The 57,671-nt window shown below is 69.5% G+C and carries 50 protein-coding genes and 1 tRNA gene (1 of these 51 running past the window's edge); 30 read left to right on the top strand and 21 right to left on the bottom strand.

Going from position 1 to position 57,671, the window contains the following annotated elements; all coding sequences use genetic code 11:
- The 6 genes in view from VFL28_03155 to VFL28_03130 are tightly spaced (at most 24 nt apart) and all read left to right on the top strand, a layout consistent with a single transcriptional unit that may run on beyond the window.
- Positions 1–422: the final stretch of a M20/M25/M40 family metallo-hydrolase gene (locus tag VFL28_03155; GenBank protein HET7263641.1), read on the top strand. 772 nt of this gene lie to the left of the window's left edge; only the last 422 of its 1,194 coding nucleotides appear in the window; its start codon lies beyond the left edge, outside the window; the stop codon is at positions 420–422.
- A gap of 24 nt (positions 423–446) precedes the next feature.
- Complete coding sequence (locus tag VFL28_03150) at positions 447–1,484, top strand: Ldh family oxidoreductase (GenBank protein ID HET7263640.1); 1,038 nt, start codon at positions 447–449, stop codon at positions 1,482–1,484.
- The gene (locus VFL28_03145; GenBank protein ID HET7263639.1) at positions 1,477–2,871 is read left to right on the top strand and encodes an amidohydrolase family protein; all 1,395 of its coding nucleotides are present in this window, start codon (positions 1,477–1,479) and stop codon (positions 2,869–2,871) included. The genes VFL28_03150 and VFL28_03145 overlap by 8 nt, the downstream gene beginning before the upstream one ends.
- Positions 2,872–2,875: 4 nt before the next feature.
- Positions 2,876–4,846, top strand: coding sequence for an ABC transporter permease (locus VFL28_03140; protein HET7263638.1), 1,971 nt, complete (start codon positions 2,876–2,878; stop codon positions 4,844–4,846).
- A 23-nt stretch (positions 4,847–4,869) separates the two neighbouring features.
- Positions 4,870–5,619, top strand: coding sequence for an ABC transporter ATP-binding protein (locus VFL28_03135; GenBank protein ID HET7263637.1), 750 nt, complete (start codon positions 4,870–4,872; stop codon positions 5,617–5,619).
- Positions 5,612–6,313, top strand: coding sequence for an ABC transporter ATP-binding protein (locus VFL28_03130; protein ID HET7263636.1), 702 nt, complete (start codon positions 5,612–5,614; stop codon positions 6,311–6,313). The genes VFL28_03135 and VFL28_03130 overlap by 8 nt, the downstream gene beginning before the upstream one ends.
- Positions 6,314–6,320: 7 nt before the next feature.
- On the opposite strand, the gene VFL28_03125 is transcribed toward VFL28_03130, so the two are convergent.
- Positions 6,321–7,562 carry an ABC transporter substrate-binding protein gene (locus VFL28_03125; protein ID HET7263635.1) on the bottom strand — a complete coding sequence of 414 codons (1,242 nt, stop codon included), beginning with the start codon at positions 7,560–7,562 and terminating at the stop codon, positions 6,321–6,323.
- A 413-nt stretch (positions 7,563–7,975) separates the two neighbouring features.
- Here VFL28_03125 and VFL28_03120 point away from each other — a divergent pair, with 413 nt between their 5' ends.
- The gene (locus tag VFL28_03120) at positions 7,976–9,016 is read left to right on the top strand and encodes a zinc-binding dehydrogenase (GenBank protein HET7263634.1); all 1,041 of its coding nucleotides are present in this window, start codon (positions 7,976–7,978) and stop codon (positions 9,014–9,016) included.
- A gap of 48 nt (positions 9,017–9,064) precedes the next feature.
- Positions 9,065–10,102 carry a rod shape-determining protein gene (locus tag VFL28_03115; protein HET7263633.1) on the top strand — a complete coding sequence of 346 codons (1,038 nt, stop codon included), beginning with the start codon at positions 9,065–9,067 and terminating at the stop codon, positions 10,100–10,102.
- A gap of 105 nt (positions 10,103–10,207) precedes the next feature.
- Here VFL28_03115 and VFL28_03110 read toward each other — a convergent pair whose 3' ends face one another.
- The 3 genes from VFL28_03110 to VFL28_03100 form a co-directional block, all read right to left on the bottom strand.
- Positions 10,208–11,530: a citrate synthase gene (locus VFL28_03110; protein ID HET7263632.1), complete on the bottom strand. Its 1,323-nt coding sequence runs from the start codon at positions 11,528–11,530 to the stop codon at positions 10,208–10,210.
- A 41-nt stretch (positions 11,531–11,571) separates the two neighbouring features.
- Positions 11,572–13,872: an NADP-dependent malic enzyme gene (locus VFL28_03105; protein HET7263631.1), complete on the bottom strand. Its 2,301-nt coding sequence runs from the start codon at positions 13,870–13,872 to the stop codon at positions 11,572–11,574.
- Between the two features lie 230 nt (positions 13,873–14,102).
- The gene (locus VFL28_03100; GenBank protein ID HET7263630.1) at positions 14,103–15,674 is read right to left on the bottom strand and encodes a molybdopterin-dependent oxidoreductase; all 1,572 of its coding nucleotides are present in this window, start codon (positions 15,672–15,674) and stop codon (positions 14,103–14,105) included.
- A gap of 147 nt (positions 15,675–15,821) precedes the next feature.
- Here VFL28_03100 and VFL28_03095 point away from each other — a divergent pair, with 147 nt between their 5' ends.
- The 12 genes from VFL28_03095 to VFL28_03040 all read left to right on the top strand — a co-directional run bounded on the left by VFL28_03095 (position 15,822) and on the right by VFL28_03040 (position 29,344).
- Entirely contained in the window at positions 15,822–16,784 is a 963-nt protein-coding gene (locus tag VFL28_03095; GenBank protein HET7263629.1) for an arginase family protein, read from the top strand.
- Positions 16,785–16,798: 14 nt separating this feature from the next.
- Positions 16,799–17,986 (top strand): M20/M25/M40 family metallo-hydrolase, encoded by a 1,188-nt coding sequence (locus tag VFL28_03090; protein ID HET7263628.1) that lies wholly within the window; start codon positions 16,799–16,801, stop codon positions 17,984–17,986.
- Positions 17,987–18,007: 21 nt separating this feature from the next.
- Entirely contained in the window at positions 18,008–19,057 is a 1,050-nt protein-coding gene (locus tag VFL28_03085; protein HET7263627.1) for an ABC transporter substrate-binding protein, read from the top strand.
- Between the two features lie 6 nt (positions 19,058–19,063).
- Positions 19,064–19,855 carry an ABC transporter ATP-binding protein gene (locus VFL28_03080; protein HET7263626.1) on the top strand — a complete coding sequence of 264 codons (792 nt, stop codon included), beginning with the start codon at positions 19,064–19,066 and terminating at the stop codon, positions 19,853–19,855.
- Positions 19,852–20,688, top strand: a complete 837-nt coding sequence (locus tag VFL28_03075; protein ID HET7263625.1) for an ABC transporter permease — start codon at positions 19,852–19,854, stop codon at positions 20,686–20,688. The genes VFL28_03080 and VFL28_03075 overlap by 4 nt, the downstream gene beginning before the upstream one ends.
- Positions 20,689–20,692: 4 nt before the next feature.
- The gene (locus tag VFL28_03070; GenBank protein ID HET7263624.1) at positions 20,693–22,150 is read left to right on the top strand and encodes a chlorohydrolase family protein; all 1,458 of its coding nucleotides are present in this window, start codon (positions 20,693–20,695) and stop codon (positions 22,148–22,150) included.
- Positions 22,151–23,149 (top strand): LLM class flavin-dependent oxidoreductase, encoded by a 999-nt coding sequence (locus VFL28_03065; GenBank protein HET7263623.1) that lies wholly within the window; start codon positions 22,151–22,153, stop codon positions 23,147–23,149.
- Between the two features lie 37 nt (positions 23,150–23,186).
- On the top strand, positions 23,187–24,665 hold the full coding sequence (locus tag VFL28_03060; protein HET7263622.1) for an amidohydrolase family protein: 1,479 nt from the start codon (positions 23,187–23,189) through the stop codon (positions 24,663–24,665).
- Positions 24,666–24,668: 3 nt separating this feature from the next.
- A complete protein-coding gene (locus tag VFL28_03055) occupies positions 24,669–25,589 on the top strand; it encodes an ABC transporter permease (GenBank protein HET7263621.1) in 921 nt (306 codons plus the stop codon).
- Between the two features lie 27 nt (positions 25,590–25,616).
- Positions 25,617–26,531: an ABC transporter permease gene (locus tag VFL28_03050; protein HET7263620.1), complete on the top strand. Its 915-nt coding sequence runs from the start codon at positions 25,617–25,619 to the stop codon at positions 26,529–26,531.
- A 79-nt stretch (positions 26,532–26,610) separates the two neighbouring features.
- Positions 26,611–28,290, top strand: coding sequence for a peptide ABC transporter substrate-binding protein (locus VFL28_03045; protein ID HET7263619.1), 1,680 nt, complete (start codon positions 26,611–26,613; stop codon positions 28,288–28,290).
- 1 nt (position 28,291) lies between these two features.
- The gene (locus tag VFL28_03040) at positions 28,292–29,344 is read left to right on the top strand and encodes a D-2-hydroxyacid dehydrogenase (protein HET7263618.1); all 1,053 of its coding nucleotides are present in this window, start codon (positions 28,292–28,294) and stop codon (positions 29,342–29,344) included.
- Positions 29,345–29,381: 37 nt separating this feature from the next.
- Here the strand turns inward: VFL28_03040 and VFL28_03035 are convergent, their stop codons facing one another.
- Complete coding sequence (locus tag VFL28_03035; protein ID HET7263617.1) at positions 29,382–30,278, bottom strand: hypothetical protein; 897 nt, start codon at positions 30,276–30,278, stop codon at positions 29,382–29,384.
- Positions 30,279–30,628: 350 nt separating this feature from the next.
- On the opposite strand from VFL28_03035, the gene VFL28_03030 reads away from it, so the two are divergent.
- Both VFL28_03030 and VFL28_03025 read left to right on the top strand, forming a co-directional pair.
- Positions 30,629–34,627, top strand: a complete 3,999-nt coding sequence (locus VFL28_03030; GenBank protein ID HET7263616.1) for a GAF domain-containing protein — start codon at positions 30,629–30,631, stop codon at positions 34,625–34,627.
- 45 nt (positions 34,628–34,672) lie between these two features.
- Positions 34,673–35,344 (top strand): aspartate/glutamate racemase family protein, encoded by a 672-nt coding sequence (locus VFL28_03025; protein ID HET7263615.1) that lies wholly within the window; start codon positions 34,673–34,675, stop codon positions 35,342–35,344.
- Positions 35,345–35,448: 104 nt separating this feature from the next.
- Here the strand turns inward: VFL28_03025 and VFL28_03020 are convergent, their stop codons facing one another.
- Positions 35,449–36,783 carry a S41 family peptidase gene (locus VFL28_03020; GenBank protein ID HET7263614.1) on the bottom strand — a complete coding sequence of 445 codons (1,335 nt, stop codon included), beginning with the start codon at positions 36,781–36,783 and terminating at the stop codon, positions 35,449–35,451.
- A 547-nt stretch (positions 36,784–37,330) separates the two neighbouring features.
- On the opposite strand from VFL28_03020, the gene VFL28_03015 reads away from it, so the two are divergent.
- Entirely contained in the window at positions 37,331–38,428 is a 1,098-nt protein-coding gene (locus VFL28_03015) for a DEAD/DEAH box helicase (GenBank protein HET7263613.1), read from the top strand.
- 6 nt (positions 38,429–38,434) lie between these two features.
- On the opposite strand, the gene VFL28_03010 is transcribed toward VFL28_03015, so the two are convergent.
- Positions 38,435–38,980 carry an MGMT family protein gene (locus VFL28_03010; protein ID HET7263612.1) on the bottom strand — a complete coding sequence of 182 codons (546 nt, stop codon included), beginning with the start codon at positions 38,978–38,980 and terminating at the stop codon, positions 38,435–38,437.
- 60 nt (positions 38,981–39,040) lie between these two features.
- The gene (locus VFL28_03005; protein ID HET7263611.1) at positions 39,041–39,397 is read right to left on the bottom strand and encodes a hypothetical protein; all 357 of its coding nucleotides are present in this window, start codon (positions 39,395–39,397) and stop codon (positions 39,041–39,043) included.
- Positions 39,398–40,018: 621 nt separating this feature from the next.
- On the opposite strand from VFL28_03005, the gene VFL28_03000 reads away from it, so the two are divergent.
- Entirely contained in the window at positions 40,019–41,125 is a 1,107-nt protein-coding gene (locus VFL28_03000; GenBank protein ID HET7263610.1) for an aminopeptidase, read from the top strand.
- Positions 41,126–41,150: 25 nt separating this feature from the next.
- On the opposite strand, the gene VFL28_02995 is transcribed toward VFL28_03000, so the two are convergent.
- Genes VFL28_02995 through pyk form a run of 4 tightly spaced genes read right to left on the bottom strand, consistent with a single transcriptional unit; the run spans position 41,151 to position 44,686 of the window.
- Positions 41,151–41,894 (bottom strand): 3-oxoacyl-ACP reductase family protein, encoded by a 744-nt coding sequence (locus VFL28_02995; protein HET7263609.1) that lies wholly within the window; start codon positions 41,892–41,894, stop codon positions 41,151–41,153.
- A 44-nt stretch (positions 41,895–41,938) separates the two neighbouring features.
- Positions 41,939–42,217 (bottom strand): hypothetical protein, encoded by a 279-nt coding sequence (locus VFL28_02990; protein ID HET7263608.1) that lies wholly within the window; start codon positions 42,215–42,217, stop codon positions 41,939–41,941.
- A complete protein-coding gene (gene trxB, locus VFL28_02985; GenBank protein ID HET7263607.1) occupies positions 42,214–43,149 on the bottom strand; it encodes a thioredoxin-disulfide reductase in 936 nt (311 codons plus the stop codon). The genes VFL28_02990 and trxB overlap by 4 nt, the downstream gene beginning before the upstream one ends.
- A gap of 7 nt (positions 43,150–43,156) precedes the next feature.
- The gene (gene pyk, locus VFL28_02980; GenBank protein HET7263606.1) at positions 43,157–44,686 is read right to left on the bottom strand and encodes a pyruvate kinase; all 1,530 of its coding nucleotides are present in this window, start codon (positions 44,684–44,686) and stop codon (positions 43,157–43,159) included.
- 154 nt (positions 44,687–44,840) lie between these two features.
- Here pyk and VFL28_02975 point away from each other — a divergent pair, with 154 nt between their 5' ends.
- Together VFL28_02975 and VFL28_02970 are read left to right on the top strand one after the other, a co-directional pair.
- The gene (locus VFL28_02975) at positions 44,841–44,972 is read left to right on the top strand and encodes a hypothetical protein (GenBank protein HET7263605.1); all 132 of its coding nucleotides are present in this window, start codon (positions 44,841–44,843) and stop codon (positions 44,970–44,972) included.
- The gene (locus VFL28_02970) at positions 44,969–45,553 is read left to right on the top strand and encodes a hypothetical protein (protein HET7263604.1); all 585 of its coding nucleotides are present in this window, start codon (positions 44,969–44,971) and stop codon (positions 45,551–45,553) included. Before VFL28_02975 ends, VFL28_02970 begins: the two co-directional genes overlap by 4 nt.
- A gap of 53 nt (positions 45,554–45,606) precedes the next feature.
- Here the strand turns inward: VFL28_02970 and VFL28_02965 are convergent, their stop codons facing one another.
- From VFL28_02965 to VFL28_02945, 5 genes are read right to left on the bottom strand one after another with little or no spacing between them, the layout of a single operon-like run.
- A complete protein-coding gene (locus tag VFL28_02965) occupies positions 45,607–46,479 on the bottom strand; it encodes an EamA family transporter (GenBank protein HET7263603.1) in 873 nt (290 codons plus the stop codon).
- 27 nt (positions 46,480–46,506) lie between these two features.
- Positions 46,507–47,226: a polysaccharide deacetylase family protein gene (locus VFL28_02960; protein HET7263602.1), complete on the bottom strand. Its 720-nt coding sequence runs from the start codon at positions 47,224–47,226 to the stop codon at positions 46,507–46,509.
- A gap of 19 nt (positions 47,227–47,245) precedes the next feature.
- A complete protein-coding gene (locus VFL28_02955) occupies positions 47,246–48,403 on the bottom strand; it encodes an MFS transporter (GenBank protein ID HET7263601.1) in 1,158 nt (385 codons plus the stop codon).
- Positions 48,400–49,566, bottom strand: a complete 1,167-nt coding sequence (locus tag VFL28_02950; protein HET7263600.1) for a glycosyltransferase — start codon at positions 49,564–49,566, stop codon at positions 48,400–48,402. The genes VFL28_02955 and VFL28_02950 overlap by 4 nt, the downstream gene beginning before the upstream one ends.
- A gap of 8 nt (positions 49,567–49,574) precedes the next feature.
- Positions 49,575–50,540 carry a diacylglycerol kinase family protein gene (locus tag VFL28_02945; GenBank protein ID HET7263599.1) on the bottom strand — a complete coding sequence of 322 codons (966 nt, stop codon included), beginning with the start codon at positions 50,538–50,540 and terminating at the stop codon, positions 49,575–49,577.
- 368 nt (positions 50,541–50,908) lie between these two features.
- Between VFL28_02945 and VFL28_02940 the strand changes: the two genes are divergently transcribed.
- Positions 50,909–52,651: a gamma-glutamyltransferase gene (locus VFL28_02940; GenBank protein ID HET7263598.1), complete on the top strand. Its 1,743-nt coding sequence runs from the start codon at positions 50,909–50,911 to the stop codon at positions 52,649–52,651.
- Positions 52,652–52,674: 23 nt separating this feature from the next.
- Positions 52,675–52,860, top strand: coding sequence for a hypothetical protein (locus VFL28_02935; GenBank protein HET7263597.1), 186 nt, complete (start codon positions 52,675–52,677; stop codon positions 52,858–52,860).
- A 37-nt stretch (positions 52,861–52,897) separates the two neighbouring features.
- Here VFL28_02935 and VFL28_02930 read toward each other — a convergent pair whose 3' ends face one another.
- A complete protein-coding gene (locus VFL28_02930; GenBank protein ID HET7263596.1) occupies positions 52,898–53,275 on the bottom strand; it encodes an STAS domain-containing protein in 378 nt (125 codons plus the stop codon).
- A gap of 181 nt (positions 53,276–53,456) precedes the next feature.
- Here VFL28_02930 and VFL28_02925 point away from each other — a divergent pair, with 181 nt between their 5' ends.
- Both VFL28_02925 and VFL28_02920 read left to right on the top strand, forming a co-directional pair.
- Positions 53,457–53,660 carry a hypothetical protein gene (locus VFL28_02925; GenBank protein ID HET7263595.1) on the top strand — a complete coding sequence of 68 codons (204 nt, stop codon included), beginning with the start codon at positions 53,457–53,459 and terminating at the stop codon, positions 53,658–53,660.
- Positions 53,661–54,190: 530 nt separating this feature from the next.
- Positions 54,191–54,265 (top strand) — tRNA-Thr (locus VFL28_02920).
- Positions 54,266–55,405: 1,140 nt separating this feature from the next.
- Here VFL28_02920 and VFL28_02915 read toward each other — a convergent pair.
- The 3 genes from VFL28_02915 to VFL28_02905 all read right to left on the bottom strand — a co-directional run.
- Complete coding sequence (locus VFL28_02915; protein HET7263594.1) at positions 55,406–55,657, bottom strand: helix-turn-helix domain-containing protein; 252 nt, start codon at positions 55,655–55,657, stop codon at positions 55,406–55,408.
- 78 nt (positions 55,658–55,735) lie between these two features.
- Positions 55,736–56,836, bottom strand: a complete 1,101-nt coding sequence (locus tag VFL28_02910; GenBank protein HET7263593.1) for a replication-relaxation family protein — start codon at positions 56,834–56,836, stop codon at positions 55,736–55,738.
- A 16-nt stretch (positions 56,837–56,852) separates the two neighbouring features.
- The coding region (locus VFL28_02905) for a hypothetical protein (protein HET7263592.1) at positions 56,853–57,671 on the bottom strand (819 nt) is incomplete at its 5' end.

Raw genomic sequence — 57,671 nt, 5'->3', positions numbered from 1 at the left:
AGACGTGCACGCTGCAGGGCGACGTCCGGTTTCTGCCGTCGATGTCGTTCGACGGCATCAGGCGCGACTTCGAGCGGCTTCTGGCCGAGGTGTGCGCGGAGATGCCGGGGCTCAGCGCCAAGGTGCAGGCGGCGACGCAGCAGTGGCCGTACCGCATCGGCCACGACGCGGAGATCGTGCGGACGATCACGGACGTCCAGACGCGGCTGCTCGGCCGCGCGCCGCGGCTGCTCGAGGGCATGCCGCTGGCGGCGGGCGTGACCGACGCCGCGGACATCATGCGCCACGGCATCCCCGCCGCGATCTACGGGCCGGGCGAATTTCTGCAGGTGGCGGACGAGTCGGTCGCGGTGGCCGACCTCGTGGCGGGCGCGCGGGTCATGGCCGCGGTGTGCGCGGACATCACCGGCCGGCGGCGATAGTTTCGCCGCGCCGCCCGACATCCGATGACTGACCGTCCGGCGGGGCCGTTCTCGCCCGCGTCCCTACGCACGTTCTTCGCGTCCGCGCTCGACGCCGCCGGCCTCGTGCCCGAGGAGGCGGCGATCGTGGCCGACGTGCTGATCGAGGCCGAAGAGCGCGGGTACGACTCACAGGGCGTGATGCGGCTGCCGAGCTACCTCGACTTGGCCCGCGGCGGCGGTCTCCGGTCGCCCGCGCGGCTCGACGTCCGGCGCGAGGCGCCCGCGGCGTTCAGCGTCGACGCCCACGACGGCTGGGGGCCCGTCGTGGGGCTGCGCGTGATGCAGATGTGCGTCGAGCGCGCCCGGCAGACCGGTGTGTGCGTGGCCTCGATCGTCCACCTCGGCCACGTGGGCCGGCTCGGCCATTACGTGGAAGCGGCGGCGCGCGAGAATCTGATCGGCATCTTCGCCTTATGCGGCAATCCGGGCAGCGCGACGATGGCGCCGTGGGGAGGGCGGGAGCCACGGCTGTCGACAAATCCGCTGGCCTTGGGGTTCCCGCGTCCCGGAGGTGATCCCATCGTGGTGGACATCTCATCGACGCAGGCGGCACGCGGCAAGATCCTGCTCGCCGCGGCGAGGGGCGAGCCGATCCCCGACTCGTGGGCTTTTGACGGCGACGGCTACCCCACCACCGACCCGAAGCGAGGTCTCCCGCCGGCCGGGTCGCTGGCCCCCTTGGGCGGCCACAAGGGCTACGCGATCGCGGTGGCAGTCGAGCTGTTGTGCGGCGGCCTCGCCGGCGAGTATCCGCCGAAGAGCGCCGGCGTGTTCGTGGCCGCGATCAACGTCGCCGCCGTGACCAACCCGGACGACTATGCCTACGCCGCCGGCGAAGTCGACCGGCGCATGCAATCCAGCCCGCTCCGGCCGGGGTTCGACGAGATCTTGCTGCCCGGAGCCGGAAGCGCCCGGCGCAAGCGCGCGGCCGAGCGCGACGGCATTCGCGTTCCCGCGGTTGTCTGGCGGGCGGTGGTGGAGGCTGCGGGTCGGGTCGGCGTGGTGGCCCCGGATGCCTGACGGGCTGCTCGTCTGCGACGCGGTCGTAGTCAACGCGGACGGCCGCCCGCCGGGGTTGGTCGACATCGAGGTCGACGGCGGGGCGATCGGCCGGATCGGCCCGAGCCTCCCTCGGGCGGGAAAGACGGTCGTCGACGCCAAGGGCGCGTATGTCCTGCCGGGCCTGGTCGACCCGCACGTTCACGTCTCGGGACGGTTTGGGACCGCCGCCGGCTTTCGCATGATGGTCCGGGCGGGCGTGACGACCTGCCTGGACATGGCCGGCGAGCCGGCGTCGCTCCTCAGCTCGCTCCGTACCGACGGGTGCGGCATGACCGTGGGGGTGCTCTACCCGCTCGTCCCCGGCGACACGGTGGCCGGCCGGGATCCATCGCGAAGCGAGATCCACGAGCAGCTGGAGCGGCAGGCGGCGGCCGGCGCGTTCGGGCTCAAGGTCCTCGGCGGGCATTATCCGCTCACGCCGGAGGCCACCGCGCGGACGATCGAAGTCTGCGCCGAGTTCGGGGTGCACTGCGGCATCCATGCCGGGACGACGGCCACCGGCAGCAACATCGAGGGCCTGGAAGAACTGGTGGGCCTCTCCGCCGGGCGGCGGTTCCAGGCGGCGCACATTAACGCGTACTGCCGCGGGCAGGTGACGGACCCGGTCGAGGAAGCCGGCCGAGCGATCGCCGCGTTGCGAAAGATACCCGCCTCGCCGTCCGAGTCGTACCTCGCGATCATCAACGGTGCCGAGGCCGCCTGCGTCGACGGCGTTCCCCTGAGCAACGTCGTCAAGACGTGCCTTCGCAAGGGCGGCTATCCGGTCACCGAACAAGGCATGATCGACGCGATCACCGCGGGGTGGGCCCGCATCCAGGCGGAGAAGGACGGAATGGTGGTCCTGGTCGGGCCGTCCGAGGGCCTCGAACTCTTCCGCTCGCGAGAGACCAAGGTGGGCGTGAGCTTTCCCGTGAACCAACCGGCCGCGGCGCTCGCGCTCGCGCTGGCCAGGGGCGGCGACGGCCGGCGATTTGCGGTCGATGCGTTCTCGACCGACGGCGGGTCGATCCCGCGCAACACCACGCTGCGGCAGGCGATGGGGCTGGTCGCGGCCGGACTTCTGACGCTCGAAGACCTGGTTCTCAAAGGATCGCTGGCGGGCGCCCGCATGCTGGGCCTCGCGGCGAAGGGCCGGATTCACGCCGGCGCCGACGCGGACATGACCGTCGTGGGCGGGGACGGGGACGCGGCCGTCACCATCGCCGGGGGCCGGGTTGTGTACGACCACGGGCGCTTCCCCGCGCGCGACGGCGGGCGCGTGTTCTGCCGGCCGGAGGGCGCGGCCGCGGTCAAGGCCGCGGGAGTCGGATACGTACGCACGGAGACGATCGCGACGCGGGCCTGATCCGATGCACGGCCTGCTGATCCAGACGCTCAACGGCGTCACGTTCGCCGGGTTGCTCTTCCTGCTGGCCAGCGGCTTTACGCTCGTCTTCGGCCTGATGCGCATCGTCAACATGGCGCACGGCAGTACGTACCTGGCCGGCGGCTACGTCGGGTACTCCGTGCTCGCGGTCACCCACAGCTTCGTCGCGGCGCTCGTCGTCGGAAGCCTGGCCATGGCCATGTTCGGGGTCGTCCTCGAGCGCGGCCTGTTGATCCGCATCCGCGGTCTGGTGATGTCCGAGCTGCTCCTGACGATGGGCGTGGCGTTCATCGTCGGGGACCTGTCGCTTGCCGTCTGGGGAGGGAACCCGCTGGTGATTCATCTGCCGGCGGCGTTCCGAAACCCGGTGCACGTGGCGACTCTGACGTACCCGGCGAACCGGCTGCTCCTCCTCGGCGTCGCGATCGTCGTCGCCGCGCTGCTCTACTATCTGCTGAACCGGACGCGGGTCGGCGCTATGATTCGCGCCGGCGTCGACAACCGTGAGATGACCGCGGCGCTGGGGATCAACATCAACGCCGTCTTCACGCTGGTGTTCACGCTGGGCGCGCTGCTCGCGGGTCTGGCGGGCGTCTTGGGCGGGAACCTGCTCACGCTGTATCCCGGCGGCGACTCCGACATTTTGACACTTGCCGTCGTGGTCATCATCGTCGGCGGCATCGGCACGTTTTGGGGGGCCGCGGCCGGCAGTCTCATCGTGGGGCTGCTGACGACCTACGGCAACGCCTATTTCCCCGAGATGGCGTACTTCTCGTTGTTCCTCCCCATGATCGTCGTCCTCTTGTGGCGGCCGCAGGGCCTGTTCGGGTTGGCGATGGCCGGCGGCGGCACCGCGCGCGCCGGCGCCGGCGGTGACGGCGTCGCGCGGAAGCGCGCCGCCCACGCGGTTCCCCGGCGGCGGCGCGCTCCCCGCCGGATCCCGCCGCCCGGGCCGGTCTGGCAGATCGCACTCGCCGGGGCGTGCGTCGGCGCCGCGCTGCTCATCCCTCACGCCGGTTCGACCTTTTACATTTCGATCGTGCTGTCCATTCTGATCTTCGGCCTGCTCGCGATGAGCCTCGATCTCCTCGCGGGCTACACCGGCCTCGTCTCCCTCGGCCACGCCTCGTTCCTCGGCATCGCCGCCTATTCGATCGCCTACGGCACCGGGCACGGGATGGCGGCGGCGCCGGCGATTCCGTTTGCGCTGGGGATCACGTTGGCGGTCGCGGCCGTGTTCGGCTTTCTCGTGGTACGGGTGCGGCAGCTCACGTTTGTCATGCTCACGCTGGCGCTCGGACAGGTCGTGTGGGGGCTGGCGTACCGGTGGACCTCGGTGTTGGGAGGAGACAACGGGCTCCCCGTCGCGGGCCGTCCGGCCATCGGGCCGCTCAACCTGACCGACGCCGGCTCGTACTACTATTTCGCCGTGGCCGCGTTCATCGTCTGCGCAGTCCTGCTCTGGCTGATCGTCAACTCGCCGTTCGGTCTGGTCTTGAAGGGGATCCGCGAGAACGAGGAGCGGATGAGCGCGCTCGGCTTCGCCGTCGGCCTTCACAAGTACCTCGCGTTTCTCATCGCGTCGCTGTTTGCCGGGGTCGCGGGCGTCCTCTTCGCGTTCTTCAATCTCTACGTCAGCCCGACCACGATCGACTTCCAGCACAACGGCATCGCCGTGTTGATGTCCGTGGTCGGAGGTCTGGGGACTTTATGGGGGCCGCTGATCGGGGCTGTGATCGTCGTATTGACCCAGCAGTACGTGAGCATCTTCATCACCCGCTGGGTGACCCTGCTGGGGATCATCTTCGTGCTGACGGTACTTTTCGCGCGCCGCGGCGTCTACGACGCGGTTCGCCTCCTGCTGTCGCGATTCGTCGGCGCCCCCCCGCAGCCCGCGGAACCGGGCGGGTTGGTCGCATCGCCGGCCGGCCGGCCCTGGACGGGGAACGGATGAACGGGGCGCATCGCGGAGAGCCCGTGGCTCTTTGGTTATCGGGGCTCTCGTATTATTTCGGCGCCGTGGGGGCGGTGCGCGACGTCGACCTCAGCGTCGCCGAAGGGGCGCGCCACGGAATCATCGGCCCCAACGGGGCCGGCAAGACGACGCTGTTCAATCTCCTGACGGGCGAGCTGCGCCCGACATCGGGGAGCATCACGCTGTTTGGGACGGACGTCACGCACACCCCGCAGCCGCGTCGGGTGGCCCTGGGGCTGGGCCGGACCTACCAGATCACGCGCACCTTCGGGGCGCTGACGGTGCTGGAAAATCTGACGCTGGCCACGCTCGGATTGAGTCCGCACAAGTTTGCCCTGTTTCGCCGGTGGACCGGCTACCGGGGGAACCGCGAGATGCTGGAACAGGTGGCGGAGCGGTTCCAGCTGTCGCACCGCCTGCAGCGGCGTGCGGCGGACCTCTCCCACGGGGAGCAGCGCCAGCTCGATGTGGCCCTCGCCGTCACGCTGAGGCCGCGGGTGCTGCTCCTCGACGAGCCGGGCGCGGGCCTATCGCCCGGGGAGCGGCTCACGATGACGCGCCTGATTCAAGAGCTGCCCGCGGACCTCACCGTGGTGATGATCGAACACGATATGGACATGGTCCGGGACGTCGTCTCGCGCGTCACGGTCCTGCACCTGGGCAGGGTCGTGGCGGACGGGCCGACGAGTCGGATCCGCCAGGACGAGCGCGTGCGCGCGCTGTACCTCGGCAGGCGGGTCACCGATGCTTGAGGTCGACGACATTCACACGTACCGCGGCGACAGCCACGTGCTGCAGGGCGTCAGCCTGCGCGTTCCCGCCGCGGCGTGCGTGACGCTGCTGGGCCGCAACGGGATGGGGAAAACCACGCTCATCCGGAGCATCATGGGCCTCACGCCGCCGCGCTCCGGCCGCATCGCCTGGGACGTCGGGAACCTGACCGGACTGCCTCCCTATGCCATCGCCCGGCGCGGCCTCGCGCTCGTGCCGCAGGGCCGCTGGATCTTCCCGTCGCTGACCGTCGAGGAGAACCTGTCGTTGGGCACCCAGCCGGCGCGGAGGGGCGGCCGCGGCTGGACGATCGACGAGCTGTATGAGATCTTTCCCCACCTGAAAGAGCGCCGGCACAACCGGGGCGGCCACCTATCGGGAGGGGAGCAGCAGATGCTGGCAATCGGACGGGCGCTGATGACCAATCCCCGCCTGCTGCTGATGGACGAGCCCAGCGAAGGCCTGGCGCCGGTCATCGTGGACCGGATGGAAGAATTGATCCGGGATCTCCGGGACCGCGGCCTCTCGATCCTGCTCGTCGAGCAGAACTACGGGCTCGGCGTCAGCCTCGCCGACCACGTGTATGTGCTCGCGAACGGACTGATCGTTTGGAACGGGACGGCCGGCGCGCTCGAAGCCGCCCCGCAGGTGCGCCAGCAGTTTCTCGGAGTTTAGCCCCCGCCTACGGGCTCTGCCTCGTGTAGCAGCAGGCGATCTTCTCCCAGACGTCCTTGGACAAAATCCCCCACGGCATCACGTTCCGGTACGTCACGGTCGGCACCTGGCGCAGCTCGCCGTTTACGGTTTGGAGCTTGCCGACGTAGAAATTCTCGATCGGCGCGTTCGTGCCGGGGTCCCACCTCACCGGCCCGCGCGGCGCCTGGAACTGCGCGCCGACGACGGCGTCGAGCCACGCCCGGCGGTCCGTCGTGTCACCGTCGATTTTGCGGAGCGCAAGGATATAGCTCTTCGCAGCCGTGTACCCGATCTCGGCGTACGCCCCCGGGTATTTGCCTGTGGCCGCCTTGTACGCCGCGGCCATGCGGCGGTTCTCGGGATTGTCGAGTCCATCCATGTACGCGCCTGCGACCATCGCGGCCTTGGCGACGTCTTGGTCTTCCTGCTGCAGCACGGTGTAGTCGTTGAACGTCGAAGTGCTCAACAGGGCGATCTTGCCGAGGAGGCCGAATTGGCGAAACGCCGCGGCGACCTTCACCGACGCCGCGCCGGCGGTGAGGACGAAGAGGCCGTCGCTGTCCGACGGAATCTGCGTGATGTAGGGGCTCCAGTCCGCGGTCGTTATCGGCGCCCAGATCTGCTTTTCGATCCCGCCGCCGCCCTTCTTCAAGGCCACCACAAATCCGCCCACGGTGTCCCAGCCGTACGAGAAGTCCAGCGCGAGCGTGGTCACCCGCTTGAGGTGGAGGTGGTCGGCGGCCCACTTGCCGAGCATCATCGCCGGCGTGTCGGAGGCGTAGGACCCGAGCAGGATGTTCTTCGCGCGTGCGGACGTCGCCAACGTGTCGGCGGAGGCGACCATGATCATCGGGATGCCGGAGGCCGCGACGTACCCGCGGATGGCCAGCGCTTCGTTGGACGTCGTCGGGCCGAACAGCCCGACCACCCGGTCGTTCTCGACCAGCTGCCGTACCGCGTTCAACCCTTGGGTCGGATCGCCGGCGTCGTCGATGGCGATGGTCTGAATCTTCCGGCCGTGGACGGTGTCGCCCAGGTCTTTGAGCGCGAAATTCCACCCGAGCAGTTCATCATTGCCGTTCGGCGCGAAGTTGCCGGTCTTCGGCACCAGGAGCCCCAACTTGATCGGACCGGTGTCCGCGGATCTGGCGACACCACCGAGCGCGAGCGGGAGCGTCATGACCGCGGCAAGGAACAGCGAGGCCCTCAGGCGACGTCCGACTGGCACCAACGTGAGCACCTCCACAGGGAAGGTCCGATGATCAACGGCCGTCTAGACGCTGCGGTATGGGGCTAGAATTACTCAACAAGGGAAGCGACACCTGCGCCGTTCCTCTCTCTGCGTTGTCGCCGTCAATCATACGGATGGGAAACGTGTAACGTGTCGTTCCTCCCACCTCCGTCCGACTCGGGCGGTGAACGGTACTTGAAAGAAAGGTTTGCGCTGTTCGTGTCAAACCATGTAACCCACGGGGGATCGGGAGCGTGGGAGACATGGGCCCACTGTGGGTTGAGGTGCGTCGCCGGACCCTGAACAGTCGCGAACGCGGGTCATCGTAGCTTCGGGTCGCGTTCGGGTTGCTGAGTTCCGTTCGTTCGCAGTCGCCAAGCACCGCGTTGCGAGATTCTCGGATGCGCGCGGTGACCGTCCGCCGGCACGGCGGTGTCGACGTCTTGCGTCTCGAAGAAGTACCCACGCCGGTCCCCGGCCCCGATGAGATACTGGTAAAGGTGCTCGCGTGTTCCGTGAACCGGGTGCCCGATCTCCTGGTGCGCGCGAGCCGCCGGGCGATGGGCACGCCGACCTTTCCCCACGTCCTGGGCGCCGATCCGGCCGGCGAGGTCGTCGCCGTCGGGCCGGGCGTCATCGGTATCCCGTTGGGGCAGCGGGTCGTCACGTATCCGCTGCTGCGGTGCGGGGAATGCGACTTCTGCCGTCGCGGGAGCGGGGAAAACTACTGCCGCCGGTACCGCGTCGTCGGGGTCCACCTGTGGGGCGGCTACGCCGAATACGTCAAGGTCCCCGCACAGAATGTCATCCCGATCCCCATGTCCGTTTCCGCGGAGACCGCCGCGGCGCTGTCACTGTCGTACACTACGGCGTGGCACGGGCTCGTCACCAAGGCGCCCGTCGCCGCCACAGACTCGATCCTGGTGATGGCGGCCGGCGGCGGCGTCGGGGCGGCGGCGTGCCAGATTGCTCGGCTTCAGGGCGCGCGCGTGATCGCGGCCGCGGGCAGCGACTGGAAGCTCGAACGCGCCCGCGCGCTTGGGGCGGAGGCCGGCGTCAATTACTCCCAGGACGGCTGGGCGAACCAGGTCCTGTCGCTGACCGAGGGGAAGGGCGTCGACGTTGTGTTTGACACGACGGGAAAGTTCGCGGGACCGGAGAGCCTGGGCGTCCTGAACCGCGGCGGCCGTCTCGTGAGCTGCGGGGCGTTCGGCGGGCAGTCGGTTCGGGTGCCCCTCGGGAACCTGCACCGGAACCGCAATACGCTGTCGTTCTACGAGGGCGGAGCGTCGCACGATCTGCGCCATCTGATCCGGCTCGCGGCCAGCGGGCGGCTGCAGCCGGTCATCGACAGCCGCTTCCCGATGACGGAGGTCAAGGGCGCCCACCAGCGGCTCGCCGATCGGGCCAATTTTGGCAAGGTTGTTCTCGTTCCGCAGGACCACCGGTGACGCCGCGGGTGCGCCCTTGCTCGGCGCCATAAAGGGGAGACGGCCGGGATGTCATTGACGGGATTGTTGGGCCGCTTCACGCGGGACGTGGGAGTCGATCTCGGGACCGCAAACACCCTTGTCTACGTCGAGGGTGACGGCATCGTGGTGCGCGAACCGTCCGTGATCGCCCGCCGGGCGGGCCACAAGGAAATCCTCGCCGTGGGCAATGCGGCGAAGAAGATGATCGGCCGGACGCCCGCCGAGATCATCGCCACGCGGCCGCTGCGGAACGGCGTGATCGCGGATTTCGATATCACCGCCACGATGCTGTCGTACTTCATCCGCCAGGGGATCCAGACGAGGAGAATCGCGCGCCCGCAGGTGATGGTAGGCATTCCGAGCGGCGCGACCACGGTGGAGAAGCGCGCCGTGATCGGCGCCGGTCTTCAGGCGGGGGGACGGCGGACGTACCTGATCGAGCAGCCGCTGGCGGCCGCGGTTGGGGCCGGGCTCGAGATCTCGGAGCCGTTCGGGCGCATGATCGTGGACGTCGGCGGGGGCACGACCGAGGTGGCCGTCATCGCCCTCGGCAACATCGTGACCGTCCGCAGTCTCCGCGTCGCGGGCGATGAAATGGACGAAGACATCATGCAGTACATGCGCAAGGCGCACAATCTGCTCATCGGCGAGCGGATGGCGGAAGACGTCAAGATTCGCGTGGGATCCGCGTACCCGCAGAAGGAGGACGACTCGATCAACGTGCGCGGCCGCGATCTCGTGTCCGGCCTGCCGCGAACGCTGCGCGTGTCGGGCGCCGAGATTCGTGCCGCGATGGCGGAATCGGTCGCGGAAATCGTCAACACGGTGAAAATGACCCTCGAGGTCACGCCGCCGGAACTGGCGGCCGATATCATGCGGGAAGGCATCCATCTCACCGGGGGCGCGTCGCTGCTCCGCGGGTTCGACGTGCTGCTCAGGGAGGAGACCGGACTTCCCGTGACCTACGTGGCCGACCCGCTCAGCAGCGTGGCGCTGGGCACCGGGAAGATTCTCGGCGCGATGGGGACGCTGAAGCGGGTGGTGATCACGAGCGCACTCGTGTAGGGCGCGCCGCCGCGCCGTCCGGAGTCAGCCCGGGCACGGTCTCGTCGCGCCCCTGCGTCGAATGTCCTCGACACGGCGCGATGAGTTTGCCCGCCTCCGATCAGATCACGCCGCGTGCGTCGCGGCCTGCCGGTTGGCCCGCGGGTACTCGCGTACGTCCGCGCCGTCGTAGATCTGCCGCGGCCGCACGATCTTTTGGTCGGGATCCTTGAGCTGCTCCTCCCACTGCGCGAGCCAGCCCGACGTCCGCGGGATGGCGAACAACACCGGGAACATCTCCACCGGGAACCCCATCGCCTGGTAGATGATCCCCGAGTAAAAATCCACGTTGGGGTAGAGGTGGCGGCTCACAAAGTAGTCGTCCTGGAGCGCGATGCGCTCCAGCTCGAGGGCGATGTCGAGCAGCGGGTTGGTCCCGGTCACGGTGAACACCTCGGCGGCCACCTTCTTGATGAGCGTGGCCCGCGGATCGTAGTGCTTGTAGACGCGGTGGCCGAAGCCCATGAGCCGGATCTCGCCCGTCTTCGCCCGCCCGACGTACTCCGGCACCCGGTCTTTCGTCCCGATCTCGGCGAGCATTTTCAGCACCTGCTCGTTCGCCCCGCCGTGGAGCGGACCGTAGAGGGCGGCCGCCGCGCCGGCGAGCGCGGAATACGGATCGGGGTGCGAGCTGCCGATGCCGCGCATCGCGCTGCTGCTGCAGTTCTGCTCGTGGTCGGCGTGCAGGATGAACAGGGCGTCGAGCGCCCGCTCCAGGACGGGGTTCGGCGCGTACTTGAGCTCCGTCGTCTTGAAGAGCATGTTGAGGAAGTTGCCGGTGTACGAAAGGTCGTTGTCGGGATACACGTAGGGCAGGCCGCGGCTGTGCCGGTACGCGAAGGCGGCGAGCGTCGGCATCTTGGCTACGAGCCGGACGATCTGCTTGTGCCGCACCGCCGGATCCTGGATCCGGCCGGCCTCCGGATAGAAGGTGGACAGCGCTCCCACGGTGCCGATCAGCATCCCCATCGGGTGCGCGTCGTAGTTGAACCCGTCCAGGAACTTCTTGATCGACTCGTGGATCATCGTGTGCTGCGTGACTTCGCCCGTCCACGCGTCGAGCTGCGCGGCGGTCGGCAGGTCGCCGTTGAGCACGAGGTACGCCGTTTCCAGATAGGTCGATCGCTCGGCGAGTTGCTCGATCGGGTAGCCGCGGTAGCGGAGGATCCCGCGTTCGCCGTCGACGAAGGTGACGCTGCTCTTCGTGGTCGCCGTGTTCAGCAGTCCGGGGTCGTAGGTCATGAGGCCGAAGTCGTCGGCGGACGCCCGGATCTGCCGCAGGTCCGCGGCGCGGATCGCGGCGCCGTAGGTCGGGTAGGTTCCGTAGACGATCGGCACGCTGTAGGTTTTCCCGGTCCGGTTGTCGGTAATGGTCAGCGAGTCGTTCATCGACCTTCCTCCTCCGTCACACCGTCAACCGCGCGCCGGCGCTACGCCGGAACTTTGCGGGCGGCCGCCATCGCGCGCGTCAACTCGGAGAGCTGTGAGAGGTTCTGCGCATCGACCACCGCGACCGCCGCGATGTCGACGATGTCGGTCACTTCCGCCCCCCGGCTCAGCACGTGCACGGGCTTGGCCATGCCCATCAGGATCGGGCCGACCGCGGTCGCGCCGCCGAGGTGCTGCAGGAGCTTGTACGCGGTGTTGGCCGCTTCGAGGCTCGGGAAGATCAGCACGTTCGCCTCGCCGGCGAGGCTCGAGAACGGATAGTCCGCCTGCCGCAGGTCGGGCACGACGGCGACGTCCGCCATGATCTCCCCGTCGACCATGAGGTCGGGCCGCCGTGCCCTGACGAGCGCGGTGGCCTCGGCGACCTTGGCCGACCGCGGGTGGCGCGTCGAGCCGAAGTTCGAGAACGACAGCATCGCCACGCGCGGCGTGATGTTGAACTCGCCCGCCTTCTCCGCGGCCATGATCGCGATGGCGGCCAGGTCCTCCGCCGTCGGGTCGACGTTGACCGTGGGGTCTGCCAGGAGATACGGACGGCCGTTCAGCGCGAGCAGGTACAGACCGGCGACCCGCGAGGTCCCGCGCGCCGGGCCGATGACCTGCAGCGCGGGCCGGATTACGTCCGGATAGTGATAAGTGAGCCCGGCGACGAACGCGTCCGCGTCACCCGCCTGGACCATCATCGCGCCGAAGTAGTTGGGTTGCCCGGCGAGGGTCAGAGCCTCGCGCAGGGTGATCCCCTTGCGTCGCCGCGCCTCGTAGAAGGCGGCCGCATACGCCGCGCGCTTCGCGGAGGCCTGGGGCACGACGATCTCCAAGGAGGCGGCGACGCCGAGGTCCTTCATCCGGGCGCGGATCACGTCCTCGCGGCCGAGGAGAATCGGCTGCGCGATCCCGTCGCGGGCGATATTCGCGGCCGCGCGGATGACCTTCGCTTCCTCTCCCTCCGAAAACACGACGCGCCGGGGCGACGCCTGGGCCTTGTGCACGACGACGCCCATGACTTCCCAGCCCCGGGTGAGGCGCCGGCTCAGCTCGTCACGGTAGGCGGCGAGATCCACCGTTCGGCGCGCGACCCCGGACGTCATCGCGGCCTCCGCCACGGCGGGCGCCACCCAGAGGGGCACCCGCGGGTCGACCGGCTTGGGGAGGATGTAGTCCGGCCCGAAGCGCAGCTGCTCGAGCCCGTAGGCCCGCAGCACCACGTCGGGGACTTCTTCCTTGGCGAGCGCCGCCAGCGCCCGCGCCGCCGCGATCTTCATCTCGTCGTTGATCGCGCGCGCCCGCACGTCGAGAGCCCCGCGGAAAATGAACGGGAACCCCAGCACGTTGTTGACCTGGTTCGGGTCGTCGGAGCGGCCGCTCGCCACGATCGCGTCGGGCCGGGCCGCCCGCGCGTCGGCGACGGTGATTTCGGGGTCGGGGTTGGCGAGGGCGAAGATGATCGGCCGCTCCGCCATCGACCGGACCATGTCCTGGGAGACGATCCCGGCGACCGACAGCCCCATGAACACGTCCGCGCCTCTGAGCGCGTCGGCGAGCGTGCGCGCGGACGTCTCGGCCGCGAACCGCTGCTTGTAGGGGTTCATCCCCTCGGCGCGCCCGGCGTAGACGACGCCTTTGGTGTCGACCAGCCGGATGCGCTCGCGGCGCATTCCGAGCTTGACGAACAGTTCCGCCGACGCGATCGACGCCGCGCCCGCGCCGCTGATCACGGTGCGGACGTCTTCGATGCGCTTCCCCGTGAGTTCAAGCGCGTTGAGCAGGCCTGCCGCCGTGATGATGGCCGTGCCGTGCTGGTCGTCGTGAAACACGGGAATGTCGACGAGCGCCCTGAGCCGCTCCTCGACGGCGAAGCACTCCGGCGCCTTGATATCCTCGAGGTTGATGCCGCCGAACGTGGGCGCGACCGCCCGCGCGACGCGGACGATCTCGTCCGGATCGGTCGCGTCGACCTCGAGGTCGAAGGCGTCGACATCGGCGAATCGCTTGAACAAGAGCGCTTTGCCTTCCATCACCGGCTTCGCCCCGGCCGGCCCCATGTTGCCGAGCCCGAGCACCGCGGTGCCGTTGCTGATCACCGCGACCAGGTTGCCCTTGTTCGTATAGTCGTACGCGGCGGGCGGATCGGCGTGGATGTCGCGGACGGGTTCGGCGACCCCCGGCGTGTACGCAAGCGACAGATCGAGCTGCGTCGCGCAGGGCTTGGTGATCGCGATCGCGATTTTCCCGGCGCGGCCCTTGCGGTGATACTCGAGCGCGTCCTCACGCAAAACCGGCATGATCATCCCTCCGGGCCAGGCGCGATTCGCCGGACGGGCCGCGAAAATCAGAAAAGACCGCCCGCGTGGAAGGTACGGCGCCTCTGCCTCCGAGTATGCTGGGCGGGCTCCCCGCGACGCATCGGGCGGCCAGACGATTGTGCGGTGGGTTCGCCGCCCGATGCCCGCGGGGACGGGCGCGCCGGGGGCGCGGCGTCACGAACGCGGCCTGAACTTCCACCGCCCGCCACCTATAGGCGGCGGGCCGACCGGCCGGCGACCCGAACCCGGATCTCGTGGTAGCCTTCCGCGCCGTCCGGCGTCCTGCGCCGCCGGCCCGGCTGTATCGTTCCCGCGCCGTCGACGGCGCGGACCCACAGCGCGTAGTCGCCCGGCGCCGGAGGCTTCCACTCCGCCGACCAGAATTGCCAGCAGTTGTCGCCCAACGCTTCCTTGAGGGCGGCCGGGAACCACGTCGTCCCGCCGTCCGCGCTGATCTCCACGCGCGCAACGCCGCGGCTGCCGGCAAACGCCCAGCCTCCGAGTTCTACCGCGGCGCCGTCCCGCGCGTCCACGCGGAAGGCGCTGTGAATCTTGACGGTCGCCGGGTTGGCTAATCGCCGGCGCTCCCAACGGCCGGCGGCATTGGAGTCGGCCACGTGGATGCCGGTCAGCCACTTGGGCTGCTTCATGCCGTACCGGTTGGGGAGGAGGACCCGCACCGGCGCGCCGTGCGCCGCGGGGAGGGGCCGTCCGTTCATCTCGTATGCGAGCAGAGCCCTGGCGTCCATCGCCACGGCGAGCGGGACGGCCTCGACGTAGCCGTCCGCGCAGCGCCAGATCACCGCGGTCGCCGCCGGCCGCACCTCGGCAAGGCCGAGGATGTCTCGAACCCGCAATCCCTTCCAGTTGGCATTGCCGATCAGATCGCCTCCGGTTTCGTTGGTGATGCACTCCAGCGTGTGGCAGCGTTCGACGGAAGGCGCGGCTTTGACGAACTCGGCATAGGACATTTTGAGCGGCCTGGCGACCAGACCCGTGACCGCGAACGACCAATCGGCGATCCGGACGGCGGGATCGAACGGAAAATTCTTGGAGACGCGATAGAACTCGCGGTTCGCGGTGACCTCCGCCGGCATCCCCCTGATGAGGCGGAAAGCCTTCGGGCCCGCGCCGGCGGCTCCCGATGCCGTGGCGGTCGAGCGCGGGCCCGCATCCCCGTCCCAGATCCCGACGCGGGAGACGGCGCCCGCGACCAGCCCCATGAGCGCGGCCCGTCGCAACAGGGGCCGCCGGCCGACCGGCCGGATGCCTGCAGGCAAGTCCCGCCCTGCCGGCGCCGCGGCCGCGGCGCCGGCCCGATTCGCGGCTTCGTTGCGGCTGAAGAGACCGGGCAGCAGTGTTCCATAGACGAGGCTGCCGATCGCCACCGGGAGTATTGGGGCCGACACGGCGGTGGTCAGCGGCTCGCCCAGCACTTCCCCCTCGATGAAGGCCCACGCGACCGCGGCGACGACAAGCCCGAAGTGCATCCGGGATCGACGGCCCGCGGGCACGATGTGCGCGTACGCGGCGCCGCCGAGGCCATACCCGATCAGCATGGCGCAGGTCGCGGCCGCGAACGCCAGCGGTTTGGCCAGGTGCTGGAGTTCGGCGAGCAGGAAGGCAAACACCGGATTCGGCAGCAGCAGGGCGATCCGTTCGGTGAGGGCTTCCTGCGGCATCGGGACGCCGGTTGCGAGCCTGCAGACGAACAGGGCAAGCGTCGCGCCGGCTCCGGCCACGACGCCGGCTGGAAAGCCGCCCGGCCAACCCCTGCGCATCCGCTCCATAGTCAATCGTCAGAGTTCCCTACATCTTCGGCCTGTAGACGCGCCGCGAGCATCGCCCGCGGCCAAGCCGGCCTGGCGGCCGGCCGGTCCTCCCCAGGAGTCCAGGGGCGGATTCGACCCGGGGAGAAGGAACAGCGCATGGCTTTCCGTCTGTCGCCGGTCCCCGCCGGCCGTCCGACCTTTCTCGACGTGCCCCGCTGCCCGGACCTAGGCGCGCTGGACGCCGACATCGCCGTGCTCGGCGTGCCGTTCTGCGTCCCGTACGATCTGCAGACGGCGGCGTCCCAGAGCCGGGCGCCCGCGGCGCTGCGCGAGCAGTCGATGCGGTACGTCCCGTGGTACGCGACCAACTACGATTTCGACTTCGGCGACGACCTGTTCGCCGGCCGCAACATCCGGATCGTCGACTGCGGTGACGTGGCGATGGTCGCGGGACACTGGGACGAAGCGCCGCCCGCGGCGGAGGCGGCGGTCAAGGCGATCCTGGCGCGGGGCGCGGTGCCGTTCGTGTTGGGCGGCGACGACTCCGTGCCGATTCCCGTACTGCGCGCCTACGCCGAGCAGCCGCCGATCTGCGTCGTGCAGATCGACGCGCACATCGACTGGCGCGACGAGCGGGAGGGGATCCGGGACGGACTCAGCAGCCCGATGCGGCGGGCGTCCGAGATGCGGTGGGTCCGGGGCATGGCGCAGATCGGTCTCCGCGGGTTCGGCAGCGGGCGGCGGGTGGAGTTCGACGACGCGCGCGCGTACGGCTCGGTGCTGATCGGCGCCGCCGAGATCCATCGTACCGGCGTCGAAGCCGCGCTGGCGAAAGTGCCCGCCGCGGACCGTTACTTCATTACGCTCGACGTGGACGGTCTCGACCCGTCGGCCGCCCCGGCGGTCGCCAGCCCGGCGTTCGGCGGACTCACCTACGATGAAGCGAGCGGCGTGCTGCGCGGGGTCGCGGCGCGCGGCCGCGTCGCGGGGTTCGACGTGGTGGAGATCATGCCGGACCTCGCCGGCGGCGACCTGACCTGCCGCGTCAGCGTCCGCCTCATGCTCAATTTGATCGGCGCGATGGCCCACGCCGGCCGGATCGGCGGACGGCCGCGATGAAGTAGGGGGTCACGATGCCGAACACCGCCCGCGCGCCTCTGGACGAGCGCTACCTCGTCGATGTTCTGTCGCGGCTCGCCCGCGTCCCGACCGACGTGCCGCTCGGCTTCGACACGCTGATGGAGCCGGACGACCCGAAGCTCGTCCACTACGTCCAGAACGTGGTGCGCCCGGAACTGGCGGCGATCGGCGTTTACGATCTTCTCGACGTTCCGCGCAACAATCTCGTCGCGCGGCTCGGCGCCGGCCGCTCGGGCCGGACGCTGTTGATTCAGAACTACACGCCGGCGCAGCACCACAATCTGATGGACGCACCGTTCTCCGGCAAGATCGGCAACGCCGCGGCGTACGGCTGCCCCGAGCCCGCCGTCTTCGGCCAGGGCGTCAGCCAGAACAAAGCGCATCAGGCCGTCATGCTTGCCGTTCTCAAGATGCTGGCCGAGGCGGGCGGAGAGCTCCGGGGTACGCTCTACTGGGCCGTCAACAACGAGGGCCGCAGCAGCCACGCCTGCTCGGAGGCGATCATCGCCGCGCTCGATCCCAAGCCGTCGTTCGGCGTGATTCAGATCGGGACGGGGCTGAAACTTTCGCTCGGCAACCGCGGCCGTGTCGACGTCAACGTGCACGTCCGGGGGCGGGCCGCGCACTCGAGCACGCCGGAAGAGGGCCTCGGCGCGATCGACGCGGCCGTCGAAATCACCGCCCGGCTGCGGCGGCTCAAGTGGGCCGACCGGCATCCGATCCTCGGCGGCCGGCACGCGATCGTCTACAAGATGCGCTTCGAGCCGGTCGCCCCGCACACGCTGCCGGCGGAGGCGTTCCTCACCGTCGACCGGCGCCTCCTGCCCGGCGACGACCCCGAAGTGGCCACCGACGAGGTGCGCCGAGCGATCGGCGACATGGCGCCCTACGAGGTCTCCGTGGAGACCGGCGTCTTGATGTGGCCGGCGCTTGTCGATCCGCATCTCGACTGGGTGACCGCGTTCCACGCCGCGCACCGCGCGGTCGCCGGCGCGGATCCGGAGATCGTGTACGGGCGTGGCACCTTCGACGCCGGCGGGCCCTGCCGGCTGGGTGTGCCGACCGTGATGTACGGCGCAACCGGCGGCGTGTGGCCGACCGGCGCCGACTTCGTACCGGTCTCGCAGGTGGTCGCGGAGGCCCGGGTCCTCGCCGAGCTGATCCGCTCCCAACTTCAATAACACTCCAAGGGGGGACGACGCATGGATGAGACGTTTTCGAGGCGCGGCGCCACGAGCGAAGGCGGACGCGTGACCCGCCGGACGCTGCTCCGCGCCGGAGCGCTTGCCGCCGCATCCGGGGCCGTCGGGGCGCGGCTCCTCGGCAGCCGCACGGAGGCCCGCGCGGCCGGGCTGGCGAGGGCGACGCTGCGCCTCAACTTCAATCCCAACGCCGAGCACGCGCCCTACTACCTCGGGAAGAAGAAGGGCTACTACGCGGATCAAGGCATCGACCTGAGCATCCTGCCCGGCACCGGCTCGGCCGCGGCCGTGCAGCTCGTCGGGGCGGGAGACAGCATGTTCGGCGTCGCCGTCGCGGACGCGGTCACGGTAGGACGGGCGCAGAAGATTCCCGTCGTCTCGCTCGGCGTGCTGCTGCAGAACAGCCCGACGGTGCTCGTGTCCCTTAAGAGCAAGAACATCATGAAGCCCGCGGACCTGTACGGGAAGAAGGTGGGCGACAATCCGGCGAGCACGGTCCACGCGTTCTGGAACGCGTTCCTCAAGATCAACAACCTCGACCCGGCCCGTATCACCGTCGTGAACGTGACCGCGTCGGTGGGCCCGCTGATCGCCGGCAGCATCGACGCCGCGGGTCTGCTGCTGACGAACGAGGTCGTGGTGATCCAGAGCCGCGGCCTCCCGCTCAACATCCTCAACTACGCCGACTACCGTGTGAAGAGCTACGGGCAGACGATCTTCACCAGCGAGGGCTTGCTGAACGGCAACCGGGATCTCGCCAGGCGCATGGCGCTGGCGACGTTCAAGTCCTGGACCTATACGCTCGACCACGTGGACGAGGCGATCGCGGCGCTCGCGGAGGCGGTGCCGGAGACCGACCGGAAGCTCGAGGCCGCGAAGTGGCCGGCCATCAAGAGCCTGGTCTGGAGCCCGGACGCGCGGGCGCACGGCTTTGGCTACCAGACGCTCGCCGGCTGGACGCAGACCTACAACACGTTCCGCGCCGGCGGGATGATCCAGAACGACTTCGATCCGAAGACCATCTTCACCGACATCGCGCCGCAGAAGTAAGGGGTGATGGCGAACGCGATCGAGCTCGACCGCGTCGGCCTGACGTACGGCGCGGAGGGCAGCGCGCGCCGCGTCGAGGCGCTGCGCGACGTCGGCTTCGGCGTCGGCGAAGGCCAGTTCGTCTCGATTATCGGGCCGTCCGGGTGCGGCAAGTCGACGCTGCTCAAGATCGTCGCCGACCTGCTCCCGCCGTCCTCCGGACGCGTTACCGTGTTCGGCGGCGACGCCCACACCGCCCGGGCGCGCCGGAGCTTCGGTTTCGTGTTTCAGACGCCGCTCCTGTTCCCGTGGCGCACCTCGCTCGACAACGTGGCGCTGATGCTCGAGATTCAGGGGCTCGGCCGCGACGAGCGCCGCCGGCGGGCGCGTCAATTTCTCGACCTGGTCGGCCTCTCCGGCTTCGAGGCCCACCGTCCCGGCGAGCTGTCGGGCGGGATGCAGCAGCGGGTGGCGATCGCGCGCGCCCTATCGTTCGACCCGCGTATTCTCCTGATGGACGAGCCGTTCGGAGCCCTCGACGCGATCACGCGCGACCGGATGGGCGTCGAACTCCTCCGCATCTGGCAGCGGACCCGCAAGACGGTGCTCTTCGTCACGCACAGCATCCCGGAGGCGGTCCTGCTCTCCGACACGGTCGTGACGTTTACGCCGCGCCCGGGCCGCGTGCGCTCGATCCACCAGATCGACCTGCCGCGGCCGCGGACCCAGGAGACGCGCCTGTCGCCCGGGTTCATTGAATACTCCCGGATCCTCCTGAAAGAGCTCGAGGGCGATCCGTCCGGGGACGACGCGAGGTGAGCGCTCCGGCGCGCGAGGCACGTGAGGGCGGACGGCGCGCGCCGGCCGGCGCGCTGCGGGAGGGGGCCGCGGCGGTCGCCGGCAACATCCCCGCGGCGATCTTCTTCCTGCTGCTGCTGGTCGCGTGGCAGGTCGTCGTCGATACGCGCCACGTCAGCGACTTCATCCTGCCGAGCCCGCTCGTCATTCTGAGGACGACGCTGCGGTACTTCCCGCTGATGATGCGCCACACGTGGACGACGACGTACGAGATCACCCTCGGCTTCGTCATCGGCAACGCGATCGCGGTGGCCGCGGCCCTCCTGATCGTGAATTCGCGCCTCGTCGAGAAGGCGTTCTATCCGCTGTTGATCGCGTCGCAGACCATTCCCAAGGTGGCGATCGCGCCGCTGTTCATCATCTGGTTCGGGTCCGGGATCACGCCGAAGGTGGTCATCACCGCGGTGATCTGTTTCTTCCCGACCGTGGTGAACACGGTGCAGGGCCTCAAGGCCACGGACGAGAACGCGATCGATCTGCTGCGGCTGGTCGCGGCGTCGCGCGTCCAGGTCTTTACCAAGCTGCAGTTCCCGAACGCGCTGCCGTACTTCTTCGCCGGGCTCAAGATCTCGATCGCGCTCGCGGTGATCGGCGCGATCATCGGCGAATGGGTCGGCGCGAACTCCGGACTCGGCTACGTCATCCTGTACTCGACCCAGACGCTGCGGACGGACTTCCTGTTCTCGGCGCTGTTCTTGATCTCGGTGCTCGGCGTGGTCCTCTACCTCGCCGTCGTACTGCTCGAGCGGCTCTTCTCGTGGCGCGCGTCGGACAGACCCGTCGGCGGGCTGTGAGCCGATGACGACCGCGGTCAAAGGCGAGGCGGTCCTGGCCTTCGACGGACGGCGCCACCGGCTGGTCCCTAACGGCGTCGTCGTCTTCGACGGCGGCACGATCACATACGCCGGCCGCGAGTACTCCGGCCGGGTCGACACGGTCGTGGACACCGGACGCTGTCTCGTGCTGCCGGGGTTCGTGAACGTCCACACGCACGGCGGGGCGGAGCCGGGCGGCCGGCTGATCCTGGACTGCGGACGGGCGGACGCCTTCAACACCGGATACATGAACGTGCAGACGGCGCGGCCGGGACGGCGCCACATCGCGCAGCGGGAAGATCCGGCGCTCGGCGCCCGGCAGTACCTGGCCGAGTGCGTGCTGCACGGCTCGACCACGGTCGTCAACGTCGGGCAGGGCGGGCGCGAGTTGATCGCCGCCGCGCGCGAGATCGGCGTGCGTCTGTACGCGGGCCCGCGCTACGCGAGCGCGGTGTACGTCGAAGCGACGCCCGGCCGGATCGAGTACCGCTGGGACGAGGCTCGAGGCGAGGCCGGCCTGCGGGAGGCGTGCGGGTTCGTCGAGGAGGCCTCGCGCGACGGAGGCGGGCTCGTCACCGGGATGCTCTGCCCGCACGCCGCCGACACCTGCAGCGGCGCGCTCCTCGCCGCGACCATGCGCGCGGCGGAGGATCTCGGGGTCCGCGTGCAGATCCACGCCGCCCAGGGGTTGTTCGAGTTCACGGAGATGGTCCGGCGGACGCAGCTGACGCCCATCCGGTGGCTCCACGCCAACGGCGCGCTGACGCCGCGGACGATTCTGGGCCACGCCATTTTTCTCGACCACCACCCGCTCGCCCCGGCGCCGGGCCGGATCGACCTGGATCTGCTCGCGGGGTCCGGCGCCCACGTCGCGCACTGCCCGCTCGCGCTGGCCCGGCGCGGCTGGTCGCTTCACTCGTTCGACCGCTACCGGCGCGCCGGCGTCAACGTCGCGATCGGCACGGACACGTGCCCGCGCGACATCGTCGACGAGATGCGGTGGGCCTCGTACGTGTGCAAGCTCGTGGAGGGCGACTTCACGGCGGGGCAGCCCGCCGACGTGATCAACGCGGCGACCTTGGGCGCCGCCGCGGCGCTCGGGCGGGACGACCTCGGCCGCCTCGCTCCGGGCGCGCGGGCCGACATCGCGGCCTACCGTCTGGACCGGGTGCGCGTCGGGCCGGTGCTCGATCCGGTGCGCAGCCTCATTCACTATGCCGCGGGCGGGCCCGCGGAACACGTCTGGGTGGACGGCCGGCACGTCGTGGCGTCCGGCGCCGTCGCCGGCGTCGACGGGGAGCGGCTGTCGGCGGACGTGCAGCGCATGGGCGAGCGTCTCTGGGCGGACGTGCCGGAGTGGGAGGGCAGCGGCCGGGCCGCGGAGGAGATGTGCCCGCCCGCGTTTCCTCCGCTCGGCCAAGTCGAACCGAGGAGCCGATGAATGGCGCGCCGGCAAGTTGAGTTCGGAATCAGCCTGCCCAACCGGGCCGTCCTCTTCGGCCTCGACCCGCGGGTGCTCTTCGAAACCGCGGATCAGGCCGAAGCCTCCGGCGTCTTCGACTCCGTGTGGGTCGGGGACAACTTCACCTCGAAGCCGCGCCTCGAGGCGATCGTCACGCTGTCGGCGATCGCGGGACGCACGCGCCGCCTGAAGCTCGGTACGATCTGCCTCGCGAGTTTTCCGCTGCGGCATCCGCTCGTGTTCGCGCTGCAGTGGGCCAGCCTCGATCTCGCGTCGGGCGGCCGAACGATCCTCGCGGTCTGCGCCGGGGGGAGCGATAAGATGGGGCCGCAGTTCGCCGCGGAACTGGCGGCGATGGGCGTTGCGTCCAAGGAGCGGATCGGCCGCCTCGAGGAGGGCATCGCGCTGCTGCGCGCGTTTTGGTCGGGCCCGGTGACCCACCACGGGAAGTACTATCGCTTCGACCGCGTCGATCTGCTGCCGCGGCCCGAACGCCGGATTCCGATCGTGCTGGCGGTCAACCCCACGAGCCCCGATCCCGCCGTGACGGAGCGCGCGATGCGGCGCGTCGCGCGGCTGTCCGACGGGTGGCAGACGGACGGCACGCCGCCCGCGGACTTCCGCGCGCGCTGGCGCCAGGTCCAGGACTACGCGGCGGAATACGGGCGCGCGCACGAGGTCACGCACAACAGCCTGCACCTGATGGTCAACATCAACGACGATGAGGCCAAGGCGAAGCGCGAAGCGGTCGAGTTCCTGGACCACTATTACGGGACCGGAAGGATCAGCCCGCAGAAGCTGGACTCCTGGTTGGCCTTCGGCTCTCCCGCGGCGGTTGTCGACAAGGTGATGGCGTTCGTCGAGGCCGGCTGCAACACCGTCGTGATGCGGTTCACCTCGCCGGACCAGCGCGGACAACTCGAGCGCTGCGTCACCGACGTCATGCCGAAACTCAAAGGCGCGGTCGCGGTCTCTTGACGCCGCCGCGCCACCGAGGGCGTCGAGCGCCGCGGCGATGACCGCGGACCTGCTGATCGCCGGCGGATCCGTCTTCACCCGCGCCCCCGGCGACGCGCGTCCGTCGTTCAAGGCGCTGGACGTGCTCGTGGAGGGCGGACGCATCACCGCGCTCGAGCCTCGAGGCCGCCTCCCCGTAGACGCCTTCGCGGCCGCCCGGCAGGTGCTCGACGCCTCCGGCCGTCTCGTGCTGCCCGGACTCGTGAACGCCCACTCGCACTCGTACGGGCAGGTCTGCCGCCACGCGATGAACGACGACACGCTGGAGCCGTGGCTTCCCCGCGCGATCGCGTACGCGGGCGGCATGACCCCGGCCGACGGCGCGCTCGCGGCCCGCCTGCATGCGGCGGACGCGCTGCGGAACGGGGTCACGGTGATCCTCGACCACGCCCGCCTTGCGGCGGACCACGTCGAGGCCGCGGTCGAGGCGTACGAGCAGACAGGGCTGCGCGTGGCGCTTGCCCCGCAGATCGGCGACCGGACGATCGCGGACTCGCTTCCGATTCTCGACCCGGCGCTTCACGCGATGATCGCCGCCGCCGATCGCTGGGCGCCGCGTGCCGCCGCGGACCTGCTCGAGACGATGCGGTCGCTCGTTCGCCGGACGCGGGGCGGCGGATTCGTGCGGACGCTCGTGGGGCCGTCGACCGCCGAGCGTTGCACACCCGAGCTGCTCGCCGGCCTCTCGACGCTGGCCAAGGAGCACGGGCTGGCGATCCACACCCATCTTCTCGAGTCCCGGGTGCAGCGGCGCGGCGGAGATCCGCTTGGGGTTCTCGAATCGGCGGGCCTGCTCGGGCCCCGCACCACGCTCGCGCACTGTGTGCATCTCGACGCCGCCGACCGCGCGCGCATCGCCGGGGCGGGGGCGACGGTCGTGCACAATCCGTGCAGCAACCTCGCCACCGGGGCCGGGTACTTCGACCTGCGCGCGGCGCTCGACGCAAAGGTCCGCGTCGCCTTCGGCACGGACGCGTTCAACTGCGGCGGGTCTCAGGACTGGCTTGCGTCGCTGCGCGTCGGCGTGACGCTGCGCCGGCCCGACGAGCCGTCCACGCGGTGGGTCACCCCGGCGGAGGCCTGGTGGACCGCGACCGAACACGCGGCGTCCGCCCTGGGGTTCGGCGGCGTCGCGGGCCGGCTCGAAGCCGGCCTGGGGGCGGACTTCCTCGTGGTCAATCCCGCCGCCGCGGGCTGCTACGCCGGGCCGGACTGGCTTGATCAGCTCGCCTACTCGGGCGCGGGCTTTGCCGGCAGCCTGGAGCGGGTCTACGTCGGCGGCCGGCTCCTCGCCGAGCACGGGCGGCCGCTGCATTTAGATGAAGCCAAGCTGGCCGATGAAGCCGCGGCCGCCTACGCACGGATCGAACGCACCACCCGCGACGGCCAGTCCGTGGCCTCGGCACTGCGGGCCCCGCTCACAGCTTTGAGCGAACTCGCGGCCGGCCTGACCCGCCGCATCCACCTTCCAGAGTAGGCCATGGGCCGCTATCTCGCCGTCCGCACTGTCGCCATCCTCGGCACGTTGCTCATCATCTCGCTTTTCGTCTTCATCGTCATGCACACGATCCCGGGCGGGCCGTTCGATGAGGACAAGATGCCGCTTCCGCCCGCGAGCAAGGCCAATATCCTGCGCAGCTACGGGCTCGACCGGCCGCTCTCGGAACAATATGTCCGGTTCGTGTGGAACGTCGCCCATCTCGACTTCGGCGTTTCGTATCAAAGCCCGGGCGAGTCCGTGGTGCACCTGCTGAGCCGCGTCTGGCCGGTGACGATGCACCTCGGCGGGATGGCGCTCGCGATCGCGCTTGCGGGCGGGCTGTCGCTGGGGGTCGCGGCCGCGCTCCGCCAGAACACCGTTGTGGACTACCTCACGACGGGTGTTGCGGTGTTCGGCCTCGTCGTGCCGCACTTCGTGCTGGGCAGCCTGTTGATTCTGCTCTTCAGTACGATGCTGGGATGGCTGCCGGCCGGCGGGTGGGAGGCCCCGCGCCAGTGGATCCTCCCGACCCTGACCTACTGCCTCGCACCTCTCGGGCTCGTCGCACGCTATACTCGCGTCAGCGTCCTCGAGGTCCTGGGCGCGGACCACGTCCGCACCGCCCGCGCGAAGGGCCTCGCGACGCGGCGCGTCGTCCTCAGGCACGTGCTGCGCAACGCCCTCGTCCCGCTCCTCACCGTTATCGGACCGCTGTTTCCGGATCTCCTCACCGGATCGATCTTCGTCGAGGGAATCTACCGCGTGCCGGGGCTCGGTCGCTACTTCGTCACGAGCGTCTACGACCGCGACTATCCGATGATCATGGGCCTCGCGCTGCTCGCCGCGTTGCTGGTCAGCCTCATGTATCTCGTCAGTGACCTGTTGTATCTCTTCGCCGACCCGCGCATCCGATATGCGTGATGCGTCCGGATCTGTGAGCGCCCCCCGATGAGCGCGTCCGTCCCGGGCCTCGGCACTTCCCCGGTGATCGCACGCGGCGGCCGCCCGGGCGCACCGGCGCCCGCCGGTCGCCGCGGCCGGCTGCGCCGGCTGCGTCGCAATCGGATGGCAATGGGCGGCGCCGTCGTCGTCGCCTTCCTGATCTCCCTCGCGCTCGCGGCGCCCTGGATCACGCCCGGCCCGTACGACCGCGCCAATTTCGGGGAAGCGTACCAATTCCCGTCCAACGCCCACTGGCTCGGAACAGACGCCATCGGCCGCGACTTCTACACCCGGATCGTCTACGGTGCTCGCGTGTCGCTGGCCGTGGGGTTCACGGCCCAGGCCATCGCGCTCGCGGTCGGCCTCCCGCTCGGGCTCGCGGCCGGCGTGCTCGGCGGCCGGACCGACTTTCTCATCATGCGCCTCGTCGATACGCTGACCGCGTTTCCGCAACTGCTGTTCGCGCTCCTCATCATGGTCGTGCTGGGCCCGGGCCTCGGCAACATTTTGCTGGCGATCAGCTTCCACGCGTGGATCCCAATCTGCCGCCTCACGCGCGCGCAGTGCCTGCGGGAGCGCGAGCGCGAGTACGTCGAGGCGGCGCGGGCCGGGGGCGCGGGCGAAGTGTCGGTCGTCACGCGCCACGTGCTGCCGAACATCCTCGCGCCGATCGTCGTCGCGGTGACGCTCGGCATCCCGCAGGCGATCTTCACCGAGGCCGCGCTCTCGTTTCTCGGCCTCGGCGTGCGCGCCCCGACGCCGTCGTGGGGGCAAATGGTCGGCGAAGGCGTCACCAACATCCGCTACTATTGGCATCTTGCGCTGTTTCCGTCGCTGACGATCGCGGTCACGATGGCGGGGTTCACGCTGCTCGGCGACGGGGTCCGCGATGTGTTGGACCCCCGCGCGTTGAAGCAGTAGCCCGCCGGGCCCGGACGCCCGACGCGGATCGACATTGGGGGGGAGGCGAACCGTGATGCGTCACATAGGTGATCGTCCCTTGAGCCGGTGGGTGGCAGCCGGCGTTCTCATCGTCCTCGCGGTCTTCGGCCCGGGGTACGGTCCGGCCGTCGGCGCCGCCACCGTGAACTCGGTGGGCGTGGCGCTTCCGGCCGACGCCGCCCCGCCGTCCAAACAGGTGCTCACGCTGATCGGCCGCGAGGGGACGTACCTCGACTGGAGCAAGACCGTCCAGAAAGGCCAGTGGATGCCGGGCCTGATGAGCGATCCGCTGGTGATGCAGGACTATAACTCGGACATCAAGCCGCTCTCGGCGTCCCGCTGGACCGTTTCGCAGGACGGCCGGACGTGGACGTTCACGCTGCGGCCGGGGCTGCGCTGGTCGGACGGCGTGCCGCTGACCGCGTCCGACTTCGTCTACACGATCCGTCGCATGGCCAACCCGGAGACCGGCTTCGACGTGGCGTGGTATTTCTCGGCGCTCAAGAACTTCAAGGAAGCCAACGAGGGCAAGGCCAAGCTCGAAGACATCGGCGCGGTCGCGGTCAACGCGACCACGCTCCAGCTCACGACCGCCGAGCCGACGCCGTACCTGCTCATGCTCTTGAGCGATTTGTACGTCGTGCCCGAGCACGTGGTCTCCAAGGCCGGCGACCCCTGGTCGCAGGCGCCCGACACCGCGGTGTCTTCGGGCCCATTCAAGCTGGCGTCGTGGGAGCGGGATAAGCAGCTCGTGTTCGTGGCAAATCCTCAATACGCCGGCGTTCGCAAGCCATATCTCGAGCGGATCGTTTACAAGATCGGCCAGGACCAGTCGTTCTTCCCCGCGTACCTCGCGAACGAGGTCGACGCGATCCCCTGGATCTACGAGGGTCCGCTCGGCCCGTCGGACCTCGCGCGCATCCAGAGCGATCCGCGCCTCAAGCGCGAGGCGCACGTCTGGCCCTACTTCCAGACCTGGTGGGTCGCCTTCGGCGGCGGCCAGACGGCATTCAAGGATCCGCGGGTGCGGAAGGCGTTTGCAATGGCGATCGACCGTGACGCCATCATCAAATCGGTGCTCCGCGGCATGGCGGTGCCGGCCTACGGCATGTTGCCGCCGGGCTTTCACTGCGCGCAGCCCGCGAGGCTGAAGGACGCGCAGCCGTATGATCCGGCGGCGGCCAAACGGTTGCTCGCGGAGGCCGGGTTCCCGGACGGCCGCGGCTTCCCGAAATACGACCTTGACCTCCGCGCCGCGTCGCCGACGATCCAGGCGGCGGGCGAAGCCATCCAGGCAATGCTGAAGCAGAACCTCGGCGTCGACATCGGAGTGCAGAATGTGGAGCGGAAGCTGTTCATGGACCGGCTCAACAAGTACGACCTGCCGCTCGTGCTGATTCCGTGGGAGTACGACTACGCCGACGCCAGTAACTTCATGAACATCTACAAGAGCGGCGGGCGGCACCCGTGGTCGAACGCGGACTACGACAAGGCCGTCATGCAGGGCAACTCGACCATGGGCGACGCGCAGCGCTGCGCGATGTACCGGCGCGCCGAGGACGTTCTGGTGCGCGACCCCGCCGCGGTGTTCCTGTGGCATCCGACGGTCACGCAGCTGTGGAAGCCGTGGGTCAAGGGGAGCATCGACAAGACCAACAAGTACGGTTTCGTTTCGTGGTCACGCCCCTCAAAGGCGGACATGCCGCCCTTCATTTATATAGGGAACGGCAAACCCTAACGTGAGCGCGCAGGTGACGTCCGGACCCGGCGACCGCACCGCCGGGTCCGACGGCCGCTCGCGCCCGGTCGCGGTCGTCCTCTACGGTACGAACCGGCCCGCCGGCCTCGAACCGGTGGCGGAGCGTGCCGATCTCCGGTACGCCGTCTCGACCGAAGAGCTGCGCGCGGCGCTCGATGGCGCGCAGGTCCTGTTCGTGGCCGACTTCCGTTCCGGAATGCTGCGCGACGCCTGGTCGCACGCACGCAGCCTCCGCTGGATCCACCACGGCGGCGCCGGCGTCGATCCGCTGCTCTTTCCCGAGCTCGTCCACAGCGACGTCGTCCTCACGAACTCCGGCGGCGTCTTCGACCGCGCCATCGCCGAGTACGTACTCGGGCTCGTGCTGGCGTTCGCGAAGGATATGCCGCGCACGTTCGACCTGCAGCGCAGGCACGAGTGGCTGCACCGGGAGACCGAGCGCATCGACGGCAAAACCGCGATCGTCGTCGGGGCCGGCAGCATCGGCCGCGAGATCGGAAGACTCCTCCGCGCCGCCGGGATGCGCGTGATCGGCGTCGCCCGCCGCGCCCGGCCGGCCGCGGCGCGGGAATCCTCGGCCGGCGGTCCCGACGCCGCCTTCGAGCGCGTCGGGGCGATCGACGAGCTTCACGCGATCCTGCCCGGAGCCGATTACGTCGTGCTCTCCCTTCCGCTCACCTCCGAGACCCGCGGCCTCTTCGGCGCGGCCGCGCTCGCGCGGATGAAGCCCGCGGCGCGCGTCATCAACGTCGGGCGGGGGGCGGTGGTGGACGAGGCCGCGCTGGTGGAGGCGCTCCGGTCTCGGCGGATCGCCGGCGCGGCCCCGGACGTCTTTGCGACCGAACCTCTGCCGCCCGATCATCCCCTCTGGGAGCTACCGGGCGTCATCGTCTCCCCGCACATGTCGGGCGACTTTCAGGGATGGGCCGCCGTCATCTCCGGACTCTTCGTCGAAAATTTCAGGCGGTGGCACGAGGGCAGGCCGCTGCTCAACGTGGTGGACAAAGCGCGGGGATACGTCCCGACGGGATAGCCGGCGTCACCCGTGCCGGTCGCGCGGCCGGTTTGGCCTACTCGAAGCCGGGAAACAGCCGGATCGTGCTCCAGCGCAGGTAGCGGTCGGCGAGCAGTTCCAGCGATTTCCGTGCCGCGTGAAATTCTTCGGAAAGCGCCTCCAGCACGCGCCCCGGATCGTCGTCCGAGGATGGAGACCGCGGCACGGCGGACGACGGGGCCGCCGAGCCGTCCCGCTGGCCGGCCAGCTCTCTCGTCCGGGTGGCCGCGAGGCGGTAGAACCGCCGGCCGTGCTCCTCGTAGGACGCCAGCGTTCGCGGGACCGCGCGTTCGCGCGCCGGCCGCACCGTCCATCCGAGCGACCGCGGGAAGATCCCGCTCTGGAAGAGCGCGATGTCGCCGATCCGCCGGAAGATCCACGGCACCGCGTCGTCCGCCAGCGGTGACGACAGCTGATCGGCAAGCCCCGAGAGGGCGATCATGTCCTCGAGGCTCGAGGTATTGAACCTCCGCCGCACATAGTGGCCGCGCCGCCGGACGAGGACGGTGACCGACTCGTTCCGGACGAACGACGTCAGCATCGAGACGAGGTACCGCCAGATCGCCGGCTCGGCGATGAACCGGCGCACCCGGCCGGCGTCGAAGACCGCGACGGTCTCGTCCGCGTTCCGCTCGACCGTGTAGGGCGTGTGGTGGAGGTCGCGCGCCACGCGCCGCAGCAGCACGCTGAACACCAGCGGCGGCGATACCCGCAGCAACGCCTGCTCGTCTCCCCGAAGCCGATCGACGAGGCGGTCGTCCTCGAGCATGACGTCGAGGAGATCGGGCCGCTCGCGAAGCCGCCGGAGCACGTCGTCGCCCCCGGGACGAGGACCGGCGGTGGCGCGTCCGCCGCCCGCCGTCTCGGCCACGAATCGCAGGTCTTCGTCGGTAAACCTATTCAACTCCATCATGGTAGGCGTTCTCGCGAAACTTCTGCCCCGATTTCGTCGAACCCCTGTACGCTTCCTGGCGTGACACGATCTTACAGACTCTTGGGTCCTCCCGGTGCCTCCGTAGACTCCGTCTAGTGCCGTTCCCTTAGGGTAGAACGAGTATCGACAAATAGAATAGAAAGCGTATCGTCAAATGATTGCGTAAGTGTCAGTGTAACTGTACTGCGCGCCGGCGCACGTCGCTCACGATCGGCCCGCGGGGGAGGCAATCGGTGTCGAGCACGGTTTCTTCGCGCTCAAAGGAAGCGCGCAGCGCAAGACGCCCGCCGTCTACGGACGCGCGCGAGCGGCTTCCCCTGTGGCATCGGGTGTCTTTCCGTCTCGTACTGGTGGTCGTGCTCGCGGTCGTCCTGACCTCCGGACTTTCCTTCTATACCGCCCTCATGGACCAGCGGGCCGCGCTCGCACAAATCAGCAGCGAGACCCTGCGGCTGTCCCGCGCGGCGGAGCTCTTCCAGGACGACGTGGTGCAGCAGACGCGCGATACCTTGTTTGCGCTGGGTTCGATGCCGGCGGTTCGGAACGGTGACTGGAAGGCGTGCGGCGCGGCCCTGGGCGCCGAGCTGCGCGCGCGTGCGCTGTATACCAACCTCGGCGTGAGCGACCGGAACGGCAACGTCGTGTGCAGCGCGCTGCCGGTGCGCCGCCCCGTGAATGTCGCGGACCGCCTCTACTTCAAGCGCGCGAGGGCGGCCCGGTCGTTCGCGATCGGCGAGTATCAGGTCGGCCGCCTGACGGGCGTCCCGTCGGTGAACTTCGCGGTGCCGGTCTTCGACTCGGCCGGCGACGTGCAGTATGTCGTCTTTGCCGCGCTTGATCTAAACTGGTTCACCGATCTGGCCGCCAAGCTGCAGCTGCCGCCCGGCGCGACGCTGGACGTGTTCGACGCGCACGGCGTTCTGTTCGCCGGGTACCCGGATCTTCAGCGTGGACCCGGCGAGAAAATCTCGTACAGCGATGCGATCGGCGCGGTGCTGCGGCACGGCGCCGTGACGACGGAACGCGTCGGATGGGACGGCGTACGCCGGATGTACGGGATCACGCGCCTGTCCACGGCGCCCGCGTACGCGGACGGCTACGTCGGCGTCGGCATTCCGATCGCGCCGATGGTGGCCAACGTCCGGCACGCGTTTCTGAGAAGCGTCGGCGGGGTCGGCCTGGTGACATTGTTCGCCGTCCTGCTCGCGCTCGCGGGCGCCGCGCTCTACGTCCAGCAGCCCCTCGATTCGCTCAGTAGGGCGGCCAAACGCCTCGCCGCGGGCGACCTCTCCGCCCGCGCGGGCTCCGCCTTCGTGGGAGGCGAGCTTCGCCCCGTGATCGCGACGTTCGACGAGATGGCGTCCGCGCTTGAACGCCGCACCACCGCCCTCCACGACGCGCAGGCGCAGTACCGCGCGCTCGTCGAGCAATCCCTCGTCGGTGTCGGCGTGGTCGCGTCGGGCGCCTTCGTGTACGTGAACGACGCGCTCGCGAAGATCGCCGGCTACGACCCCGAGGAAATGCTCGACCGTCCCGACCTGCCCATCGTGCATCCCGACGATCGCGCCCTCGTCTCCGAAAACGTCAAGCGGCTGCGGGAGGGAGAGGACGCCGTTCACTACTCGTTCCGGGCTCTGCGCAAAGACGGGTCGGTTGTTGAGGTGGAAGTGTACGGCCGGAACATCGAGTATCACCGCCGCCCCGCCGTCATGAACACCGTCGTCGACATCTCGGACCGGGTCCGGTTCGAGTCGGCGCTCCGGGCGAGCGAGCAGAGCTACCGCAACCTCGTCGATCGCGTTCCCGTCGGATTGTACCGGGCCGCGGCCGACGGCCGCTTCCTGCAGGTCAACCCGGCAGGGCTCGACATCATGGGCTTCCCCGATCTCGAGACGGCGCTTCGCGTGGACGGGGCGGATCTCTACGCTGATCCGGAAGACCGCCGCCGGTTCAGGTCGACGCTGGAGCGGGACGGCGGGGTCGAGAGCATCGAGTACCGTCTGCGCCGCGCGGACGGCGCGGTGGTCTGGGTCCGGGACCGCGCCCGGGCCGTGCGTGACGGCCGCGGCGCGGTACAGTACTTCGAAGGTTCGATGGAAAACATCACCGCGCAGAAGCGGGCCATCGAGGAGCAGGAGCAGCGCCAGACCGAGCGGGACGGGATCCACGACCTCAGCGTCCGCCTCCGCGCCGCCGAGACCTCCCGGGACATGTATCCGATCATCGTCGAGCAGGGGATGAAACTCCTCGGGGCCGCGCACGTAACGCTCAACCTGCTCGACGCCGAGCGCGGGAAATTCATGAGGGTCCATTGGACCGGCATGCCGTTCGGCAACCTCGCGCCGGAGTTCGAGGCCGCGGGATCATACTCGGAACACGTCATCCGGTCGGGCAAGAGTCACGTCTCGGCCGACATGCTGACCGATCGTCTCGGCGAAGACATGGACCGGCCGCAGTTTGCGGCGTTTGGGCCGCGGACCATCGTCCCGCTGCGGACTCAAGAGGAGCCGATCGGAACGCTGATGGCCGTACGTCTCCGCGAACCGGCCGGACAGGACTTCACGGAGAACGACGTGCGCCTCCTCGAAGGCATCGCCGAGATCGGCGGCATCGCGATCCGGCGCGCCGAACTGGCGGAGAGCCTGGCCCAGCGCGTGGCGACGCTCACTGCGTTGTACGGCAGCGCGCAGCGCCTCGCCGGAACGCTCGACCAGGATCAGCTGGCCGGTGAGATCGTTCGGACATGTACGGAGTCGTTCGGACTCCGCATGGTCGCGCTCGGCTACCTGGAGGACGATGGTGGCGCGACCATGGCGGCGCACTATCCTTTCGAGGCGGACGCTCTGCGCACCGTCGATGGGCGGCGGGTCGACTTCGGGCAGGCGGACCCTGTCACGTGCGGCCGGCTCCGCGAAGCCGACTCCCCGATCGTCCTGCAAGACCTCGACGGACGCGCCGAACACGCGGCATGGGAGACCGCGGCCCTCGCGGCCGGGATGCGCGGCGCGGCGTTTCTCCCGCTGATCAGCCGGTCGAAGCCGTTCGGGTTTCTGGCCATCTTCAGCGATCAGGCCGGCTGGTTCACGGCGGAGCGGCTGGACTCCCTCACCGCCTACGCGCACCAGGCCGCCGCGGCGCTTCAGAACGCCCGGCTCTTCGACGCCGCCGAACGACGCACGCGCGAACTCGAGGCCCTCAACGACATCGACCGCGCCGTGCGCGGCAGCCTCGACCTGCGCGTCATCCTGCACGTCCTGCTCGACAAGGCCACTCAGCAGCTCAACGCCGACGCCGTCGCCGTCCTGCTGCTCGATCCGGACACGCAGATGCTGACCTGGGCCGCGTCGCGCGGCTTCCGAAGCGACGCCGTCCGGCACCTGCGGTTAAGGCTCGGCGACGGATACGCCGGCCAGGTGGCGCTGACCGGGCGGCCCGTCAGCGTGGAGTACCTGAACGGCGCCGCCGAAACGCATCTCGGCACGCACGTCCAGGGAGAGGGATTTGTTTCCTATCACGCGATGCCGCTCATCGCGAAGGGTGTGGTCAAGGGGGTGCTCGCGGTCCTGCACCGATCGGCGCTGCGGCCGACGCCGGAATGGCGCGCGTTTTTCGAGGCCCTGGCGGGACAGGCCGCGACGGCGATCGACAACGTGACTCTGTTCGACGATCTGCGCAAAGCCAACTCCAGTCTGCGCATGTCGTACGACCAGACGATCGAGGGCTGGTCCCGCGCGCTCGACCTCCGCGACCGCGAGACCGAGGGCCACTCGCAGCGAGTGACGCATCTGACCCTCGCGCTGGCTCGCGCGATGGGGGTCTCGGAGAGCGACTTGGTACATTTCCGGCGCGGGGCGCTCCTGCACGACATCGGCAAGATGGGCGTCCCCGACGCGATTCTCTTGAAGTCCGGTCCGCTCACCGACCGGGAGCGGGAACTTATGCGGCGTCATCCGGTGTACGCGCGCGACCTGCTGTCGGCGATCGGCTATCTCCACCCGGCGCTCGACATTCCCTACAGCCATCACGAGAAGTGGGACGGGACCGGGTATCCGCAGGGTCTCTCAGGGCACCAGATTCCGCTCGCGGCGCGGGTGTTTGCCGTCGCCGACGTCTGGGATGCGCTGCGCTCCGATCGGCCGTACCGGCCGGCGTGGAGCATCGAGAAGGCCCGGGCCTACATCCGGGAGCAGGCCGGCGGGCATTTCGATCCGCAAATTGTCGCCAAGTTCCTCGAACTGCTGGATCAGGGCGGGATCACGGAAGCCGGAGGCCGTTCTTCCGCCGCGCCTCCGGCCGCCCGGAAGCCGGCGCTGGGGGCCGCCGGATAAGGGCCGCGCAGGAGCGACCCCGCGCGCGGATCGAAGCGCGAGGGCATGCCGCACATCGTCTACCTCGAGTCCGTTACCGGCTATAGCGACGCCGAGAACGGTCGGCGCCTCGATCTCCTCAGGTCACACCTCCGCCCCGGATTCACGATCGAGCTGCTGAAGGCGCCCGGCGGCCCGGCCATTCTCGAGCGTCCGCGAGACTTCGAGCAGGCGGGGCGCGCCGCGCTCGCGGCCGTCTCCGAACTCCGTCCTGCCCGATGCCGCGCCGTCATCTCAGCCGGCGCCGTCGATCCGGGACTGGAAGAGTTGCGTGCCGCCTCCGCCGTCCCGGTGATCGGCCCGGGCGAAGCGTCGATGTTCCTCGCGCGCCTCGTCGCGAAGCGTCTCGTCATCCTGACCGTCGAGCCGGCGGTCCCCGCGGCGTTTGAGATGATCGCGCGCGTGCCGGCGCGGCCCGAGACGGTGATCGTTCACCGGCTTGCGACGACCGTGCGGAAGATCCTGGCCGACCTCGACGCCGGACGGCGCTTCATGCGCGACGAGGCGGCCGCCGCCGTCCGCGAGCACCGCGCCGACGCGCTCTACCTCGGCTCGATGACGCAGGGGAGCCTCGGCGTCACCGGCGACCTCCGCGCGGAGTTCGGTATCCCGGTCCTCGACCCGATGCCGATCTCGCTGTACGCCGCCCAGGAAGCGGCGGCCGCGCTCGGCCCGTAGGCGGTCCGGCGCTAAGCTCCCGCGACGAGTCAGCACCACCAAATTGAAGCGGGCCCGGCCGCACGGCCGGGCCCGCTCGACGCCGATGCAGTTCCGCGGCTGCACTATCTCTGCAAGCCGACCGCTCCCGCCGCTCGCAGCGCCGCCTGCAGCTGCGGGTCGACGCCCTGCTCCATGTCCGACTCCCCGAGCGACACCTGCACGTCCGGCGCGATGCCGATCGCTTCCACCACGTGTCCCTGCGGGCTTGTGATCCGCTCCACCGTCACCGACATGCCGCCTTCCGGCAGCGCGACGTCGATCGCGCCGCCGAGCGCGCCCGCGGTCTTCTCACCCACGATCTGCGCCCGGCGGAGATCCTTGAACGCGGCCGTCACGATCTCCGAGCCGGAGGCGCTGCCGCCGTTCGTTAGGACGACGAGCGGCACGGCGGCGAAGGGCGACCCGCCCATCGTCCGCAGCACGCTGTTCGACTGCCGGTCGATCACCCGGGCGATCGCTGTGCCGCCCGGCAGGAAGAGGCTCGCCACGCCGTCGGCCTCGCTGATCAGGCCGCCCGGGTTGCCGCGCAGGTCGAGGATGACCGAGCGGATCTGGCCCTGCTGCCCGAGGTCCAGCAGCTGGTTGCGCATCTCGCGCGCCGAGCCCTTGCTGAACTCGAACAGCCGCACGTAGGCGACGCCCGGCTCGACGAACTGCGCCGTCACCGGATGCGTCTGGATCGCCGCGCGGGTCACCGTGACCTGCTGCGGGATGCCCGCCCGCTCGATCGTGAGCACGACCGGCGTGCCGGCCGGGCCGCGGATCAGCTGGCTCGCCTGCTGGACGTTCCCGTCCCGCAGCGAGGTGGCGCCGACCGCGACGATCTTATCGAACCGCCTGAGGCCCGCCATCTCCGCGGGGGACCCCGGGAAGACGTTCTCGACGAAGACCCAGTGCGTCCCGGCCGAATCCTGCTGTCCCGTGATCATGATGCCGATGCCGGAGAATCCCGGCGCGCCCTGTAGGGACTGCCGGTTCTCCTGGAACCGGTTGGGATCCATGTAGTAGACGTGGCTGTCGTGGAGGGACGCCAGCATGCCCGCCGTCGCATCGTACGCCAACTGGTCCCTGGGCTCGACGCCGGTCTGGGCGGCGCGGTCGAACTCCGTGAGGAACTGTTGCCGCGCGTCCATCGAGCCGGCGGTCGGAGGGATATCCGGAAGGACCGCCGCGCCGGTATGCGTCTGCTGGCGCAGCGTCGCGATCGCGGCGTTCAGCAGGTCGGTCTGGTGGATCGGGTCGACGTAGTTGCGGTCGAGCACGTCGATCGCGGACAGCACGAGCGAGCCGGTCGCGGCGTGAACCGTGAGGGTCGTGCCGGCGAGCGTAGAAACGAGAACGACGGCGATCAGGAGAGCGGCTCGACTCTTCGATGCCGCGCGGGACGGGTGTTGCATGAAGCTCCCCCCTTGACGGGTTAGGTTATGCTGCTGCCACGGTACCGGCCGGCGTTGAAAAAGCCGCGAAGAAATTATGCGAAAATTGCGAAGGCCTTAGACCTCCCCGCCGGCATCTTTGGGAAAGAGAACGGTGGCGTCTCCACGGAAAGTTCCGTCCCGGGCAAGATTTTGACCGTCCGGCTTTCCCCTCCCTAGACGCGGTCGCCGTTTTCCGATATAATACCCACTGTCGTCATACATTGCGTTGGCGGCGGACCCGGGAGGTCCGCCGCGAGTGTGTCGCAGGACCCTTCTTCGCGGCGGTTGGTGCCGGCGGGACACGCGCAGGTTGCCGGCATCGACGTTGAGCGGCTCACAGCCGCCAGTCCGGCCCAGGCCGGACCACGAGGAGGGAATCGATATTAGCAGTTCAGTGTTGGCACGGCCCAATGAATCACCCGAAATACCGCGGTCGCTAGACGCCCCGCAAGAGCCCAAGGCTTCGTTCGAGTCCTTTTCGCTCCGCCCCGAGACGCTACGCGCAATCCGGCGCATCGGCTGGCAGGTGCCCACGCCCATTCAGGTGCAGGTGATCCCGGTCATGCGGCGGGGGTCCGACCTGGTCGGGCAGGCGCAGACGGGGTCGGGGAAGACGGGGGCCTTCGGCATCCCGATCGTCGATGGGGTCGAGGTCGCGCGCCGCGGCGGGCACCCCCGCAACGGGGACGCCAGCGGCAGCGATGCGGGCGGCATGCCCCAGGCGCTCGTCCTGACGCCCACCCGCGAGCTCGCCGTGCAAGTCACCGACGATCTCAACGTGCTCGGCCGCGAGCGCGGCGTGCGCGCGGTGGCCGTCTACGGCGGCCATTCCATCAACCGGCAGATCGAGGATCTCCGGCGGCGTCCCCCGGTCGTCGTGGCCACCCCGGGCCGGCTGCTCGACCACATGGAGCGGGGCACGATCAGACTCGACGGCGTGCGCGTTGCCGTGCTGGACGAGGCCGACCGCATGCTCGACATGGGTTTCCTGCCCGACGTCACGCAGATTCTCCGGCACACGCCGAAGGACCGGCAGACCGCGCTGTTTTCCGCGACGATGCCGCCGGCGATCCACGAGATCGCCCACCGGCAGATGCGCGAGCCGGTCTGGCTGCGCATCGCGTCGGCGGCGCCGACGGTCGACACCGTCGAGCAGTTCTATCTCGAGGTCGCCGAGCAGGACAAGGTCCGCGCGCTGCGCGCGCTGCTGAAGGACGACGACGTTACCTCGGCGCTCGTATTCCGCCGGACCCGCCACCGCGTCGACCGGCTGGCGCGGGCGATCCCCGGCGCCGCGGTGCTCCACGGCGGCATGATGGAAGGCGCCCGCATGCGCGCCCTCCGCGCCTTCGAGGAGGGGCGGTCCCGCGTGCTGGTCGCGACCAACGTGGCGGCCCGCGGGCTGGACCTGCCCGAGGTCTCGCACGTGATCAACTTCGATGTTCCCGAGGACGTCGAGACGTACGTTCACCGCATCGGCCGCACGGCGCGGGCCGGCCGCGCGGGCACGGCGATCACCTTCGTGGGGCAATACGACATCGAGATGTTCGACGCGCTGCAGCGCGTGATCGGTCCGGCGCTCCAGCGCCATCCGCTGAACCTGTACGACCGGGTCCGCAACTAGCTATACCTAGTCGGGCGGGTAGTCGGGGAGGAACCGCCTCTTCGCCGTCCGCCCGGGTAGTACTCCCCGCGAGGGGGCCGGCCCGGCCCCGGCTCGTCCGAGTTCGACCGACCGCGCCTCGCGGATCGCCGCGTCCCGGCGCTTCGACGGCCGCCGCTCGACGGGCGGCTTCGGCGGCGGGCGGTGGCGCGCGACCGACAGCGTGGCCCGCGTCTCGAGGCTCACCCCGAGCCGGCGGCAGAGCGCGTCGTCCGGCCACCACTGGTAGCGCCGCAGATCCACGGTGAGATTCCGGCGCACGCGGATCCCTTCCGCGTTGAGGTCTCGCTTGTGGGCGGTCCGGCCGCTGGGCCCGTAGCCCGACGCCAGCCCTCCGAAGCGGTTCACGACCCGCTGCCACGGAAGACCCGTGCCGCCCTCCGACGCGATCCAGCCGACTTCGCGGCCGGCGCGCGGCCGTCCGGCGATCAGCGCCAGCTGCCCGTAGGTGACGACGCGTCCGTGCGGGACGCGGCGCAGCACGGCGTACACGGTGCGCCGGAGATCGGACATCGCGCCGAGCCCGCGTTCGCGCCGTGTCTTCCGGCGACCCGGACGTTGATGCGCCACCGTTTATTGGGCGCGCACGGCGCTGTGCGCGGCCGCCGAAGGGCAGCTCTCGATCGCGTTCACGAATCCGGCGACGAACCCGATCCCGTCGACCTCGCGCCCCGCCACCTCGACGAGATGTTCGTTGAAGTCCTGGGCCATGGCGCCGAGCCGGCCGCAGCGCCGGAATCTCGTCATCCGCGTGAGCCGCACGGTGCGTGTGCCGACCGTCGCCAGTTCCACCCCCTGCTGCAGGTAGATGCCGCGAATGCGCTCGATCGGTCCGCTGGTGAGGCTTCCGGACGCGAGGGTGGGCGAGATCGTGAGGGTGGGCGGTGCCGCCGCGAGCAGCGTCAGCAGGAACAGTACCGAGCGTCTCATGCCAAATGTATTTGCTACGATCCGTCTGAAAACCCCCGATCCTGTCGATAACTGTTCTCAGCGGGCAGGGGCGGAGAGGCCCGTCCGGCTGAGACGCGGCTATCGTTCCACTGTACGGAACGATCGCGGAGCCGTATCGGACGCGCGTTCGGAAGGGTTTGGGAACGCAACTTGCAACTTGGCGGACGGTCCCCATCCCCAGGATATCCCCGAATCCTGAGCAGGGTACCCCGAGGCCTCGCGTTCTCTCCCATTCTCTAAAATTTCCTCGGTTTCCCAGGAGGAAAATCGCGGAAACTGTCGTATGAGCGTTAACTGAGGGGCATGAGAGGCCCCCCTGGACACCAAAAATCGAAAGGAGGGCCCAGTTCCGTGGCGACCAAGAAGAAGGCAGCCAAAAAGGGCAAGAAGCGCTAAATCGCGTCTTACCCGGGTTTCACCCGGAGGGCGCTGCCCGGTAGGGCAGGGCCCTCCGGCCGTCTAGCGTAAGCCCGCGCTCGGCTCTCCACCCGTCGTTTCCCCCGCCGCGTTTCGGCCGTCTGCGTCCGCGTTCCCCGCGGGCGGGCTGCCGGTGGTTTCGAACCGGAGGATGGCCGCCCCCCAGGGCGGAAGCGGGACTTCATGGCAGATCCCAGAGTTGAGAAGCTCGCTCGCGTTCTCGTGCACTATTCGATGAAGGTCCGCAAGGGCGACCTTGTCCGGATCGGCGGCCCCGCGATCGCCGCGCCCCACATCGCCGCGGCCTATCGCGAGGTGCTGCGGGCCGGCGGACACGCCACCGTCCGCTGCTCGATCGACGGCCTCGAAGAGACGTTCTTCAAGCTGGCCAGCGACGAGCAGCTGCGGTTCATCTCGGAACTGGACCGCCGCGAAGTCGAGGTCCTGAACTGCGAGCTTCGCTACCTCGGCGCCTACAACACCCGCGCGCTCACGCACGTCCCGCCCGACCGGATGCGGGTGCGCCGGGAGGCCACGCGCGAGATCATGTCGCGCTTCATGGAGCGTGCGGCCAGGCGCGAGCTGCGCTGGTGCCTCACCCAGGCGCCGGGCCAGGCCGACGCGCAGGAAGCGGAGATGTCGCTCACCGAGTACGAGGACTTCGTCTACAAGGCCGGGCACGTGGACAAAGACGACCCGGTCGCGGAGTGGGAGCGGATCGAGCGGGAGCAGGCCGCGGTCGCGGAGCGCCTCGGCAAGGTCAAGGCGATTCGCATCGCGGCCCCCGGCACCGACCTGACGGTCGGGGTCGGGGGCCGGACCTGGATCAGCGCCGCCGGCGAGCACAACTTTCCCGACGGCGAAGTCTTCACCGGCCCGGTCGAAAACGCCACCAACGGCACCGTCACGTTTACGTTCCCGGCCATCTACGGAGGGCGCGAGGTCACCGGGATCCGGCTCACCTTCGAGGACGGCCGGGTCACCGAGGCCAAGGCCGACAAGGGCGAAGACTTTCTCCGCTCGATGCTCGACATCGACGCCGGCGCCCGCGTCCTGGGCGAGTTCGCCTTCGGTCTCAACTACGACATCCAGCAGTTTACGCGCAACATTCTCTTCGACGAGAAGATCGGCGGGACGGTGCACATGGCGCTGGGGGCCGCGTATCCGGACACCGGCGGCAAGAACCAGTCCGGCCTGCACTGGGACATGATCCTCGACCTGCGCGGGAAAGGCTGCGAAGCGTACGCCGACGGAGAAGCCGTCTACCGGGCCGGGCGTTTCCTGACGTAGACTCCGCCCCGGCCGCCGCCGGGCCTCAGCGCATCAGGATGCCGCCGTTCACGTCGAGCACGACGCCCGTCACCCAGTCCGACCGGGCCGACGCGAGGTAGACCGCGGCCTGGGCGACGTCCTCGGGCGTGCCGTCGCGCCGCGTCGCGCGCCCCGCCGTGAGCCGTGCGTAGAACTCCGGGGTGAATTGGCCGGTCATCTCGGTCGCGATCGGGCCCGGCGCGATCGCGTTGACGTAGATGCCGGCGGGGCCGAGCTCCCGCGCCAGCGTCTGCGTGAGCGAGACGACGGCGCCCTTCGAGGCCGCGTAGTTCACCGGGACCGGCCGCCCGGTCCGCGCGGACAGCGAGGAGATGTTCACGATCTTGCCGCGCCCCTGCCGGGTCATCACCGGCGCGACCGCCCGGCAGCAGATGAACACCCCGGTAACGTTGACGCGCATCACGCGTTCGAAGGCGTCCACGGTCATCTCGGCCGTGGTGCCGAGGCCCAGGATGCCGGCGTTGTTGACCAGCACGTCGACGCGGCCGAACCGCTTCGCCGTCTCGGCTATCGCGCGGTCGACCCCGGCCTCGTCCGTCACGTCCACGCGCGCGCCGGCCGCTCGGGTCTGCGCCGGGTCCAGCCTGCGCGCGCCCGCGTCCGCCGACGCCCCGTCGACGTCCCAGAGCGCCACCGCGGCCCCCTCGGCGAAGAACCGCGCCGCGATCGCCGCGCCGATGCCCCGGCCCGCGCCGGTGACGACCGCGACCAGGCCTTCGAGTTCCATGGATCCTCCGGGTGTCGCGTTGGGCGGGGATGCCGGCCCGTGCCCTACTTGAACGAACTTTCGACGAACGTGGTGAGCTTTTCGAACTCGGCGTGCGTCTGCTCGCTGACCTCGTCGGCCATCTCCGCGAACCGCGCGCCTTCGTGCACCTTCATCTGGATGTTCGCGAGCATCATGCCCTCGAGCTCCTCGAGGAGCTCGAGCACGTCGGCCTTCGAGTACACACCCCACTCGCCGGCGGCGAGGCGGCGGACGAACTCCTCGAGCGGGACCAGCTCGTCCTGGCACTGCTGCTGGTAGAGGTCCCAGAGCGCCCCGTTCATCCGCGGCGGGCTTCGAGCCACTTCTCGGCGTCCATCGCCGCCATGCAGCCGTACCCGGCCGCGGTGATCGCCTGGCGGTACCGGTGGTCGTGGCAGTCGCCGGCGGCGAAGACGCCGTCGACGCTCGTCATCGTGTGGTGGTCCAGCACGATGTAGCCGTTCGTGTCGAGCTCGATCTGACCCTTAAAGACGTCCGTGTTGGGATGGTGGCCGATCGCGACGAACAGGCCGTCGACCCCGAACTTCTCCGTGCGGCCGGACACGACGTCGTGGAGCAGGAGGCTTTCCACCTGCCCGTTGCCCAACACGTCCTCGACCACGGTGTTCCAGCGGACGCTGATCTTCTCGTTGCGGAGCGCCCGGTCGACCATGATCTTGCTGGCCCGGAAGCTGTCCCGGCGGTGGATGATCGTCACCCTGGTCGCGAACTTCGAGAGGAAGGTCGCCTCCTCCATCGCGGAGTCGCCGCCGCCGACGACGGCCACCTCCTTGCCTCGAAAGAAGAACGCGTCGCACGGGGCGCACGAGGAGACGCCGTGCCCGATGAGGCGCTGCTCGTTCGGCAGGCCGAGCCAGTTCGTCCCCGCGCCGGTCGCGATGATCACCGCGTGCGCGAGCAGCGTCTCGTCCCCTGCCACGATCTGGAGCGGCCGCCGCCGGAAGTCCACCGTCGTCGCGTCGGCGTTGATGAACTCGACCTGGAAGCGCTCCGCCTGCTTCCGCATGGATTCCATCAATTCCGGACCCTGCACCGGATTCTCGAAGCCGGGGAAGTTCTCGACGTCCGACGTGAGGGTGAGCTGGCCGCCGTGCTGGCTGCCGGCCACGACGACAGGCCGCAGGGCCGCCCGGGCCGCGTAGATCGACGCGGTCAGGCCGGCGGCGCCGGAGCCCAGAATGACAAGGTTGTGGGTGGTGTGCTCGTTGGCCATCAGCGCGTCACCTCTTCCTCCCCCCAGGAACGCCGGGGCCGATCTGAATCTTCCCCCGCCGGGACGACCGCCGGCCGTGCCGGCCCGCCGTGCCCAGGTGGTGCACCTGCACGAAGTTCGTGCGCCCCCGCGCGATCAGCGGGACCGATCCGACGACCACGATCGACTGGCCGGGAATTCCGAGGCGCCGGCGGCAGATCTCGCGGTCGAGGAACCCGATCATCGCTTCCGTCGTCGGCTGGAACGGCACGATGAACGCCGTCACCCCCCACCAGAACGCCAGGCTCCGCGCGACTCGCTCGTCCTCCGTGCAGGCCAGCACCGGCGCGGCGAGCCGGCGCTGCGACAGGAGGCGCGCGGTCCGGCCGGTCGTCGTGATCGCGACCACGAGCGCGACGTCCAGATCTTCGGTGAGCGCCTGCGCCGCGCCGCCGATCGCGTAGGGGATGCTCGGCCTGGACACACGCCGCGCCTGCGCGCTCCCGGGTACGCCGTCTTCCACCGCCCGCGCGATCCCCGCCATCGTCTCGACCGCCTGGACGGGATACTTTCCCACGGCCGTCTCGGCCGAGAGCATCACCGCGTCCGTGCCGTCCAGCACGGCGTTCGCGACGTCCGAGGTCTCCGCGCGCGTCGGCCGCTCCGCGCTGACCATGGACTCGAGCATCTGGGTGGCCGTGATCACTGGGATGCCTTGGGCGTTGGCGCGGTGGATGATGCGCTTCTGCAGGAGCGGCACCCGCTCCGCCGGCAGTTCGACCCCGAGATCGCCACGCGCGACCATGACCGCGTCCGCCTCGGCGACGATCTCGTCCAGGTTGGTGATCGCTTCCGCCTTTTCGAGCTTCGCGATCAGCGGCACGTCGCGCCCGAACCGCGCCATCACGCGCCGCGCGTGCCGGAGGTCGGCCGCGGTGCGGACGAAGCTCAGCGCGACCGCGTCGACGCCGTGCCTGAGGCCGAACCGGAGGTCCGTCACGTCCTTCGCGGTGAGCGCCCGCGCGCGGATCCGCACGCCGGGCAGGTTGACGCCCTGGTGCGCGCCGAGCACGCCGCCCCGGACGACCCGGCAGAGGATCTCCGGCCCGCGGCGGCCCGTCACGACGAGCTCGATTGTGCCGTCCTTCATTAAGATCCGCGACCCTCTCCCGACGGCGCGGCCGAGCCCCGCGAACGGCACCGGGATCCGTACCGGCCCGCCGCCGCGGGCCGCCCCCGCGCTCCGGCCCGTGGTCAGGGCGACCGTCGTTCCGTCTTTGAGGTCGACCGGTGAGACGAGTCGGCCGACGCGGATCTTCGGGCCCTGCAGATCCTGGAGGATCGCGAGCGGCACGCCGGCCTCGCGCGCGAGGCGGCGCAGCAGCCGGATCGTACGGCCGTGCTCCGCGCGCGTGCCGTGGGAGAAGTTGAGCCGGGCGACGTCCATGCCGGCGGCGATCACCCGTCGCAGCACGGCTTCGGCCTCGCTGGCGGGGCCGAGCGTCGCCACGATCTTGGTCCGTCTGAGGCGGTCGGGAAGCGGGCGGGCTGCGGCCATGCTTCTCACGAGTTCGCCGCGGCGCCCGACGAACCCCGGTCGGCCGGGCCGCCGCCCGCGACGGTCTTCGGAAAACGACCGTCGCGCGGCGAACCCTTGTCCTGGACGGCGTGCGGCCGCCGCGACCGAAACGGCCGCCCGCGGAGGTCCCGGCGTGACAATCATGGCGATCAGCGTGTCTCCGATCGGAACGGGATCGACCGGTGTGGGCGGCTTCGTCGCGGACGCGCTGCGGGTGATCGAGCGTAGGATCGACGACCGCCGTGATGTCCCCGCCACGATATGAACTGGGTGGCCTGGGTCAACCGCTGGTTCGAGCGGCGGTTCGACATCCGCGAGATCGGCGGCGGCGGCTATATCTTGAAGCTGCAGGTCACCCGCCACCGCGGTCCCCGGCTCGAGTTGCGGGACGGCACCGTCGTGAACCCGGGCGACCCGGTCGTGGAGCTCCACATGGACAACGACCGGGCGGCCGCCCTGCACGACGGCGGGCGTCCTGGGCTCCGCTTCCGCCGCGAGGTCTTCCGCCTGATGGAGCCGCTCGCCCGCGACCTGCACGAGCGGCCGGAGTATCGGGAGATCAAGGCGATCTGCGGCGCGAGCCTGTTCTGGGCCGAGGCCGAGCGGGCGGGGTTCGAGAACCGGCCTCTGCCTGCGTTCACCAGGTGGTGGCTGACGTGGTGGGAGCGCTTCCTGCTGGCCCGGTTTCACCCCGGGGGCAAAGAGCGGCTCACGGAAGGTCGCCGGACCGAGCTCCGCCAGGTCTGGCTGTCCCGGCCGGCCATCGAGCGTCTCGCCGTCAGGCGCCACGACCGGCGCGTGCTCGACGACGCCGGGCCCGACGGCGCGCCGCCCCGCCGGTCCTAAACGCCGCACCACCCCGATCGCCGCTCGCGTGCCCGCGGCGGCCCAGGCCGCAGCTACCCGATCGCGAGTGCCCCAAGCCCCAGCACCATCGCGCCCGCCGCGGCCACGCGCCGCCGCGCGTCCCCTTCGGCCAGAAGCCGCGTTCCCATCAAGGCGCCGACCAGGATGCTGATCTCCCGCGCCGGCGCGACGTAGCTCACCGGCGTGAACACCATCGCGCTCAGCACGAGGATGTACGGCATCGGGCTCAGGAGCCCGACGAGGACGATCTCGCGGCGGTAACGGCGCCACACGGACGGCAGCTCCCCGCCGAGCCCCGGGCCGCGCCCGAGCGCCACGGGCGCGAGGATGAGCGCGCGTCCGAGGTTGTCGCCCCAGTCGAGCACGATCGGCGGGATCGCAAACGTCGTGACCGCCTGCTTGTCCCACAGCGAGTAGCCGGCGATGAAGAGTCCCGTGAGGAACGCGTAGGCCGCGGCCGCCCGGGCGTTCGGGCGGCGCCACGCGTCCGGACCCGTCGTGAGCAGGATGATGCCGCCGCCGATCAGGGCGGTTCCGGCGAGCGCGATCGGGCCCGGGCGCTCGCGGAAGAACGCGATCGCGGCCGCGGTGGTCAGCATCGGGCCCGTGCCGCGGGCGAGCGGGTAGACGAGCGACAGGTCGCCGAGGCGGTAGCCCTGCTGCAGCGCGAGGAAATAACCCGTGTGCAGCACGGCGGTGCCGCCGATGAAGATCAGCTGCACGGGACCGACGTGCGGATGCTGCCACAGGACGATCGCGACGGCGAGCGGCAGGTACCCGCACACCGCGACGACGGAGAACAGGCAGACGAAGGCCGCGCCGGCCCGGACCCGTTTGGCGATCAGGTTCCAGAGCGCGTGAATGAAGGCGCCGGCGAGGACGAGTCCGAGCGCCGCCGCGGTCACGAGGGTGCCTTCGTCATGCGGGCGCCGTCACAGCGCGGGTTCGAGCAGCTCGCTGAGGGGTACCGCCTCGAATCCGAGGTCGCGAAGTCCCGCGATCATGCCCGGCAGCGCGGCGCACGTCTCGGCGGGCGTGGACGGATGCCCGCCGCGGTCGTGGAGATCGACGATCGCCCCCGCGTGCGCATGCTCGACCACGAAGGCGGTCATCGTCGCCGCCGGCGCGGGTGCGAGCCACCCCTCCGGGCGGACGGACCACAGCACCCGTAACTCGCCGATCTCGCCCGCCCGCGCGTAGGCCGCCCAGTTGAACGTCCCCCACGGCGGCCGGAAGTATCGCGGCGGCCGTCCCGTCGCATCCGCGATCGCCGCGTGCCCGCGGTCGACCTCCTCGCGCGAGGCGCGCGGCGGCAGCGTCCAGAAGTGGCGGTGGTTGTAGGTGTGGTTGCCGAGGTCGTGGCCGGCGGCCGCGACCTCGCGGGCAATCTCCGGCGCCTCTTCGACGCGGCGGCCGACGACGAAGAACGTCGCCCGCACGTCCGCGCCCGCCAGGGCCTCAAGAATGCGCGGGGTGTGCGACGGATCGGGGCCGTCGTCGAACGTAAGGGCGACCCGCCGGCTGGCGGGTCCGCGCCGGATCACGCCTCGGGCGAGTGTCCCCGCGACGAACTGCGCGCCGAGCGTGTAGGCGACCGGCGCGGCGAGGATGCCGGCCGCCGCGAGCAGCCGCGCGCCGACGCCGTTCTTCACCCGGCCGCTCCCGGCCCCGCTACGATTCGATCGGCTCGACGCGCCACCGGGTGGACGCGCCCGCGGCCAGCAGCAGCAGGCCGCCGCTCAGGTAGAACGGCGAGGATGGGTTGGTCCACTGCCACAGCAGGCCGCCGAGCAGCGGTCCGATCACGCCGCCCATCCCCTCGATCGTCATCGCAAAGCCGAGCCCCGCGCCGCGGACGTCTTGCGGCAGCAGGCGGACGAGGATGCTGTTCCAGGCGGGCAGGACGAAGGCGTAGGCGATCCCGATCGCCGCGAAGTCGAGCGCCAGCATCCACAGCGTCGAGCAGAGCGGGATGAGCAAGAGCAGCACCGCGACGCTGCCGAGCGCGACCGCGTAGGTCCGCCGCCACCCGAAGCGATCGCCGAGATGGCCGGCGTGGGTCATCAGCGCGAGTCCCACCCCGGGGCCGAGCAGCAGCAGCAACAGCAGCTGCCGCTCGTCGTACCCCCGGTAGAACTCGAGGTACGGGACGACGATCGGAATCAGAATGCCGGCCGCGATGATCTGCGGCACCAGGCTCCCGGCCAGCATGATCAGCGCGCGGAGCATCTCGGCCAGCGCGCGGCCGGGCGCGGGCTTGGCCTTCGAGCGGATTTCGTGGGCGTCGGGCGGGAGCCGCAGCGCGAGGAGGGCCGCGGCGATCAGCGGCAGGACGAAGAGCCGCAGCGACAGCGGGTGCTGCGCGCGGCTCACGAGCGTTGCGATGCCGATGCCCAGACCGCCGCCGAGGAACCACGTCGAAAACACCCGCCCGAGCGTCCCGCCGACCCTCGGCGCCGACCCGCGCGTCAGCCGCGTCAGCGCGGCCGGCCAGAGCGGCGAGGCGCCCGCGCCCATGATCGCGAGCGCGGCGAAGATCTCCCAGGTGTGCGTGGCGAGAACGAGCCAGGTGAACGACGCCGCGTAGATCCAGAACCCCCACAAGAGGATTTTGCGGGTGCCGACGCGGTCGACCATCCAGCCGGCCAGCAGCTTGAGCGCGACTTCCGTGAAAAAGTACGTCGAGATCGCGGCGCCGGTCGTGCCCATCGCCCAGCCGAACCGGACGGTGAGCATCGTGGGGAGCAGAACGAAGAGCAGCGCGCCGTGGACCAGCTCGACCAGCGCAATGGTAAGGGCGAGCAGACCGGTTTCTTCGCGGAGCGTCACCGTGCCGGCAGCGGGAGGGTGAGGGAGGTGGCGGCGGGGGCGTTCTCGAGCGCGGTGAGCCGCGCGAGTTCGGCGGTCACGACGTCGGCCGCGTCGGGCCGTCCGAGGGCGCCCGCGGCGTCGGTCATCGCGGCGAGGCGACCCGGATCGCGGAAGAGCGCGTCGAGGTGCTCGACCAGCTGCGCCGGCGTGCGCGGCGCGAGCGCCGCGCCGTGCTGCAGCAGGAAGCGGGTGTTGCCCTCTTCCTGGCCGGGGATCGGCCGGTAGATCAGCATCGGCAGCCGCTTCACGAGCGCCTCGCTGACCGTGACCCCGCCCGCTTTGGTGATGAGGATGTCGCCGACCGTCATCAGCTCTTCGACCGTATCGACGTAGCCGACGACGTGGAACGGGTGGGCGGATCGGGCCGCGCGCGCCCGCACCTGTTCTTCGAGGCGCTTGTCGTAGCCGCAGACGACGATCACCTGGATCGGCCGCGCGAACTCCGCGAGCGCCTGCGTCACGTCGGGCACGCCGCCGAGCATCGCGTAGGCCCCGGCCATGACCAGCACCACGGGCACGTCCGGCTTGAGGCCGTACCGCTGTCGCAGCGCGGCGCGGTCGAGCGGACGGCGGAATTTGCGCTCCACCGGCAGTCCGGAAACGGCGATCCGCGATTCCGGGATGCCGCGCCCGAGCAGACCGTCGCGGACGTTGTCGTTCGGCACGCAGTAGCGGTCGACCGCGGGATGGATCCACTGGCTGTGGGTCACGTAGTCCGTGATCACGGTGAGACAGGGGACCGTCGTGCGGCCGGCGAGGCGCAGATCGGACATCGTGCCGGCCGGCGTGCAGTGCACGCAGCAGACGGCGTCCGGCTGCGTCTCCGTCAGGTAGCGCTCGAGCCGGTCCATGCCCATCCGGTTGATGAACCGCTGAATGGTCGAATCGGATTTGATGTCGCCGGTGAGCTTGTAGAAGAGGCCGTACAGGCCCGGCGCGCGCCGGACGCTCTGGATGTATGAGAACTTCGTCAGGGCATCGAAGATCGGGTGGACAAAGCGGGCGAAATAATCGACGATCTCCGCGCGGCCGCCGGGTTGGCTCTCCCACTCCGCGGCAACGGTCTCCGCGACGCGTTTGTGCCCCCCGCCATAGTTGCAGGATAAGATTGCGAGCCGCATCCGGTCCCTTACGCGCGTCCCGCCAGGCTGCCGGCCGGCACGGTGGTGAGGACTGGGGTCGCGACGAGCGCGGGCGGGGCGGGGTGGATCACGGAGAGTCGCGCCGGCAGGAGCGAGAGGTTGAAAGTGGACGCCGCGCCCGCCAGACTTCCGTCGACCTGCGCCTCGCGGCGCTGGTCGAGGTGGATCGTGACCTTCGAGCACCGCTGCACGCTCAGCTCCGGCACAGGCAGGCGCCGCAGCAGGCGGGCGGTCTTCCGGAACCGCCGCGTCGCGAGTTCCTGTAACAGGTACACGTCGAGCAGTCCGTCCGTCAGGCTCGGCGACGGGAGCGCGAGCAGCCGCTCGCCGTAGATGCGTCCGTTCGCGACCGCGATCATAAGCGCGCGGCCGGTGAACGAGCGGGCGCCCGCTTCGACCTCCACCTCGAACGGCTCGAAACCCGACGACAGCAGCATGAGCGCCGCGACGTAGTAGACGGAGCGATTGCGGGCGAAGCGGTACCGCGCGCGCAGCGTGTTGGTCATCTTGACGACTTCGACGTCCGCGCCGAGGCCGAAGGTGTTGAGGAAATATCTCCCGTTCACGACGCCCACGTCGATCGGGCACACGCGCCCGCGGAGCAGCGTCTGGATCGCCGTGCGGGGGTTCTTGGGCAGACCGAGCGAGCGGACCGTTTCGTTGCCCGTGCCGCACGGCACGATTCCGAGCGGGAGGTTCGCGCCGTTCGAGACGAGGCCGTTGAGCACGCCGTTGATCGTCCCGTCGCCGCCGAGCGCCACGACCTGCTCCACGTCGGTGTCGTTGGAGCGGAGGGCGGCTGTGAGCAGCGACGCGGTGGCATCGCCGTTCGGGGTCACGATCAGGTCGTACTCGCGGCCGGCGCGCCGAAGCGCGTTCGTAACGAGCGGCAGCGCGTCGCGCGCGCGGCCTCCGCCGGACCTGAGGTTGGCCACAATCAGCGTCAGAGCCATTCCGTCAACTCCTCCGCCGCGGCCGGGCGATATGCGGTGTTCTCACGGTACACAACCGTTCCATTATGGACGGAGTCGCCCCGGCGTGTCAAACGCGCAACTTGCCGGTTACTTTGTACGCTGGCACGCGCGTCCCTTCCTATAATAGACCGCTTTTCGGCGGGCGAGACGGCCGCGCCGCCGGCCGGCCCGTCGGGCCAGGAATCCCTACCGTCGCGTAGAAGCGCGTTCGAGTCCCGGCTTGTCCGTCATCGTTGCCGGCTAGAGCTTTATGGTTGCGCGCCGAGGAGTCGGCGCGCGGTCCGGCGTCGGCCGGTCCGCCGGTGATCGCGACGTGCGTCCGGTTCGACGTGTTCTGGAGGTGCGCGGTGACGTACGAGTGCGGCGCGTCCGAATTCGGAGTGCGGCCCCAGGCGGCGGGACGCCGCGGGATGGTCGCCTCGGCGAACCCGCTCGCGACCCAGGCCGGCCTCAGGATGCTCGCGGCCGGCGGCAACGCCGTCGACGCCGTGGTCGCGACGGCCGCCGCGGTCACCGTTGTGGAACCGTACTTCTCGAGCGTCGGCGGCATCGGCCTGGCCGTACTGTCGCTGCCGGGCGGCGAGACGCGCACGCTCAACTTCATGGGTCGGAGTCCCGCGGGCGCCCGGCCGGATCTGTTCACCGTCGAGACGCAGGACCTCGGCCCGCTCGCCTCCATGGTGCCCGGCAACGTCGCCGGCTGGGCGCGCCTGCTCGCAGACTACGGGAGCCTGCCGCTCGCGCAGGTGCTCGAGCCCGCGATCGAGCTCGCGGACCGCGGGACGCCGGTGACGGCGTTCGATCACGCGCGGACCGCCGCGGTGCTGCAGCGCCTGCTTCCGTTTCCGGACGCCGCCCGCACTTATCTCAATCACGGGCGGCCGTACCTGCCCGGCGAGCTGCTCCGACAAGGCGGCCTCGCCGCCACGCTCCGGGCGATCGCGACCGAGGGCTGGCAGACGTTCTACGAAGGCCGGCTCGCCGGCACGATCGCCGGGTACCTCGCGGCGCAGGGCGGCATCATGACGAAAGAAGACCTGCGGTCGTATCCCGGTGTGCTGCGCTGGGAGCCGCCGGTGGTGGCGCGGTACCGCGGCTATGAAATCCGCACGACCCCGCCGCCGAGCAGCGCCGTGCAGGTGCTGCAGACGCTGCGGATCCTCGAAGCGTGGGATCTCGCCGGCCTCGATCCCCTCGGCGCGGACTATCTCGCGCTCACCGCCGAGGCGATCCGGCTCGCGCGCATGGACGCGCACGCGAACGTCGCCGATCCGGCGTTCAAGGACGTGCCGATCGCGTGGATGCTCTCCGACGGACGGGTGGCAGAGCTGCAGGCCGAGGTGCGCCGTCGCCTTCGCGCCGCGAAGTCCAAGGCCGGCCGCACGGCGCGCGGCCGGCGGCCGGTGCGTGCGCGCATCCGGAAGGCGCGACGGGCCCCCGAGCGGTCGACGACGCATCTCTCGGCCGCGGACGCGAGCGGGCTCGCGGTCAACATCACGCAGACGATCGGCAGCGGCTACGGCTCCGGCGTCGTCGTCGGCGACACGGGCATCGTGCTCAACAACGGCCACCACTGGTGCACGCTCATCCCCGGCGATGCGCGCGTCATCGCGTCCGACAAACGCCGCGAGTCGCCCTCGGGCCCGGCCCACGGCTTCGGCGTCAGGGAGAACCCGACGGCGCCGGCGCAGTCGTTCGGCATCGATCCGCTCGGGCCGGCGCACGCCGCCCTGGGCGGCCGCCTCGCGTTCCTGATCGGTACGCCCGGCTCGTACGGCATTCCGCAGACGACGGCGCAGATGATCCTCGGCCTGATTGACTTCGGCCGCGGCATCCAGGACGCCATCGCCGCCCCGCGGTTCCGGTGGAAGGACGACGTCGGCGACCCGATGCCGCCCAAGACGATCCTGCTCGAGGGCCGCTTCCCGGCGTCCGCGCGCAAGGCGCTGGCGTCCCGCGGCTATTCGATCGAAGTGCTCGAGGACTGGTCCGTCCGCGTCGGCGGCGGGCAGGGCATCGTGCTGCGCGAGGACGGCTGGATGCTGGGCGGCGCGGATCCGCGCCGGAACGGCTACGCGATGGGGTGGTAGCGGTCGGGCCGGCGGTGGCGGTCATGTCTCGAATCGGGGGGGCTGAGGTGCGGATCTCCAACTGGGGGATGTTCCTGCTCGCGGTCTATCTGATCCTGGTCGGGCTCGAGTCGTCGGGGTTTTTCATGTTTCTGGGGTTCGGCCGGATCACCGGAATCATCGCGCTGGTCGCAGGCGTCTTGCTGCTGATGGAGCACTGGCGGAAATGACCCCCCGCCGCGTCGCGGGTTTGACCGCCGGACCGGCCTAGGGTTCTTTGTTCTTCTGGAGGTCTTCCAGGGCGGCCTCGACTGTGGAGAAGATCGGGATCGCCTTCTCGATCCCCATCACGTCGATGATCCGCCGCGCCATCGGCTGAACGTTTGCCATGACGATCCGGCGCCTGCTGCGCGCGAGCAGCCGCTGCGCGTCCAGCAGCACCTTCGCGCCGGAAGAGTCGATGTACCGGAGCCCGCCCATGTCGACGACGACGTCGTCCTCGCGCTGCGCGACCGCCTTGAACTGCGCCTGCAGCGTCGCGATGCTCGCCAGATCCAGTTCGCCGGAGAGGACCAGACAAACGGCCCCGTCGTAATCAACCCGCCGGCACTGTAGTTGGTTCGACCAGTGCGTCGCCGCCGCCATTCGCGGTGTTCTCCCCCCGAGGAAAGAAGCCCTGGCTCCCGGCCATTATATTACACTGCGTGTTCGAAGTTCAGTACTCCTTCGAGTTGTCCGGCGCTCCGCGCCGCGCGCAGAGATATCTTAGCGGCTAAGTCATCGGTCTTATGCCTTGCCTCATAGGTGAAATTGGGTAATATTTCTCGTGATGGTGAAGAAGAAGCGATCAAAGCCCACGAAGAAGACCAGCATCTGGGTGAAGCTCGGACGGAAAGGCGGCAAAGCCAGGGCTGCGCGGCTCTCCGCCGTCGAGCGCCACCGGATCGCGATGATGGGCGTCGAAGCGCGCCGCGCGAAGAAAAGCGGCAAGACGCCGCAGGACGGTGCCGGGTCGCTGGGCCGGCTTTAGGTCTCCGGACGGCCATTTCTTAGTTCAAAGGTTTCGCAGTGCGGGGGCCGATGAGTTTAGGCAGGGCCGCCGCGATATTCCCGATTGCCCCCGCTGATACGTCGCCGCACAGCTGACGATCCGATTCACAAGTCGCCCCGTCGCGGACGGTTGATGAATTCGCGGCCGTCTGTTGACCGTGTTCCCACCGCCAAGTTAGAATAGTTGCGGGGGAAGCCGGGAGTCTGCTCGATGACACGACCCTCAAGCCGGAGGCGGCGCAAGAAGACGTCCAGCATCTGGGCGGAGCTGGGGAGCAAGGGTGGCCGCGCCAGAGCCCTCCGCCTCAGCGCAAAGGAACGCCGACGCATCGCGATGATGGGCGTTCAGGCCCGGCTCGCCAAGAGCAGGGCCCGGAAGAAGAACAAGGCGCGCTTGCGCCGGAAGTAAGCGTACCTTCCCAGTCACGCCTGCCCTCAGGATCTCGGTTCTGACAAGTTCGCTCATTGTCCCGTTGCCCTTCCTTTTGTATACTTCGGGGTGCTAGACGAGCCGGCGTAGCTCAGCGGTAGAGCAGCGCATTCGTAATGCGCAGGTCATGGGTTCGAATCCCTTCGCCGGCTCCATATTTATCAGGGCTTTCCGAAGGCCGACTAGACTTCGAAACATCTCCTTGGGGCACCCTTGGGGCACGCTCGCCCAGCGCCGCCTCCGCCAGCTTCTTTAGCGTGTGCTCTTTGTCGAGTCTGCGGCCCTCCTGGATGAGGTGGGCGTAGGTCGAGAGCGTAAATCCGGCGCTGCTGTGCCCCAGCTGCTGGCTGACGTAGAGGATCGGCTCGCCCCACGCCAGCAAGAGGCTCGCAAAACCGTGCCGCAGCTGCCTGATCTGGAGGCGGCTGCCCACCTCGCGCCGGGTCTCGCACCAGATGTGCGTGTAGAACCACCCATGGCTCAGCGGCCCGCCCCGCGCCCCCGGGAACACCCACTCGCTGCGCTGCGGCAGATCGAGCAGTGCCTCCCGCACCGGCCACAGCATGTCGATGCTGCGGTGTGAGGTCAGACTCTTCGGATCTTGCTCGCCCGTCGTTCCCGCGGGCGTCGCGCGCCGGATGTGGATCTTCCCGGTCTCGAGGTCCACGTCGGACCACTTGAGCGCGACGATCTCTTCCCAACGGCAGCCCGTGAGCACTTTCACGAGGGCGAACCTGGACCACCTGCCGGGCAACGCCGCGAGCATCTCGAGCAGCTCGCTCAGGTCAATCGCTTGGGCCGCTTTCCGCCGGCCTTCCGGCTTGTCGCGACGATCGAGCCTCTGAACGGGATTCTGCCGCGCATAGTCGCTTCGCACGGCATCGGCGAGCATCTTGCTGATCACCGCGAGCAGCCGGCGCGCCGTCGACGGGCTCCGCTGCTTTGCGACCCTGGCCAGGAGCTCTTTGATGTCCTGGACGCCGATGGCGTTCAGCAGGGTGCCGCCAAACGCCGGGCGGAGGTAGACGTTGATCAGGCTTCTGTCCCGGCGGAGTGTGGTGTCGCGAACGAGCCGCGCCGGCAGCCACTTGTCGACGAATTCGTTCAGCGTCGCGCGCTTTGCGACGACGCTCCCGCCGACCAGCCCCGCGTTCACGCGCGCCTGAATTTCGACTGCCAGCCGCTCCGCGTCGCGCCGGCGGGCTCCGGCCTTCAGCGATTTCTTCGCGGTCCCGCGGCCGGCCTCGCGCCAGTATACGTACCACGTGGTCGTGCCATCCCTGGCGCGCCGCCGCTCAATCCATGCCACGGGCTCCCACCCCTATGCGGCTCTTGATGAAGGCTTCCACGTCGGACTCCAAGAACCTGACGAGCCGCCCCTCCCGGAACGCCGGCAGGCGGCCCTCGCTCGCCCACCGGTAGATGCTCTTCGGAGAGACTTTCAGGATCGCCGCGATTTCCTCGGCCGTGACCAGCGGCGGCAGCATCTTTCGGATGTCGTCGAGCGTCTCCTGGGCGCGACTGAGTTTGCTTGTGTACTGTTTCATCCTTCTTCTCCCCGCATTGGCGTTTTCGTCATCGGGTCGCTGGCTGCCTCGGCCCTGCAGCGGATCTGAGTCCGAGCGTCAAACTCGCTCACCTACCGGCGCCGGGCGAAGCGGCGGCGGAAAACGGCGTTCGAACTCGGTCTTGAAGTGGCCCACCGGCTTGAACTTGAAAAGGCCTTGCGCCTGATACTCTCGATGGGCCCAGGCGTCCCGCGTTGCAGTCCACCGCTGCCGTTCGGCCGCAAGACGCGACTCGTCGTGGGCGCGCCGGAGCGCCTGTTCCTTCCTCTGTCGCTCCGCGGCGGCCTTCTCCGCGTGCTCGCGTTCTTGTTCGTCGAACTTCCGCTGGCCCTCGCGCACACTCCCTGCGATGCCGTACGGCACGTCGGATGGGGATGAATACGTCCAAATGCGGGAGTGTCCCGGCTGGTCGGTGAACCCGGCGGCCTCAAACATCTTCCGAATTCTCTGGCGTCGAGCGTCTGACCGGCAGGCGATGATTGCCGTGGCGTAACGACTGCGCAGCCACGGCCGCGCGGGGTCGGGACGCGTGTCGAACGCACGGAGCAGACGGGCGTAACGTTCTGCTTTCGACTTGAGGGCTCCGAGGGTCATCGTGCCCTCGTCGATCTCGATGAAATACCCCCAGACCACATCCGGCCACGGCATTGGCACAGTAACGATGACATCCGGGGTTATGCGCTCGACACGGCCGAGCGGTTCCTTCCACTCGATCCGCGCACGCTTCCCGGCCTGGTAGACATAGTCGGGCAAGTCGGAGACCCACCGCCGAAGTTGTAATCCCACCCGCACCGACGCCACGTCGGCTACGTGCGGCAGGAACTCTGGCGAAATTCTGATGTCGGCCTCGGTTTCATACAAGACATCGGTACCAGGCACAGCCGCGGCGAGCACCTGCACTCCGACCGTTGTGAGGTGGTAGTAGTTCTTGGAGGCAGTACTGCCCGGCTCGCAGTGTCGCACCCTGCCGAGGATGCCTCGCTCGCACAGTTCTCGCAAACGCTGGCTGCATCGATCCGCAGTGACGTCGGCGAAGTACAAATCCTGAATCTGAGACAGCACCAGATACCGGCTGATATTCAGCTCCTGCAGGATCTGAACATCCCGCGGTGTGAGTGCGCGCGCAAGGGATTCCAGACGGGCCGTGCGGTGTCGCATTACTTCATCCTGCCATTTATCGTGTAGACGTCTGGATAGTGGCGGCTTGCGTTATCCGCGCCGCACCCGTTTCCTGGTCGACGGCGGCGGGATCGGCGGAACTGGTTCCCGGCGCAGTGTTGTCTTCTGAGGTGAGTTTGTCTACCAAATGTTGCCGGAAGAGGCGGCGGGCGGGACCGGGGAGACGTGCCGAGACCTTCTGAACGTCGGCAGCCATCTTGGCGGCTATCCTGCCGGCTGCGCCCGCGTGCTCGCGTTCCAGCCGTTCGATGATCGGCTGTCCCCACTGGCGGACCTGAGCGGTACGATCCGCGGCGGACGCAAGCCCGCGGCGCAAGACCTGAACGTCGTCGGGCAGAGTGTACAAGACTGCCTCGCCCAACGTTTCAAGTGCCGCCGACTGCGCGTCTCGTGAAGTTTGTGCAAATTGATACAGGCATTCGAGCCTGGTAGTTGTGAGTGGCGCCGAGACGAATCGATCAACGAGCTCTGTGAGCCCGGCTTCCGCAATCGTCAGTAGCTTTCCCGCGAGATTCTCGTTCACGTCGAACGCCCCGCCAAGTGCTGCGCGTCTACTCAGCGCGGCATCGCTGTTGTGCAGGACGCCCTCGAGCCGGCCCGTGCTCACAAGGTCGATCACCGCCCTGAGGAGCAGCGACGTTCGTTCGGCGCCTGATCTCCGGCGCGCCAATTGGGAGGTGAGTTCGCGTACGATCGCGGCGTCGGACGCCGAGTACGGTCGGATGACGACCCAGACCTCGGTGAGGCCGATCGCCTTCATCGCAGCAAACCTGTGATGGCCGTCCTCGATCAGCAGCACGCCGTTCGAATCGCG

Source organism: bacterium, assembly GCA_035691305.1.
GTDB lineage: Bacteria > Sysuimicrobiota > Sysuimicrobiia > Sysuimicrobiales > Segetimicrobiaceae > DASSJF01.
Note: the sequence above shows the minus strand (reverse complement) of the source record. Positions and strands in the feature narration are given on the sequence as shown.

Coding starts and splice junctions, on each gene's coding strand:
- VFL28_03105 (HET7263631.1), bottom strand. CDS start 13,872: ATGCCGGTTTTGCGTGAGGACGCGCTCGAGTATCACCGCAAGGGCCGC.
- VFL28_03080 (HET7263626.1), top strand. CDS start 19,064: ATGGCGAACGCGATCGAGCTCGACCGCGTCGGCCTGACGTACGGCGCG.
- VFL28_03070 (HET7263624.1), top strand. CDS start 20,693: ATGACGACCGCGGTCAAAGGCGAGGCGGTCCTGGCCTTCGACGGACGG.
- VFL28_03115 (HET7263633.1), top strand. CDS start 9,065: ATGTCATTGACGGGATTGTTGGGCCGCTTCACGCGGGACGTGGGAGTC.
- VFL28_03140 (HET7263638.1), top strand. CDS start 2,876: ATGCACGGCCTGCTGATCCAGACGCTCAACGGCGTCACGTTCGCCGGG.
- VFL28_03085 (HET7263627.1), top strand. CDS start 18,008: ATGGATGAGACGTTTTCGAGGCGCGGCGCCACGAGCGAAGGCGGACGC.
- pyk (HET7263606.1), bottom strand. CDS start 44,686: ATGGCCGCAGCCCGCCCGCTTCCCGACCGCCTCAGACGGACCAAGATC.
- VFL28_03110 (HET7263632.1), bottom strand. CDS start 11,530: ATGAACGACTCGCTGACCATTACCGACAACCGGACCGGGAAAACCTAC.
- VFL28_03100 (HET7263630.1), bottom strand. CDS start 15,674: ATGCGCAGGGGTTGGCCGGGCGGCTTTCCAGCCGGCGTCGTGGCCGGA.
- VFL28_03005 (HET7263611.1), bottom strand. CDS start 39,397: ATGAGACGCTCGGTACTGTTCCTGCTGACGCTGCTCGCGGCGGCACCG.
- VFL28_02970 (HET7263604.1), top strand. CDS start 44,969: ATGAACTGGGTGGCCTGGGTCAACCGCTGGTTCGAGCGGCGGTTCGAC.
- VFL28_02950 (HET7263600.1), bottom strand. CDS start 49,566: ATGCGGCTCGCAATCTTATCCTGCAACTATGGCGGGGGGCACAAACGC.
- VFL28_03055 (HET7263621.1), top strand. CDS start 24,669: ATGGGCCGCTATCTCGCCGTCCGCACTGTCGCCATCCTCGGCACGTTG.
- VFL28_02930 (HET7263596.1), bottom strand. CDS start 53,275: ATGGCGGCGGCGACGCACTGGTCGAACCAACTACAGTGCCGGCGGGTT.
- VFL28_02935 (HET7263597.1), top strand. CDS start 52,675: ATGTCTCGAATCGGGGGGGCTGAGGTGCGGATCTCCAACTGGGGGATG.
- VFL28_03090 (HET7263628.1), top strand. CDS start 16,799: ATGCCGAACACCGCCCGCGCGCCTCTGGACGAGCGCTACCTCGTCGAT.
- trxB (HET7263607.1), bottom strand. CDS start 43,149: ATGGCCAACGAGCACACCACCCACAACCTTGTCATTCTGGGCTCCGGC.
- VFL28_03060 (HET7263622.1), top strand. CDS start 23,187: ATGACCGCGGACCTGCTGATCGCCGGCGGATCCGTCTTCACCCGCGCC.
- VFL28_02915 (HET7263594.1), bottom strand. CDS start 55,657: ATGAAACAGTACACAAGCAAACTCAGTCGCGCCCAGGAGACGCTCGAC.
- VFL28_03010 (HET7263612.1), bottom strand. CDS start 38,980: ATGTCCGATCTCCGGCGCACCGTGTACGCCGTGCTGCGCCGCGTCCCG.
- VFL28_02945 (HET7263599.1), bottom strand. CDS start 50,540: ATGGCTCTGACGCTGATTGTGGCCAACCTCAGGTCCGGCGGAGGCCGC.
- VFL28_02995 (HET7263609.1), bottom strand. CDS start 41,894: ATGGAACTCGAAGGCCTGGTCGCGGTCGTCACCGGCGCGGGCCGGGGC.
- VFL28_03020 (HET7263614.1), bottom strand. CDS start 36,783: ATGCAACACCCGTCCCGCGCGGCATCGAAGAGTCGAGCCGCTCTCCTG.
- VFL28_03130 (HET7263636.1), top strand. CDS start 5,612: ATGCTTGAGGTCGACGACATTCACACGTACCGCGGCGACAGCCACGTG.
- VFL28_03065 (HET7263623.1), top strand. CDS start 22,151: ATGGCGCGCCGGCAAGTTGAGTTCGGAATCAGCCTGCCCAACCGGGCC.
- VFL28_03145 (HET7263639.1), top strand. CDS start 1,477: ATGCCTGACGGGCTGCTCGTCTGCGACGCGGTCGTAGTCAACGCGGAC.
- VFL28_03025 (HET7263615.1), top strand. CDS start 34,673: ATGCCGCACATCGTCTACCTCGAGTCCGTTACCGGCTATAGCGACGCC.
- VFL28_03035 (HET7263617.1), bottom strand. CDS start 30,278: ATGATGGAGTTGAATAGGTTTACCGACGAAGACCTGCGATTCGTGGCC.
- VFL28_03095 (HET7263629.1), top strand. CDS start 15,822: ATGGCTTTCCGTCTGTCGCCGGTCCCCGCCGGCCGTCCGACCTTTCTC.
- VFL28_03150 (HET7263640.1), top strand. CDS start 447: ATGACTGACCGTCCGGCGGGGCCGTTCTCGCCCGCGTCCCTACGCACG.
- VFL28_03000 (HET7263610.1), top strand. CDS start 40,019: ATGGCAGATCCCAGAGTTGAGAAGCTCGCTCGCGTTCTCGTGCACTAT.
- VFL28_03050 (HET7263620.1), top strand. CDS start 25,617: ATGAGCGCGTCCGTCCCGGGCCTCGGCACTTCCCCGGTGATCGCACGC.
- VFL28_02990 (HET7263608.1), bottom strand. CDS start 42,217: ATGAACGGGGCGCTCTGGGACCTCTACCAGCAGCAGTGCCAGGACGAG.
- VFL28_02910 (HET7263593.1), bottom strand. CDS start 56,836: ATGCGACACCGCACGGCCCGTCTGGAATCCCTTGCGCGCGCACTCACA.